At 67.8% G+C, this 55,099-nt stretch carries 51 protein-coding genes and 1 riboswitch (2 of these 52 running past the window's edge); of the genes, 21 read left to right on the top strand and 30 right to left on the bottom strand.

Annotation, left to right across the window (positions count from 1 at the left end):
* The 3 genes in view from gspK to CRJ03_RS13835 are tightly spaced (each overlapping or abutting the next) and all read left to right on the top strand, a layout consistent with a single transcriptional unit that may run on beyond the window.
* Positions 1–869: the 3' portion of a type II secretion system minor pseudopilin GspK gene (gene gspK / locus CRJ03_RS13845; RefSeq protein WP_104019463.1), read on the top strand. Its footprint begins 55 nt before the window's first position; the window shows 869 of its 924 coding nt (coding positions 56–924); the start codon falls outside the window, past its left edge; it ends in the stop codon at positions 867–869.
* Positions 866–2,068 carry a type II secretion system protein L gene (locus tag CRJ03_RS13840; RefSeq protein WP_104019462.1) on the top strand — a complete coding sequence of 401 codons (1,203 nt, stop codon included), beginning with the start codon at positions 866–868 and terminating at the stop codon, positions 2,066–2,068. The genes gspK and CRJ03_RS13840 overlap by 4 nt, the downstream gene beginning before the upstream one ends.
* Positions 2,065–2,577 (top strand): type II secretion system protein M, encoded by a 513-nt coding sequence (locus tag CRJ03_RS13835; protein WP_104019461.1) that lies wholly within the window; start codon positions 2,065–2,067, stop codon positions 2,575–2,577. Before CRJ03_RS13840 ends, CRJ03_RS13835 begins: the two co-directional genes overlap by 4 nt.
* 4 nt (positions 2,578–2,581) lie before the next feature.
* Here CRJ03_RS13835 and CRJ03_RS13830 read toward each other — a convergent pair whose 3' ends face one another.
* Positions 2,582–3,100 (bottom strand): outer membrane protein assembly factor BamD, encoded by a 519-nt coding sequence (locus CRJ03_RS13830; protein ID WP_104019460.1) that lies wholly within the window; start codon positions 3,098–3,100, stop codon positions 2,582–2,584.
* Positions 3,101–3,362: 262 nt separating this feature from the next.
* On the opposite strand from CRJ03_RS13830, the gene gspD reads away from it, so the two are divergent.
* The 4 genes from gspD to CRJ03_RS13810 all read left to right on the top strand — a co-directional run bounded on the left by gspD (position 3,363) and on the right by CRJ03_RS13810 (position 9,299).
* A complete protein-coding gene (gene gspD / locus CRJ03_RS13825; RefSeq protein WP_240611677.1) occupies positions 3,363–5,303 on the top strand; it encodes a type II secretion system secretin GspD in 1,941 nt (646 codons plus the stop codon).
* A gap of 3 nt (positions 5,304–5,306) precedes the next feature.
* The gene (locus CRJ03_RS13820; protein WP_104019458.1) at positions 5,307–6,758 is read left to right on the top strand and encodes a GspE/PulE family protein; all 1,452 of its coding nucleotides are present in this window, start codon (positions 5,307–5,309) and stop codon (positions 6,756–6,758) included.
* Positions 6,755–7,966 carry a type II secretion system F family protein gene (locus tag CRJ03_RS13815; RefSeq protein ID WP_104019457.1) on the top strand — a complete coding sequence of 404 codons (1,212 nt, stop codon included), beginning with the start codon at positions 6,755–6,757 and terminating at the stop codon, positions 7,964–7,966. Before CRJ03_RS13820 ends, CRJ03_RS13815 begins: the two co-directional genes overlap by 4 nt.
* Before the next feature lie 67 nt (positions 7,967–8,033).
* A complete protein-coding gene (locus tag CRJ03_RS13810; RefSeq protein WP_104019456.1) occupies positions 8,034–9,299 on the top strand; it encodes a glutamate-5-semialdehyde dehydrogenase in 1,266 nt (421 codons plus the stop codon).
* Between the two features lie 61 nt (positions 9,300–9,360).
* Here CRJ03_RS13810 and CRJ03_RS13805 read toward each other — a convergent pair whose 3' ends face one another.
* The 4 genes from CRJ03_RS13805 to CRJ03_RS13790 form a co-directional block, all read right to left on the bottom strand.
* Positions 9,361–9,966, bottom strand: a complete 606-nt coding sequence (locus tag CRJ03_RS13805) for an inner membrane-spanning protein YciB (protein ID WP_104019455.1) — start codon at positions 9,964–9,966, stop codon at positions 9,361–9,363.
* Between the two features lie 14 nt (positions 9,967–9,980).
* Positions 9,981–10,883 (bottom strand): EamA family transporter, encoded by a 903-nt coding sequence (locus CRJ03_RS13800; RefSeq protein ID WP_104019454.1) that lies wholly within the window; start codon positions 10,881–10,883, stop codon positions 9,981–9,983.
* Between the two features lie 76 nt (positions 10,884–10,959).
* Positions 10,960–12,144: a signal recognition particle-docking protein FtsY gene (gene ftsY / locus CRJ03_RS13795; RefSeq protein ID WP_104019453.1), complete on the bottom strand. Its 1,185-nt coding sequence runs from the start codon at positions 12,142–12,144 to the stop codon at positions 10,960–10,962.
* 69 nt (positions 12,145–12,213) lie between these two features.
* Positions 12,214–13,899: an NAD(P)H-dependent oxidoreductase subunit E gene (locus CRJ03_RS13790; protein ID WP_104019452.1), complete on the bottom strand. Its 1,686-nt coding sequence runs from the start codon at positions 13,897–13,899 to the stop codon at positions 12,214–12,216.
* A 199-nt stretch (positions 13,900–14,098) separates the two neighbouring features.
* Here CRJ03_RS13790 and CRJ03_RS13785 point away from each other — a divergent pair, with 199 nt between their 5' ends.
* From CRJ03_RS13785 to CRJ03_RS13775, 3 genes are all read left to right on the top strand, one after another.
* Positions 14,099–15,142 carry an alkane 1-monooxygenase gene (locus CRJ03_RS13785; protein ID WP_104019451.1) on the top strand — a complete coding sequence of 348 codons (1,044 nt, stop codon included), beginning with the start codon at positions 14,099–14,101 and terminating at the stop codon, positions 15,140–15,142.
* Between the two features lie 61 nt (positions 15,143–15,203).
* Positions 15,204–15,539: a hypothetical protein gene (locus CRJ03_RS13780; protein WP_240611676.1), complete on the top strand. Its 336-nt coding sequence runs from the start codon at positions 15,204–15,206 to the stop codon at positions 15,537–15,539.
* A gap of 190 nt (positions 15,540–15,729) precedes the next feature.
* Complete coding sequence (locus tag CRJ03_RS13775; RefSeq protein WP_104019449.1) at positions 15,730–17,127, top strand: helix-turn-helix domain-containing protein; 1,398 nt, start codon at positions 15,730–15,732, stop codon at positions 17,125–17,127.
* 28 nt (positions 17,128–17,155) lie between these two features.
* Here the strand turns inward: CRJ03_RS13775 and CRJ03_RS13770 are convergent, their stop codons facing one another.
* The 10 genes from CRJ03_RS13770 to CRJ03_RS13725 form a co-directional block, all read right to left on the bottom strand.
* Complete coding sequence (locus tag CRJ03_RS13770; RefSeq protein WP_104019448.1) at positions 17,156–18,199, bottom strand: patatin-like phospholipase family protein; 1,044 nt, start codon at positions 18,197–18,199, stop codon at positions 17,156–17,158.
* Between the two features lie 99 nt (positions 18,200–18,298).
* Positions 18,299–19,258, bottom strand: coding sequence for a TonB family protein (locus CRJ03_RS13765; protein WP_104019447.1), 960 nt, complete (start codon positions 19,256–19,258; stop codon positions 18,299–18,301).
* The gene (locus CRJ03_RS13760) at positions 19,255–19,638 is read right to left on the bottom strand and encodes an ExbD/TolR family protein (RefSeq protein ID WP_104019446.1); all 384 of its coding nucleotides are present in this window, start codon (positions 19,636–19,638) and stop codon (positions 19,255–19,257) included. Before CRJ03_RS13760 ends, CRJ03_RS13765 begins: the two co-directional genes overlap by 4 nt.
* Before the next feature lie 4 nt (positions 19,639–19,642).
* The gene (locus CRJ03_RS13755; RefSeq protein WP_104019634.1) at positions 19,643–20,017 is read right to left on the bottom strand and encodes an ExbD/TolR family protein; all 375 of its coding nucleotides are present in this window, start codon (positions 20,015–20,017) and stop codon (positions 19,643–19,645) included.
* Positions 20,017–20,649 (bottom strand): MotA/TolQ/ExbB proton channel family protein, encoded by a 633-nt coding sequence (locus tag CRJ03_RS13750; RefSeq protein ID WP_104019445.1) that lies wholly within the window; start codon positions 20,647–20,649, stop codon positions 20,017–20,019. The genes CRJ03_RS13755 and CRJ03_RS13750 overlap by 1 nt, the downstream gene beginning before the upstream one ends.
* Entirely contained in the window at positions 20,642–21,304 is a 663-nt protein-coding gene (locus CRJ03_RS13745; RefSeq protein ID WP_104019444.1) for an adenosylcobinamide amidohydrolase, read from the bottom strand. Before CRJ03_RS13745 ends, CRJ03_RS13750 begins: the two co-directional genes overlap by 8 nt.
* Complete coding sequence (locus tag CRJ03_RS13740) at positions 21,301–22,059, bottom strand: ABC transporter ATP-binding protein (protein ID WP_104019443.1); 759 nt, start codon at positions 22,057–22,059, stop codon at positions 21,301–21,303. Before CRJ03_RS13740 ends, CRJ03_RS13745 begins: the two co-directional genes overlap by 4 nt.
* A complete protein-coding gene (locus CRJ03_RS13735) occupies positions 22,056–23,039 on the bottom strand; it encodes a FecCD family ABC transporter permease (protein ID WP_104019442.1) in 984 nt (327 codons plus the stop codon). Before CRJ03_RS13735 ends, CRJ03_RS13740 begins: the two co-directional genes overlap by 4 nt.
* Positions 23,036–23,863 carry an ABC transporter substrate-binding protein gene (locus CRJ03_RS13730; RefSeq protein WP_240611675.1) on the bottom strand — a complete coding sequence of 276 codons (828 nt, stop codon included), beginning with the start codon at positions 23,861–23,863 and terminating at the stop codon, positions 23,036–23,038. Before CRJ03_RS13730 ends, CRJ03_RS13735 begins: the two co-directional genes overlap by 4 nt.
* Positions 23,850–25,661 carry a TonB-dependent receptor plug domain-containing protein gene (locus tag CRJ03_RS13725; protein WP_165375319.1) on the bottom strand — a complete coding sequence of 604 codons (1,812 nt, stop codon included), beginning with the start codon at positions 25,659–25,661 and terminating at the stop codon, positions 23,850–23,852. The genes CRJ03_RS13730 and CRJ03_RS13725 overlap by 14 nt, the downstream gene beginning before the upstream one ends.
* Positions 25,662–25,799: 138 nt before the next feature.
* Positions 25,800–26,008, bottom strand: a riboswitch (cobalamin riboswitch).
* A 100-nt stretch (positions 26,009–26,108) separates the two neighbouring features.
* Here CRJ03_RS13725 and CRJ03_RS13720 point away from each other — a divergent pair.
* The 3 genes from CRJ03_RS13720 (at position 26,109) to CRJ03_RS13710 (ending at position 29,043) form a co-directional block, all read left to right on the top strand.
* Entirely contained in the window at positions 26,109–26,780 is a 672-nt protein-coding gene (locus tag CRJ03_RS13720; protein WP_104019439.1) for an NnrU family protein, read from the top strand.
* An 81-nt stretch (positions 26,781–26,861) separates the two neighbouring features.
* Positions 26,862–28,658: an ABC transporter transmembrane domain-containing protein gene (locus CRJ03_RS13715; RefSeq protein WP_104019438.1), complete on the top strand. Its 1,797-nt coding sequence runs from the start codon at positions 26,862–26,864 to the stop codon at positions 28,656–28,658.
* A gap of 73 nt (positions 28,659–28,731) precedes the next feature.
* Positions 28,732–29,043 carry an ETC complex I subunit gene (locus CRJ03_RS13710; RefSeq protein ID WP_104019437.1) on the top strand — a complete coding sequence of 104 codons (312 nt, stop codon included), beginning with the start codon at positions 28,732–28,734 and terminating at the stop codon, positions 29,041–29,043.
* Positions 29,044–29,111: 68 nt separating this feature from the next.
* Here CRJ03_RS13710 and recN read toward each other — a convergent pair whose 3' ends face one another.
* From recN to CRJ03_RS13665, 9 genes are all read right to left on the bottom strand, one after another.
* On the bottom strand, positions 29,112–30,761 hold the full coding sequence (gene recN, locus CRJ03_RS13705) for a DNA repair protein RecN (RefSeq protein ID WP_104019436.1): 1,650 nt from the start codon (positions 30,759–30,761) through the stop codon (positions 29,112–29,114).
* 39 nt (positions 30,762–30,800) lie between these two features.
* On the bottom strand, positions 30,801–31,649 hold the full coding sequence (locus CRJ03_RS13700) for an outer membrane protein assembly factor BamD (RefSeq protein WP_104019633.1): 849 nt from the start codon (positions 31,647–31,649) through the stop codon (positions 30,801–30,803).
* A gap of 110 nt (positions 31,650–31,759) precedes the next feature.
* Positions 31,760–32,680, bottom strand: a complete 921-nt coding sequence (lpxC, locus tag CRJ03_RS13695) for a UDP-3-O-acyl-N-acetylglucosamine deacetylase (protein ID WP_104019435.1) — start codon at positions 32,678–32,680, stop codon at positions 31,760–31,762.
* A gap of 266 nt (positions 32,681–32,946) precedes the next feature.
* A complete protein-coding gene (ftsZ, locus tag CRJ03_RS13690) occupies positions 32,947–34,560 on the bottom strand; it encodes a cell division protein FtsZ (protein WP_104019434.1) in 1,614 nt (537 codons plus the stop codon).
* 174 nt (positions 34,561–34,734) lie between these two features.
* Positions 34,735–36,069, bottom strand: a complete 1,335-nt coding sequence (gene ftsA / locus CRJ03_RS13685) for a cell division protein FtsA (RefSeq protein ID WP_104019433.1) — start codon at positions 36,067–36,069, stop codon at positions 34,735–34,737.
* Entirely contained in the window at positions 36,066–36,959 is an 894-nt protein-coding gene (locus tag CRJ03_RS13680) for a cell division protein FtsQ/DivIB (protein ID WP_104019432.1), read from the bottom strand. The genes ftsA and CRJ03_RS13680 overlap by 4 nt, the downstream gene beginning before the upstream one ends.
* A complete protein-coding gene (locus tag CRJ03_RS13675; RefSeq protein ID WP_104019431.1) occupies positions 36,947–37,840 on the bottom strand; it encodes a D-alanine--D-alanine ligase in 894 nt (297 codons plus the stop codon). Before CRJ03_RS13675 ends, CRJ03_RS13680 begins: the two co-directional genes overlap by 13 nt.
* Positions 37,841–37,906: 66 nt before the next feature.
* Positions 37,907–38,863, bottom strand: coding sequence for a UDP-N-acetylmuramate dehydrogenase (gene murB, locus CRJ03_RS13670; protein WP_104019430.1), 957 nt, complete (start codon positions 38,861–38,863; stop codon positions 37,907–37,909).
* 44 nt (positions 38,864–38,907) lie between these two features.
* Positions 38,908–40,284, bottom strand: a complete 1,377-nt coding sequence (locus CRJ03_RS13665) for an FAD-binding oxidoreductase (RefSeq protein WP_104019429.1) — start codon at positions 40,282–40,284, stop codon at positions 38,908–38,910.
* 158 nt (positions 40,285–40,442) lie between these two features.
* Between CRJ03_RS13665 and CRJ03_RS13660 the strand changes: the two genes are divergently transcribed.
* Positions 40,443–42,056 (top strand): chloride channel protein, encoded by a 1,614-nt coding sequence (locus CRJ03_RS13660; RefSeq protein ID WP_104019428.1) that lies wholly within the window; start codon positions 40,443–40,445, stop codon positions 42,054–42,056.
* Between the two features lie 26 nt (positions 42,057–42,082).
* On the opposite strand, the gene CRJ03_RS13655 is transcribed toward CRJ03_RS13660, so the two are convergent.
* Together CRJ03_RS13655 and CRJ03_RS13650 are read right to left on the bottom strand one after the other, a co-directional pair.
* A complete protein-coding gene (locus CRJ03_RS13655) occupies positions 42,083–42,424 on the bottom strand; it encodes a DUF427 domain-containing protein (protein WP_104019427.1) in 342 nt (113 codons plus the stop codon).
* Positions 42,425–42,494: 70 nt separating this feature from the next.
* A complete protein-coding gene (locus CRJ03_RS13650) occupies positions 42,495–44,294 on the bottom strand; it encodes an aminopeptidase P family protein (RefSeq protein WP_104019426.1) in 1,800 nt (599 codons plus the stop codon).
* 79 nt (positions 44,295–44,373) lie between these two features.
* Between CRJ03_RS13650 and tsaA the strand changes: the two genes are divergently transcribed.
* The 4 genes from tsaA to CRJ03_RS13630 all read left to right on the top strand — a co-directional run bounded on the left by tsaA (position 44,374) and on the right by CRJ03_RS13630 (position 48,904).
* Positions 44,374–44,844 carry a tRNA (N6-threonylcarbamoyladenosine(37)-N6)-methyltransferase TrmO gene (gene tsaA, locus CRJ03_RS13645; RefSeq protein WP_104019425.1) on the top strand — a complete coding sequence of 157 codons (471 nt, stop codon included), beginning with the start codon at positions 44,374–44,376 and terminating at the stop codon, positions 44,842–44,844.
* Between the two features lie 70 nt (positions 44,845–44,914).
* Positions 44,915–46,288 carry a cysteine--tRNA ligase gene (gene cysS / locus CRJ03_RS13640; RefSeq protein WP_104019424.1) on the top strand — a complete coding sequence of 458 codons (1,374 nt, stop codon included), beginning with the start codon at positions 44,915–44,917 and terminating at the stop codon, positions 46,286–46,288.
* A gap of 220 nt (positions 46,289–46,508) precedes the next feature.
* On the top strand, positions 46,509–48,125 hold the full coding sequence (cimA, locus tag CRJ03_RS13635; RefSeq protein ID WP_104019423.1) for a citramalate synthase: 1,617 nt from the start codon (positions 46,509–46,511) through the stop codon (positions 48,123–48,125).
* Positions 48,122–48,904, top strand: coding sequence for a squalene/phytoene synthase family protein (locus CRJ03_RS13630; protein WP_104019422.1), 783 nt, complete (start codon positions 48,122–48,124; stop codon positions 48,902–48,904). The genes cimA and CRJ03_RS13630 overlap by 4 nt, the downstream gene beginning before the upstream one ends.
* Positions 48,905–48,909: 5 nt before the next feature.
* Here CRJ03_RS13630 and CRJ03_RS13625 read toward each other — a convergent pair whose 3' ends face one another.
* The 4 genes from CRJ03_RS13625 to CRJ03_RS13610 form a co-directional block, all read right to left on the bottom strand.
* Positions 48,910–49,470 carry a TetR/AcrR family transcriptional regulator gene (locus CRJ03_RS13625; RefSeq protein WP_165375318.1) on the bottom strand — a complete coding sequence of 187 codons (561 nt, stop codon included), beginning with the start codon at positions 49,468–49,470 and terminating at the stop codon, positions 48,910–48,912.
* 261 nt (positions 49,471–49,731) lie between these two features.
* The gene (locus CRJ03_RS13620) at positions 49,732–50,682 is read right to left on the bottom strand and encodes a sterol desaturase family protein (protein WP_104019420.1); all 951 of its coding nucleotides are present in this window, start codon (positions 50,680–50,682) and stop codon (positions 49,732–49,734) included.
* Positions 50,679–51,071, bottom strand: a complete 393-nt coding sequence (locus tag CRJ03_RS13615) for a hypothetical protein (protein WP_104019419.1) — start codon at positions 51,069–51,071, stop codon at positions 50,679–50,681. Before CRJ03_RS13615 ends, CRJ03_RS13620 begins: the two co-directional genes overlap by 4 nt.
* A gap of 46 nt (positions 51,072–51,117) precedes the next feature.
* Complete coding sequence (locus CRJ03_RS13610; protein WP_104019418.1) at positions 51,118–52,017, bottom strand: DMT family transporter; 900 nt, start codon at positions 52,015–52,017, stop codon at positions 51,118–51,120.
* A gap of 166 nt (positions 52,018–52,183) precedes the next feature.
* Between CRJ03_RS13610 and CRJ03_RS13605 the strand changes: the two genes are divergently transcribed.
* From CRJ03_RS13605 to argF, 3 genes are all read left to right on the top strand, one after another.
* On the top strand, positions 52,184–53,422 hold the full coding sequence (locus CRJ03_RS13605) for an MFS transporter (protein ID WP_104019417.1): 1,239 nt from the start codon (positions 52,184–52,186) through the stop codon (positions 53,420–53,422).
* Positions 53,423–53,596: 174 nt separating this feature from the next.
* Positions 53,597–54,772 carry an aspartate aminotransferase family protein gene (locus tag CRJ03_RS13600; protein ID WP_104019416.1) on the top strand — a complete coding sequence of 392 codons (1,176 nt, stop codon included), beginning with the start codon at positions 53,597–53,599 and terminating at the stop codon, positions 54,770–54,772.
* 78 nt (positions 54,773–54,850) lie between these two features.
* Positions 54,851–55,099: the start of an ornithine carbamoyltransferase gene (argF, locus tag CRJ03_RS13595; RefSeq protein ID WP_104019415.1), read on the top strand. It continues 678 nt past the right edge of the window; the window shows 249 of its 927 coding nt (coding positions 1–249); it begins with the start codon at positions 54,851–54,853; its stop codon lies off the right edge, out of view.

The following is a 55,099-nucleotide window of genomic DNA, read 5'->3' as shown; positions in this document are numbered from 1 at the left end:
TCGCCGCGCTTGCCGCCGGGCTGATGATCCAGGCTGGTCATAGCCGTGACCGGATGGCCCATGTCGCGGGCAGCCAGCAGGCGGCGCTGCATCTCGATGCGGGCCTGCTGCTTGTCGATCCGGTGCTGCGCGCGGACTGGTTGCGTGCGCCGGATCTCGACCACCTGGGAGAGCCCTGGGCGCGCGCGCCGCACGATGCCGATATCGACCGGGGCCGCCTTGTCGCGCGGCTCGCCGATCTTCAGGGCCGGTTCAACGTCAACAGCCTCGCCAATGCCTCCGATACGGCGGCGGCGCGCGCGTTCGAGCGGCTCTTGCGGCGGCTTGGTCTGCCAGTGGCGCTCGGGGCCGAGGTCGCGGGCTTTGTGCAGCCGCGCGGGCCGGTGCGCCCAGCCGATTACGCGGACCGCCCGGTGCCGGTGCGGGTGGTGGGTGGTGCGGCGGACCGCGTCGAGGCACTGCGCCTCGTGCGCGGTATGACCGAGGCGCATTATATGCGGCTTGCCCCTTTCGTCGCCGCGCTGCCGCCGCGCACGCCGCTCAACGTCAATACTGCCCCGCCCGAGGTTCTGGGCGCGGTCCTGCCTGCTGCCAGCCCTGCTGATATCGACCGTCTGGTGGCCGAGCGCGCCACCGCCCCGTTTGCCGACATGGCCGGTTTCGAGGAGCGCGCCCGGCGGCTGATCCACCCGAAGGCGACTGCGCGGGCACAGGTGCCGGACGGGGGATTGGGTGTCTCCACCCGTTGGTTCGAGGCGCGGCTCGCGCTGCACCTTGACGGACGCGTGTACACGCGCATGCTCACCATCGAGCGTTCGCCCGAGGATGGCGCGGCGCTGATCGCCCACCGCCGGATGGTCCTGCCATGATCGCGCTCTTTCACCGCCGTCGCTCCGCCCACGCCGCGCCGTCCCTCGCGATCCACGCGACGGAGAGTGGCGCGCCCCTGCCCGATGGGCCGTTCGTGGCAACCGTTCCCGGTGCCGATGCGCCGCTCCTGCCGCTCGATCTGCCGTCCGGGCTGAAGGGGGTGGCGCGCGAGCGGGTGGCGCGGCGGCAGTTGCGCGATGCCGGTTGCGCCGCCGGGCTCGACCTGCGGCCCGCGCGGCTGGGGCCCAGGCGCGAGTCGTGGGCGCGGATGCTGGTCTGCGACGGGGTGCTACGCGCCGATTGGGCGACGCTGGTGGCTCCGGCGGGCCGGCGTTGCCGGGCGGTGCTGCCCGACTATCTCACGTTGCCCGCTGCTCCGGGCCTGTGGGTGATCGAGGCGGGCGAGGGAGGCACGGTTCGCGCCCGGCTCGGCCTTGAGGACGGCTTCGCCGCCGAGCCCGACCTCGCCCGCGCGCTGTTGGAAGAAGCGGTGAAGGAGGTCGCTCCCGCCGCGATTCTGCGGCTTGGCGCGCCTTGCGTGCCGCTTGATGATTGGCTGACCCCGCTCGGTGTGCCGGTCAGCGACGGGCCCGAGGCCTTGGCGACAACCGGTATCGCGCAGCCTGTGCGGCTCGGTCATGGCGAGCTTGCGCTCGACCTGGCGCGCGACCCTGAGGCCCTGCGCGTTGCGCTGCGCGGCAGCCTGCTCCGGATCGCCGCGGCGCTGGTGCTGGCGCTGGGTGGCTTCGGGTTGTGGGCGACCTCGGTGCAGATAGAGACCGAACGACTGCGCGATCTCGACCGCAGCTATCGCGCCAATGCCGAGGCGATGCTGCGCGTCGCGCTGGTGCCTTCGGGCCCTGTTCTCGACATCCGTGCACAGGCGGAGGGCGCGTTGTCGCGGGCCCGCGCCGAGGCCGAGGCCGCGCGCGTGCGATCCCGCCCACTCGACGTGCTGCGCGCGGCCGGCGAGGTACTGGCCGCGCATGATCCACGGGTCACGCGCGTCAGCTATCAGCCCGGTCTGGGGCTGGTGATCGACCTCGAAATCGGCGATTTCGCGGCGCTCGACGCACTGGTAAGTGACCTGGCCAGCGCCGGGACCGAGGCGCGCGTCGCCCGCTCGGTCGCACGCGAGGGGAGCGGCGTCGAGGCGGTGCTCGCCCTTGCCACGACCCTTGCGGAGGCGGGACAATGAGCGCGGTTTGGGACAGGCTCGCGGCCCTGTTGATGGAGAGAACCCGTCGCGAACGCTGGCTCCTCGCCGCGCTGCTGCTGGGGGCGCTGCCGCTGGGGCTCTGGCAAGGGGTGGCGGTGCCGCTTATCGAGCGGCAGGCGACCGCGCGCGCCGAACTGGCCGGGACGCGCGGCACCGAACTCTGGGTGGCCGAACAGGCGGTGGAGCATGCGCGGCTCACGCGCGCGGCGGGGGACGGGGCCGGTCGTGCCGCCGCGCCTGTCGGGATGAGCGGGCTCGAATCGGCGCTGCGCGAGGCGGGGCTGCGCGCGGATGTGACAGAACTCGCCAATACCGCCGATGGCGGGATCACCCTGCGCTTCGACGCGGTGCGCTTTTCGCGGCTGGCCGCGTGGCTCTCGGCGCAATCGGGGCAGTGGGGCTACGATCTCGATGCCTTCACCTTCGAGCGTGGCGAACGCGAGGACGTTGTGGCTGCCGATCTGCGGCTGGTGCCTGTGCCGCGCTGAGCGGTCAGCCGTGTCCGAGGCTGCGGGCGATCTCGGCCCGTCGGCTTTGCATCGCGCCCAGCGGATCGAGCGCGGCATCGAGCGTCAGCATCTCCGAGAGTGCCGCGTCGGCGCGGCGCAGCTTGGCGGTCACCTCCGCCCCGGAACGCCCGGCCTGCATGTCCGCCAGCGCGCTTTCATGGAGCGCCGTGCCCTCGACACCGAGCGCGGCGGCGCGGTTGCCGCCCTCCACCTCGGAGGCCAGCTTGCCTGCGACCTGTGCCGCCTCGTCATTGCGTCCGGCGCGCAAGAGCGCATGGGCATATTCCAGCCGCAGACGCGGCGCGAGCGGGCCCGATGAGGGGATCAGCGCGGCATAATTGCGCGCTGCGAGATCGTAATTTCCCTCTTCCAGCGCCTTGCGCGCACCGGAATATTTCTTCTGGAAATTCGCGCCTTCGCTGATGGCGCCCGCCTCGCATCCCGCAAGCCCCGCCGTCACGACCGTGAGAACCAGAAATTTCGTTGCAAGTTGCTTTATCATAATGCTTTTACCAGTGCCGGTCGTGATCTTGGGATACCATGCCTTGGCGCGGCATGGCCACGTAAAAGACGGGGGATGGCGGAAAAAAGACGCCGCGCACGTATGCCTGCTTGGCGTGCGTCTTGGCGATGGCCAGGGCGGAACAAATACGCTAGGCTCAACGGGTGGCGGGCAGACGCGGCGAGCGACCCGTGCACCTGGTCCCCTATTTCGCCGCGCTGTGGCTTTGAAGACTGAATTGACAATGCAATTTTTGAGATTTTTGGCTTTGCTCCTGACGCTCTGCGCAGCCCTTCCCCACGTGACCACGGCACAGGTTTCGCTCGATTTGCGCGACGCGAGCCTGCGTGATTTCGTGCAGATCGTGGCGCAATCCACCGGGCGCAATTTCATCCTCGACGACCGGGTGCAAGGCAGCGTCACCGTGGTGGCCCCCAACGAGGTGTCGCCGGGCGCGATCTACGAGATCTTTCTCAACGTGCTCGAACTCAACCGCCTGACCATCATCGAGGGCGACGAGACCGATCGCATCGTGCCCATCGACGTGGCGCGCGAACTGGCCCCCGGCGCTGATCGCGGTCGCCGCGGTGGCGATTTCGAGACGCGGGTGATCGCGCTCGACAACAGCCCCGCGCAGGAAATCGCCGAGGTGGTCCGCCCGCTCCTGCCGGGCGAGGCGGTGCTGTCGGTGGTGCCCGAGGCGGGGCTGCTGATCCTGTCGGACCGGCGCGAGAATTTCCAGCGCATCGTCAAGCTCGTGGACCGGCTCGACAGCCCGACGCGCAGTGCCATCGAGACGATCCCGCTGCGCAACGGCAAGGCCGCCGAGATGCTCGGCGTCATCAACGCACTGTCGATCACGCCGCCCGGCGCGAGCCTGTCAGCCGATCCGCGATCGAACGCACTGATCGTTTCAGGTACGCCCGAGTTCCGCGACCGGGTGCGAAACGTGGTGGCCCAGCTTGACCGCCCGCAGCGCAGCTTCGCGACCGAGGTGGTGCGGCTCAACTATGCCGGGGCCGAGGACATGGCCGAGGTGATCCGCCAGAGCTTTGGCGGCGCGGGCGCGAGCATTGGGGCGGCGACGGGCGAAGGCGGGGCCGCCCCGGCGACCACTGGCATCTCGGTCGTGGCCGAAACCTCGCAGAACGCGCTCGTCATCACCGCGCCCGCCGACCGGATGCAGGCCATTGTCGCCGCGGTGCGTGGGCTCGACCAGCGCCCCGACCAGGTACTCATCGAGGCGGTGATCTTCGAGTTGTCGGTAGATAATTTCTCCGACCTGTCGTTCCAGTTCGGCGGCGTGATAGAGGACGCGACCGTGGGCGGTGTCGAGTTTGCGATTCAGGGACGGCCGACGCTTACCAGCCTCGTGACCACCGTGCTGTCGGGGGCCGAGCCTACCGGCGGAGGCACTGGTGGCAGCCTTGCGGCCTTCGACCGCAGCGGCATCGGTGGGTTCCTCGCTGCGCTCGCCTCAAAAAATTCCACGCGGCTTCTGTCTACCCCCTCGATCCTCACGCTCAACAACCGCGAGGCGCAAATCGTGGTGGCGCAGAACGTGCCCTTCGTCACCGGCAGCTTTGCCACAGTGGGCGACAGCGCGGTGCCCGATCAGCCCTTCCAGACCATCCAGCGGCAGGATGTCGGCCTCACCCTTACCGTCACGCCCCAGATCACCCGCGACAACACGGTGCGGCTGGAATTGCGGCAGGAGGTGTCGAACCTTACCAATTCCGCTTCCGCCGCCGGCAGCGAGATCACCGCCAAGCGGGAGCTTTCGACCAATGTTCTGGTGCGCGACGGGCATGTGATCATGCTGGGCGGCCTGCTGGAAAACGGCTCGGGCGCGGTCAACCAGCGGGTTCCGGGCTTGAGCGAGCTGCCGCTTCTGGGGCGGCTGTTCAAGGGGCGCTCGACCTCGCAGAACCAGCGTATCTTGCTGGTGATGCTGCGCCCTCGTATCCTGTCATCGGATGCCGAGGCCGCCCGTGAGACGCGCCGCATCGCCAAGGCCGCCAAGCGCGCGAGCGCCTATATCGCGCCGCCCGATGATGGTACCTGGCCGCTACAGCCCGATCAGGCCTTCCCCTTCGACGGGGCCGATCTTGATCAGCCATTTGACGCGGGCTTCATCGACCCGGCGGCGCGCGCAAGGCGGTTGCCGCCGCTGCCCTCGCGGCTGACCTTCGCGGATCGCTGAGCCATGTCCGCGCCGGTGCTGCCCTTTGCGCTTGCCCGCGACATGCAGGTGCTGATCGAGGGCGGGCGGCTTCTGGCCGGGCCGGAGGCGGGGGCGCGGGGCCTGCGCGAGGCGCGCCGCCGCGCGGGGCAGGCGCTCACGCTTGAACGGCTCGAGGCAGCAGAATTCGAGGCGCGGCTCGCCGCGCTCTACCGCGACGATGGCGAGACGGAGATGGGCGACGCGGGGCTGGCCTTCGATCTCGAGGAGGGGGCCACGCGGCAGGGGCCGCGCGATCTCCTGGAGGCGGATGAGGAGGCCCCGGTCATCCAACTCGTCAACCAGCTCTTGCGCCGCGCGGTGCGCGCGAGCGCCTCGGACCTGCATGTCGAGCCGCACGAGGCTGGATTGCGCGCGCGGATGCGGGTGGACGGGATGCTCCAGACCGTGCTCGACCGGGGAGATGTGCCTGTGCGCCGGATGATCTCGCGGCTCAAGGTGATGGCTGGGCTCGACATCGCCGAGACGCGCCTGCCGCAGGACGGCCATATCGCGCTACGCCTAGGGGGGCGTGCCATCGACGTGCGTGTATCCACTCTGCCGGGGAACTATGGCGAGCGGGTGGTGATGCGGCTCTTGGACCGCTCCGCGGGGCTGATGCCGCTTGAGCAGCTTGGCCTGCGCGCCGATCAGGAGGCCACGCTCAAACGCCTCGCCGACCGGCCCAACGGCATCATCCTCGCCACCGGCCCCACCGGCTCGGGCAAGACGACGACGCTCTATTCGCTGCTGCAACTGGCCAATGACGAGGTGCGCAACATTCTCACCGCCGAGGATCCGATCGAGTATGACCTGCCCGGCGTCAGCCAGACCCAGATCAATTCCGAGATCGGCATGACGTTTGCCGCCGGGCTGCGGGCGGCGCTACGACAGGACCCCGACATCATCCTCGTGGGCGAGATCCGCGATGGCGAGACGGCGAGCATAGCGGCGCAGGCATCGCTGACCGGGCACCTCGTGTTTTCCTCGCTCCACGCCAACGGGTCGGTGGGGGCGGTGGTCCGGCTGCGCGATCTGGGGCTCGACGATTTCCTGATCGCCGCCACGCTGCGGGGCGTGATCGCACAGCGGCTGCTCCGGCGGCTCTGCACGGAGTGCCGCGAGGCGCAGCCGGTCGATCCCGGGACCGCGCGCCATTTCGAAGCGGCGGGGCTGGAGGTGCCACGGGCGCATCACGTCGCGCGCGGCTGCGATGTCTGCCACGGCACAGGCTACACGGGGCGGGTGGGCATCTTCGAGATCCTCGAGGTCTCGGATGCGCTGCGCGCGGCCATCGACGCGGGCAAATCCGAGACCGAAATGAAACCACTCGCGCTCCCCCCGGCCGAGACTCTGTTCGGGCAGGCGCTGCGAGAGGTGGCCCAGGGGCGCACGAGTCTTGCAGAGGCGCTGCGGGTGGTGGGCGACGCGCTGTGAGGGCGTTCGCCTATACCGCCTTCACCGCCGAGGGGGCGCGCAAGCGCGGCACGCTGGTGGCCGAGAGCGAGGCGCAGGCCGCCGAAATCCTGCGCGGGCAGGGCCTCTTCGCCGAAGCGATCACCGCCAAGGATCGCGCCCGCGCCCGGCGCGGTGCGCTCACCCGTCGCACCCGGCTCTCTGCCGATATGCGCGCGGTCTTCACTCGACAGCTGGCGGTGCTGCTCGCCTCCGATCTCACGGCCGAATCGGCGCTCGAGACGGTGCGCGCCTCGGGCACCGCGCCCGCGATCGAGGCGGTGGCCGCCGAGGCCAAGGCCGCGCTGATGGATGGCCAGCCGCTTTCGGCGGCACTTGACATGGCCGGGGCCGGGTTCCCGCGCTTCTACATCGCGGCGGTGCGCGCGGGCGAGGGGTCGGGCGACCTGGCCGCCGTGTTCGACCAACTGGCCGATTACCTCGAAAGCGCGGGCGCGGATCGCGCGCAGCTAGCCACCGCGCTCATCTACCCTGCCTTCGTGGCCGCGGTGTCGCTGCTGGTGGCGGGCATCCTGATGGTCAACGTGGCCCCCGAGATTGCCGCCATGTTCGCCGTCACCGGCCGCCCGCTGCCGCCGCTTACGCAGACCGTCATGGGAATCAGCGACTTCGTTCAGGCCAACGCGGTTGCCCTCGGGCTCGGTGCCGTGGGCCTCATCCTCGGCACCGTCTTTGCCCTGCGCGTCCCCGCGATCCGCGACCGCTGGCACGCGCTTGCGCTGCGCCTTCCGGTGGTGGGGCGGCTGATGCGGCTCGCGGCGGCGGCGCAATACCTGCGCACGCTGGCGCTTGTCATCTCCAGCCGTCAGGCGGTGGTGGACGCGGTCTCGTCGGCCTCCGAGGTTCTGGTGGTCCGTCGGTTTCGCGACGAGGCCGAGGCACTCGCGGATGCCGTTCGCCGTGGCGAGAGCCTGAGCCAGGGGTTGGCGCGGATGAGCCTCGTGCCACCCGTGTGCCGCCAGCTCATCGCCGCGGGCGAGCAATCGGCGCGGCTCGGCCGGATGACCGAACGCGCGGCTGTGCTGGTGGAATCGTGGCTCGCGAACGAACGCAAGCGGGTCGCGGCACTCATTGACCCGCTGCTGATGTTGGTGGTGGGCACGATGGTACTGGTGATCGTGCTGGCGATCCTCTTGCCGATCTTCGACCTGCAGGCGGCCGTTGGCTGAGCGCGCCGTTGCGGCGCGCCTACCCGCCGCCTATAGTCCGCGCGACATGCGACGGAAGGCTGTACCGATGAAGGACACCGACAACATTCCCGCCCTTATGGCCGAGATCGGCGCGCGCGCCCGCGCGGCGGCGGCAGAGCTTGCGACCGCCGACGCCGGTGCCAAGCGCGCCGCGCTCGAGGCCGCGGCAGATGCCGTCTGGCAGCGGCGCGCCGATATACTTGCCGCCAACGAGCGCGACCTCGCGGCGGCGCGCGACAAGGGCCTGACGCCCGCGATGATGGACCGGCTCGCGCTCGACGAGGGACGGATCGAGGGCATCACCAAGGGACTGCGCGCCGTGGCCGCGCAGGACGATCCGGTCGGCACGGTCATTGCCGAATGGGACCGGCCCTCGGGCCTGCATATCCAGCGCGTGCGCACGCCGCTGGGCGTGATCGGCGTGATCTACGAGAGCCGCCCCAACGTCACCGCCGACGCAGGCGCGCTGTGCCTCAAATCGGGCAACGCGGTGATCCTGCGCGGCGGATCGGAGAGCTTTCATTCCTCCGCAGCGATCCATGCCTGCCTCGTGGAGGGGCTGCGCGCTGCCGGTCTGCCCGAGGACGCCATTCAGCGCGTGCCCGTCACCGATCGCGCGGCGGTGCAGGCGATGCTCACCATGACCGACACGATCGACGTGATCGTGCCGCGTGGCGGCAAGAGCCTCGTTGGTCTGGTGCAGCGCGAGGCGCGGGTGCCGGTTTTTGCCCATCTCGAAGGTATCGTGCATATCTATCTCGACGCGGGTGCCGACCCGGCAAAGGCGCTGAAGGTGGTGCTCAACGCCAAGACCCGGCGCACGGGGATCTGCGGTGCCGCCGAATGTCTGCTCATCCACCGCGACGTGGCCGACACCATCGGGCAGGGCGTGATCCGTGCGCTCATCGACGCGGGCGTGGAGGTTCGCGGCGACGCGGCCCTGCAATCCATCCCCGGCGTTGTGCCCGCAGGCGAGGAGGATTGGGGCCGCGAGTATCTCGACAGCATCATCGCCGCGCGGGTGGTCGATGATATCGACGCCGCCATCGCCCATATCCGCCGCTACGGGTCGGGGCACACCGATTGCATCATCACCGAGGACGATGCCGCTGCCGACCGCTTCTTCGCCCGGCTCGACAGTGCGATCCTGATGCGCAACGCATCGACGCAATTCGCCGACGGGGGCGAGTTCGGGATGGGGGCCGAAATCGGCATCGCGACCGGCAAGATGCACGCGCGCGGACCGGTCGGGGCCGAGCAGCTTACCAGCTTCAAGTATCTCGTTGTGGGGGATGGGGCGGTCAGGACGTGACCGCTTGGGCCAATGCGCGGAATAATGGCGCGGAACGCGCCGCCGTGCAGCGCCCGACCGCTCAGCCTTCGTCATCCTCCGGCAGGCCGTGGTCCTTGAACAGCCGCCCCTGCGTTATGAAGAAGACGAAGATCGCCGCCGTCAGGCCGAAGGTCTTGAAATAGACCCATATCTCCTCGGTCTGCGTCCGCCAGATCGCCTCGTTGAGTATGGCCAGCCCGAAGAAGAACAGCATCAGCCGCCGCGTCAGGAGCATCCATCCCCGGTCGGTGAGCGGCATCATCCCGTCCATCACCACCTGCAACCACGACTGCCCGCGCATGAGGCCAATCCCAAGGACACCGCCGAAGAGCAGGTAGATCATCGTCGGCTTCATCTTGAAGAACCGCGGATCGTTGAACCACACCGACAGACCGCCGAAGACCACGATCAGCACCGCCGTCACCGCCTGCATCCGGCTCAGATGCCCGGTCAGCCGCCACAGCGCCGCCATCGAGATCAGGAACACCGGGATGAACCCGGCGGTGACCACGATGAAGCCCTCATACTCGGTGCCGCCGATCTCGAAGCTGCGATCCTTGAGCAAGAGATAGGCCACGAAAAACGCGAGGATCGGGCCGAATTCCAGCGCCGGTTTAGCCCATTTCGGGTAGGTCTTGTCAGCCATGGACATCTCCTGTTTCAGCCGCCGAATTCAACTATCACCGCCCCAGCCGCGATCAACCCCATGAGCGCGATGCGCCGCGGCCCGACCGTCTCTCGCAGCACCAGCCAGCCGATCAACGCGGCAAAGACCGTAGAGGTCTCGCGCAGAACCGCCGCCTCGCCCACCTTGTCGAGCCGGGTGGCCAGCATGATCGAGCCGAACGATAGGAACGCCACCAGCCCGCCCGTCACCCCCCGCACCGCCAGCGGCCCGGGCGCGGGCCGCACCGGCATCGCGCGCCATCGGCGCCATGCCAGCGGCAGTATCGACAAACCGTCAAACATGAAGAACCACGCGAGAAAGGTGAAGGGATCGGCGCTCGCGCGGATGCCGTAGGCGTCATAGGTGGTGTAGAGTGCCACGAACAGCCCCGTCGCCACCGCAAGGCCGAGCGCCATCCGCAGCGTGTCGCGCTGCAGCGGGTAGAAGCGCAGGTTGTAGATCGCGAGCCCGTAGATACCCGACAAAAGCACCGCGACGCCCAGCCATTGCGTCGGCGTGAACCGTTCGCCAAAGAGGAGCCACGCGCCGATAACGGCAAAGAGCGGCCCGGTGCCGCGAACCACCGGATAGACCACAGTGTAGGCGCCGCGCGAATAGGCCATCGCCTGCAACACCTTGTAGCCGATATGGATGAGCACCGCGCCTGCGAAGATGGGCCACATATGCGGCTCTGGCCACGGCACCACAAAGAGCGCGAAGGGCGCGGCCATCAGTGAGTAGGAGGCGTCGATCGCGCCGCGGCTCAGCCACGGATCGTGCCGCCCTTTTTGCAGCGCGCCGAACACGGCGTGCAGAAAGGCCGCCATGACAGCGAGGGTGGTGGCCAGCAGGCTGCCGGCCTCGGTGCCCTCCAGAGAGATCAGCCAGGCACTCATCTAAAAGCCGCCGGGCTGAACCCCGGCCTACACCGCGCCGCCCGCGTAGGCCGGGGTTCAGCCCGGCACCGCCGTCTCACGGCTCGAGACCGGTAAGTGCGGCGGCGAATTCCTCGGGGTCGAACGGGGCGAGGTCGTCGATCTGCTCGCCCACGCCGATGGCGTGGATTGGCAGGCCGAAGCGGTCGGCCAGCGCCACGAGAACGCCGCCGCGCGCAGTACCGTCGAGCTTGGTCATCACCAGCCCCGAGACATCGGCGAGTTTGAGGAAAATCTCTACTTGGCTCAGGGCGTTCTGTCCCGTCGTGGCATCGAGCACCAGTAGCGTGTTGTGTGGTGCGTCCGGATCCTTCTTGCGGATCACGCGGACGATCTTGGCCAGCTCCTCCATCAGGTCGGCGCGGTTCTGCAAGCGCCCCGCCGTGTCGATCATCAACAGGTCCGCGCCATCGGCCTCGGCCTTTGTCATGGCATCGAACGCGAGGCTCGCCGGGTCGGAACCTTCGGGCGCGGTCATCACCGGCACGCCCGCCCGGTCGCCCCAGACCTGCAACTGCTCGACGGCGGCGGCGCGAAAAGTGTCACCCGCCGCGATCACCACGGATTTGCCCGCCGCCTTGAACTGGCTGGCGAGCTTGCCGATTGTGGTGGTCTTGCCCGAGCCATTGACGCCCACCACCAGCACCACCTGCGGGCGCTTTGAATAGAGCGGCATGGGGCGCGCCACCGGCTCCATGATGCGTGCGATCTCCCGCGCGAGGATGCTCTTGATCTCGCGCGAGGAAAGCCGCTGGCCCATCCGCCCCTCGGCCATGTTGGCGGTGACGCGGGTGGCGGTATCGACGCCCATGTCGGCGGTGATGAGCAGATCCTCGAGGCTTTCGAGCATGTCGTCGTCGAGCACCCGGCGCGGGGCGCCGCGGGCGTCACCGCGGCCAAGCAGCCGACCGAGAAACCCCGCACGCGGGGCGTCCGAAGGGGCTGGGTCGACCGGGATTTCCAGCGGAGCGGGCGTGGCCGTGGCCTCGGAGGGTGGCGGCGGCACCTCCTCGGGACGCTCAATGGGGGCCTCCTGCGGCGCGGGCGGCGGGGTCTCGTCGGGCCGCGGCGGGATGGTGGGCGGTTCGGGGCGGGGCTCAGGCTCTGGCCGGGGCTCCGGCTCGGGCGGGTCGCCGCCCTCCTGCACGATCGCGTCAAGCCCCTCGTCGAGCTTCGACGAAGACTTGAACAACCGTTCCTTGAGCTTCGAGAAAAACGCCATGCGCCCTCCATGCCGCCGATCACCCGATCCCTACTTCGGATCGGCGGCATATGGAAGCCCGTGCGGCCCTCAGATTTCCTCGGGGAAATGCCGCATGGTCAGCCGGATCGGGTTGGGGGCTGCTTGGCCCAGCCCGCAGATCGAGGCGTCGGCCATCGCGCCGCACAGCTCCTCCAGCAACGGCTGATCCCAGCGGTCGGCCTGCATGAGCTTCACCGCCTTCTCGCAGCCCACCCGGCAGGGCGTGCATTGCCCGCAGCTTTCATCCTCGAAGAAGCGCAGCATGTTGAGCGCGGCGTCGCGCGCACGGTCGTGATCCGAGAGCACCACCACCGCCGCCGACCCGATGAAGGTGTCATGCGGCTGCAACGTGTCGAAATCGAGCGGGATGTCGTTCATCGAGGCGGGCAGGAGCCCCGAGGAGGGGCCGCCCGGCTGGTAGGCCTTGAATTCATGCCCATCGAGCATCCCGCCTGCCGCCTCGATGATGTCGCTGATGGTCGAGCCCGCGGGCAGAAGGTGCACGCCGGGGTTCTTTACCCGCCCCGAGACCGAGTAGGAGCGCAAGCCCTTGCGCCCGTTCTTCTCGACGCCCGACAGGATATCGCCGCCCTCGCGCAGAACCCGCGTCACCCAGTAGAGCGTTTCCACGTTGTTGACGAGCGTGGGGCGGTTGTAGACGCCCACCTGAGCGACGAAAGGCGGGCGATGGCGTGGCAACCCGCGTTTGCCCTCGATCGACTCGATCATCGCCGATTCCTCGCCGCAGATATAGGCGCCCGCACCGCGGCGCAGCTCGACATACCCGGGTTCAATGAGAGCTTCGTCCTCCAACACCTTGATTTCACGGCGCAAAATCTCCAGAACGGCAGGGTACTCGTCGCGCATGTAGATGAAGCAGCGCTCGGCCTCCACCACCCAGGCGGCGATCAGCATTCCTTCAAGAAAAACATGAGGTTCCCGTTCGAGGTAAAAGCGATCCTTGAAGGTACCGGGCTCACCCTCGTCGCCGTTGACGGCGACGTAGCGCGGCCCCGCCTCGGCGCGGACGAAACCCCACTTCTTGCCCGAGGGGAAGCCCGCGCCGCCAAGGCCTCGGACGCCGGAATCGAGCAGCGTCTGCTGCACGGTTTCGAAATCACCGCCTGCGCGCAGGGCACGCAGGGTGGCATATCCGTCGCTTGAGGTGTAGTCCGCAAATGTCTGATATTGTGGAATATGCGGGTGCGTGTCACCAGAGGAGACGGCGGCCTGCACCTTTTCCGGCGTGGCGTGGTCGATATGATTGTGGCCCAGTTCCAGCACGGGCGCGGTATCGCAGCGGCCCATGCAGGGCGCGCGCATAACGCGCACTTCTGACGGGTCGAGCCCGTCCTCGAGCGCGGCCTTGAGCTGTTGTGCGCCCGCGAGTTCGCAGGATAGCGAATCGCACACCCGGATGGTCAGCGCAGGGGGCGGCGTCTCGCCTTCCTTCACCACGTCGAAATGCGCGTAGAACGTCGCCACCTCGTAAACTTCGGCCTGTGCGATGCGCATTTCCTCGGCCAGCGCGCGCAGATGCGCCGCCGACAGGTGGCCGTATTCGTCCTGGATCAGGTGCAGGTATTCGATCAGCAGGTCGCGCCGCCGGGGGGCGTCGCCGAGAAGCGCGCGCACCTCCTCCCAGGCCTGATCCTCGAGTTGGCGGCCCTTGGGCGTGTGCCGTCCCTTGCCCTTGCCGGATTTCCAGACGCCCTTGCGTTCGTCGAGTGCCATTGCGCTGTCCTCCTGCGTCGCTGACGAAGCCATATCCCTCCGGTCGCGTCATGGCGGGACCAAAAGCGACATTTGCGGCGCCGGATGCGTTGTCTTGCCGTGTAATGCCGCATGTTTTAACGGGTTGCGCCCTGTGCGTACCATGGTTTGCAGGGTAATCTGCGCACGTCAAAGGCAAATCACAAGCCGGGGCTGGCCCATGTTTCTCTTCGCGCTCGCCGCATCCTTGCCACTGGTGCTGGTGGCGCTCGCCGCGCTTTGGGGCGGGGTGTGGGGCTGGCTGGCCGTTGGGTATGTGACGGTGTTCGTGTTCTGCCTTGATCGGCTCAAGGCGCGCGGCATGGTTAACGCCGATCCGCAGGCCGAGTTTCCCGGTGGTGACAGGCTCTTGGTCGTGCTGGGGGCGGGGCATTTCGTGGTGCTGGCGCTGGCCGTGCGCGGGGTGGCCGGGGCGGGCGGACTCGACCTGGCCGGGCGGGTCCTTCTGGCGGTTGCGGCGGGGCTGGTGGCCGGGCAGATCGGGCATCCGGTGGCGCATGAGCTGATCCATCGCGGCGCACGGGCGAAGCGGCGGCTGGGGCGGCTCATCTATACCTCGCTGCTATTCGGTCACCATGCGAGCGCGCATCTGCATGTTCATCATGTTCACGTCGCCACCGCCGATGACCCGAGCAGCGCGCGCCCCGGCGAGGGGTTTTATCGCTACGCATTGCGGGCCTGGGGTGGGGCGTTCCGCGCCGGGCTGGATGCCGAGACGCGCCGCCACCGCGGTGCGGTCTGGCGGCACCCTTATGCGCTCTACCTTGGCGGGGCGGCGGCGATGCTGGCGGGTGCAGCGGTGTTCTGGGGATGGCAAGGCGTTGTTTCCCTTGGCGTTATCGCGGGGTATGCGCAGGTGCAGATCCTGCTGTCGGATTACGTGCAGCATTACGGGCTACGCCGTATACGGCGTGCGGACGGGCGGATGGAACCCGTGGGCCCGGCGCATTCGTGGAACGCGCCGCATTGGTATTCCTCGGCGATGACGCTCAACGCGCCGCGCCATTCCGACCACCACGTGACGCCGTCGCGGCCCTTTCCGGCGTTGCAGCTCGCGCCTGACGCCATGCCGATATTGCCGCATTCCCTGCCGGTTTGCGCGGTGGTGGCGCTGGTGCCGCCGCTCTGGCGGCGGATGATGGACCGGCGGGCGGCGCGGTGGCGCGAAACCGGTGGCGTGGCGGCCGGCGATCTGGCAAGCTGAGACTATGCGCCTGATTTCCTTTGTCCTTGCTTTCGTTCTGGCTGGCCCTTCCCTGGCCGGGATGGGCGCAGACGAATTTGATACCTACACGCGCGGGCACACCTTCTATTACGGGGCCGAGGGTGAGGAGCCCTATGGTGCCGAGGAGTACCTGCCCGGACGTCGGGTGCGGTGGTCCTTTCTCGATGGCGAATGTCAGGAGGGGTACTGGTATGCGCAAGGTTCGCTCATCTGCTTCGTCTACGAGAACCGATCCGAGCCGCAATGCTGGAGCTTCGAGCGCCGAACCGGGAGGTTGGTGGCGCGGTTCGAGGGCGAGACGCCGATGATCGAGCTTTACGAGGTGCGCAAATCGCGTGAGCCGCTGGAATGCCCGGGGCCGAAGATCGGCGTGTGAGTTTTTGATTATCAATCTCTACGCCCGCTCCGTAAGAAACTTGCGGGGTAAAAATGTTAAAAAATCGATATTTCACTAGTTATCCATAACTGCGTGGGCAGTGCGCGCGCGTCAGTCTAGGCGCTTGCTCTGACCGATTTGCAAATCTACTCTGCGAGATAAGCAAATCTGCGAAGGAAGGGTCGAGACCATGGCGACGCGGAAACTCTATGCCGGGGTCAAGCTGCGCGAAACGCGTCAGCGGCTGGGGCTTACTCAAAAGGATTTTGCCGCGAAACTGGGGGTCTCGCTGCCATATCTCAACCAGATGGAGAACAACAACCGCCCGCTCTCGACAACCGTGGTCTTGGCGCTGGCGCAGGAATTCGGCTTTGACGTCACAGAACTGAGCACCGGCGATGCCGAGCGGCTGGTCTCTGACATGCGCGAGGCGCTGGCTGACCCGGTTTTTGGTGCCGAACCGCCGCCACTGGCCGATCTGCGGCTGACCGCCTCTAATGCGCCGGCGCTGGCGCGGGCATTCCTGGAGTTGCACCGCGCCTATCGGCAGACCCACGAGCGGTTGGCGAGCCTCGATGAGGCGTTGGGGCGCGAGGATGCGCGCAGCCCGGCAAGCCCGTGGGACGAGGTGCGCGATTTCTTCCATTATTGCGACAATTACATCGATGCGGTGGACCGCGCCGCCGAGCGGCTGGCCGAGGGCGCGGGACCGGGCGGGATCGAGGTACTGGCGCGCGCGCGGCTGCGGGACATGGGGATCGGCGTGACCGAGGCGGATACCACCACGCTGCGCCATTTCGACCGCGAGACCAGCACGCTGACGCTTTCGGCGCGCGCACCGGCGGAGACGCGGCGCTTTCAACTCTTGCTGCAACTGGCGCTCCTCACGCAGGATAACCTGCTGGAGGCGACGCTGGATTTCGCGCGCTTCCAGTCCGAGGCCGCGCGCGCCATCGCAAAGATGGGGCTGGCTAATTATTTCGCCGGGGCCGCGCTGATGCCCTATGGCGCGTTCCTGAGCACGGCGCAGACCGTTCGCCACGATCTGGAGGTGCTGGCGCTGCGCTTCGGTGCCTCGATCGAGCAGGTCTGTCATCGGCTCTCGACCCTGCAACGCCCGGGCGCCAAGGGCATTCCGTTCTTCTTCGTGCGGGTCGATCAGGCGGGCACGATCACCAAGCGCCATTCGGCCACGCGCCTGCAATTCGCCCGTTTCGGCGGCGCCTGTCCCTTGTGGAACGTGCATCGCGCCTTTGAGACGCCGGGCCGGTTCCTGCGGCAGCTGGCCGAGACGCCGGACGGGGTGCGCTATATCAGCCTTGCCTGCGATGTCAGCAAACCCGGCGGCAGCTTTGGTGCGCCGGTGCGGCGATTTGCGATCGCGCTGGGCTGCGAGGTCAAGCACGCGGGCGATCTGGTCTATGCCGATGATCTGGACGTGACCAATGCCCGCGCTTTCGAGCCGATCGGGATTTCGTGCCGCATCTGCGATCGTACCGAGTGCCACCAGCGCTCGGTCCCGCCGCTGGAGCGGCGGTTGCAGGTCACGCCCGACGAGCGCGGGGTGCTGCCATATCGCGTAGGATAGGGCGGCGTGCGGCGGCAGACCCGCGCCTCTATCCTTGGTGCTCCGCGCCGATCCCCTGAAACATGGTGCGCAGGTCGACGGTGCTTTCCTCGCCGATCCGGTCGAAGCAGCTATCGAGCCACGCGGCGGCCGTCTCGCGCCCGACATCGCGCAGGCGGGTGAGGAACGCCCATTCCACGTTCATCTTGGACGAGGCGCCCATCGGTTTCAGCGTGTCCTCGTTCTCGACCAGGTGGACCTTGACGGGGCGGTAATGATCGACTGTGAGCTTGCCCTGCCGGATCAGCCGATCGACGAAGTCGATGGCGCGCAACTCCTTGAGCAGGCTCGCGTTGAAGCTGATCTCGTTCATCCGGTTCTGTATTTCCTGAGCGGTGCGCGGGGTACCCTTGCGCTCGACCGGGTTGATCTGGATGACCACGATATCGTCGGTGCCGGTCTTGCCGTAGAGCGGGAACAGTGCCGGGTTTCCCATGTAGCCGCCGTCCCAATAGGGTACGCCGTCGATCTCGACCGCCTGATAGATATGCGGCAGGCAGGCCGAAGCCATCACCATGTCCACGGTCAGGTGCTCGCGCGGGAAGACCTTGACCCGGCCCGTCTCGACATTGGTGGCGGAGATGTAGAGCTCGAATGCCGTACACTGGCGCACCATTTCGAAGTCCACGCTCTCCTCGACCAGGTCGCGCAGCGGATTGATGTTGAGAGGGTTGAGCTGATAGGGAGAGGCGACGCCAGTGAGCGCGTTCATGAAATGATAGAACGGGTTGTTTTCCAGCCCCCAATTGCCGGTCACATGATCCATCGGCGTGCGTTGAAGCGGCGTGTGGCTGGCGCTCGCGCTCATCGAGCGCCAGAATTCGTCGAGCGCGGCGCGCGCGCCATCGGGGCCTGCACGGGTATAGCCGTCGGCCAGCGCCACCGCGTTCATCGCGCCCGCCGAGGTGCCCGATACCCCGGCGATCCGGAGTCGTCCGTCCTCTAGCAGGAAATCGAGCGCGCCCCAGGTGAAGGCTCCGTGCGCACCGCCCCCCTGCAGGGCGAGGTTGACGGGTTTCTGCCCCTTGGCCATCGCGGGTCTCCTTGCTGCGTCGCCGCGCATCACGTCTTAGCGCAGATCGGGCGCGGGATGTAGGGGAAATGCGGCGCAGCGAGTCACGCTTGCGTGGGATCAGCGGGTGAACGCCACCGGCAGGTTGAAGCGGTGGCGTGCCCCGGGCAGGTGATCGGGCGCGGCGGGCAGGCGGGCGCGGCGGACCGCCCTGACCGCCGCCGCGTCGAGCCGCGCGTCGCCAGAGGAGCGCCGTAGCCCCACGCCGAGGAGCTGCCCGTCGGCGGCAACGTCGAGCACGAGATGCGCGGTGCCGGAAGCGCGCGTGCCGGATGGGTAGCGTTTGTGCCGCTCGATCCGCGAGCGGATCGTCCCGCCCCACTGACCCATGAGGCTGGCGCGGGTCGCGTTGTCGATCCGGGCGGGGGTGGCGGTTTGCGCCTGGCCACCTGCCTGCGCGCCGCCGGTGCCGCGGGCGACTTCCTCTCGCCTTGCAGGGGCGGGCGTGGCGGGGCGCGCCCGGGGTCGCGTGTCCGGTGGCGGCGGGGCTTGCACGGCAGGCGGGCTGCGGTCCACCTGTGGCAGGGCTGCCATCGCCGGGGCGCGGGGCGCGTCGGGCGTGGCGGGACGTGGAGTTGGGACCGGGCGGTTCGGGGGCGTGGGGGCTGCCTCTTGCGGTGCCTCGGGCGGCTGCGACGCGGAGGGGGCGCGGGTCTCTACGCGCGGTACGGGCAGGGGGAGTGGTGCGCTCTCCACCTGCGGTCGGTGGGGGGCGCGGGTGGTGTCGGGCAGGGCGTCCGGCGTGGGCGGGGCTGCGTGCCCCGCCTCGGGACGTAGCGCCACGGGTTGGGTATCCGGTGCGGGTGCAGGACGCGGCGCGGGGGCCGCGTCCTGCACCGCGACCGGGCGCTGCCAGGTCTCGACCAGCGCGGCCATCTGCGGGGTGGAGGCGGCGAGCGTGGCGGTATCGGTCCCGGTCTCGCCGCCCGCGCCGCCGCCCTCGGGCGCGGCGGTCCAGAGCCCGGCATGGACAGCGGCGGCGAGGGCTACGAAGCCCGCGAATTCCAGCCCCCGGATCATTTCGCCCCCGTCACGATCTCGACCTGCGCGATCCCACGCGCGGCCAGTTGCGGCAGGAGCCGGGCCAGCGCGCGCGCCTCCATCCGCGCATCGGCACGGATTTGCAGGGCCTCGTCGGGCGTGGCGCGGGCGGCGAGGGCGTCGAGCACCGCGTCGCCGCGCGCCTCGTTGAAGGCGAGACGCCCCTTGGCATCCATGTAAAGCGTGTCGGTGGGTGTGGCGTGGTCTCTGTCTGCGCTTTTCGGAAGGGTCACGTCGAAGGGGGCGGGGGGTGTTATCTGCGCGCTCATCAAGAAGAAGATCAGGAGCAGAAATACCACGTTGATCATTGGCACGATGGGCTCTGGTGCACGGCGGCGGCGGGGGGTGGTGAACTGCATGGGCCTACTCCACCACCACGATCCGGCTCAGACCGGCGGCGCGCAGGCTGTCGCTCACCGCGATGAGCCGTTGCAGGGGTACGCCCTCGGCGGGGCGCAGCACGACGATGTCAGAGGGTGCGGACATCAGCGGGTCGAGCGCCGCGGGCAGGGCCTCGGGGGCAATGGTCTGCCCGTTGAGGGCAAGGCTGTCGTGGCCGATGACCACCAGGCGCGGCGGGCCGTCATAGACCGTCGCGCCGCCGCCTGTGGCCATGGGCAGGCTCAGGTCATGGCCGAAGCGCGCAGCCAGCATGAAGAACACCAGGAGCAGGAATACCACGTCGATCATCGGCGTGAGGCTCGGGCGGCGGGCGTGGCGGGGTGTGCCGAACTGCATCATGGCCGCGCCTCCGGCGTGGTGAAGATGCGGGTGGCGGCGTCCTCCATGTCGGCCTGCACATGGTCGGCCACGCTCTCGAACCAGGTCAGCGCCATCGAGGCGGGGATCGCCACGGCCATGCCCGCCGCCGTCGTCAGCAGCGCTTCCCAGATGCCGCCGGCGAGTACGGACGGGTCGGCGCTGCTGCCGCTCGTCTGAAGCGCCTGAAAGGCGGCGATCATGCCCAGCACCGTCCCCAGTAGCCCCACGAGGGGCGCGATGGTGGCGATGAGTTCCAGCACGCGCAGGCCGGTGCGCGCCTCGTTCAGCAGGGTCTTGGCCACGCGGGTGGTTTCCTCGCGTGCCTGCGCCTCGGTCCAGCGGGTGGCCTGTGCTGCCTCCATCGCGGCAAGGGCGAGCCGGGCGCGCAGGCTGCGGCGCGGGCGCAGGAGTGATGTGGCCTCGGTCGCCTGCCCGTGCTGCCAGAGCGCCACCGCGCGTTCGGTCATCGCGCCCGACCACGCGCCGGTGAGTATCAGGCGCCAGATTTTCCACAGGATGAGCGCCAGCGTCAGCACGGAAAGCGCGGCGATCACCCAGAGCGCCGGGCCACCGCGGTCGAGAAAGCCGGTGAGAGTAGTCTCATCCATGACGGGCCTCCTTGGCGGTGTCGGTGGATTGCCAGAGCGCCACGCCGCGCGCAACCGCGTCATGCACGGCGCGGCCCACGGCCTCGCCCACGCCTGTGTGGAGCCCGGCATAGCGCGTGGTCCCGTCGGGCGCGGCGATGGCGATGCAATCGGTGCCGGTGCCGGTGGCGGGTCCGGTGGGCAGGGGTATTTTCGCGGCCATGATTGCGGCGGTTCGGGCCTGGGTCGCAATGCTGAGCGCCTCGAGGCGGGCGGCCTCGGTCAGCCCGGCGTCGATCTCCACCGCGACGTTGATGGTGCCCCAGCCACGGGTGGCCGCGGGCAGGCGGGTGCCCACCGACTCGGCGTTGGATAGGCCCACCGTGGCCACGGCGCGTGCGCGGATGCCGTCGGCCTCGGCCTCGGCGGTGGTGAAGCGGGCGACGTCGCAGGACGTTAGAAAACAGACCGCGTCACGCGCGCCGCGCGCGGCCAGTTGCGCGTCGAGCCACTGGATCACGTCGAGATGTTCGGGCAGATCGGCATTGCGCACCTCGCGCCACAGGATGCGCCGGGCGCGCACGAGGCCGGGGCGGTTCACGGCCCAGCTGAGCACCGGCATCTCGTGCGGCAGATCGAGGCAAAGCCAGGGGGGATCGAGGCGGGGCGCGGTCATCGGATCACCTCGAGCGGTTGAAAGACAGGACCTTGGGGCGTGGTCGCGTAATGGGCGCTGACATGGAAGATGCGGGCGAGGTTTTCGGGCGTGAGCACCTCGGCGGGCGGACCGTCGGCGGCGAGCCCCCCCTCGCCGAGAAGAATGAGCCGCGTGCAATGTCGCGCGGCGAGGCCGAGGTCGTGGAGCGAGGCGATGACCGCGCGGCCCTCGCCCGCCAGCCGGGCAAAGACCTGCATGGTGGCGATCTGGTTGGCCGGGTCGAGCCCCGCGATCGGCTCGTCGGCCATCAGGAGCGGGGTCTGTTGTGCGAGCGCCCGGGCGATGAGGGCCATCGCCTGCTCGCCCCCCGAAAGCCGCGTCGCGGTGCGGTGGCGGAGGTGCTCAAGCCCCATCGTTTCGAGCGCGGCGTCCACGTGGGCACGATCCTGCGGCCCCATCCCCTGCCAGCCGCTGACATGCGGCGTCCGCCCCAGCGCGACCAGCGTTTCCACCGTGACCGGCCAGGCAATATCGCGCGCCTGCGGCATCCACGCCGCAGCCCGCCCGCGTGCCGCCGGCGGCAGGACGGCGAGGCTGCTTGTGCCCTCGTGCGGCAGCAGGCCGAGGGCCGCGCGCATGAGCGTGGTCTTGCCCGCGCCGTTGGGGCCGATGAGGCCGATAAACTCGCCAGCCTCCACGTCGAGGGTGACGTCCGTGAGGATCGACCGCCCGCGCAGGCGCACCGAGAGATCGCGCAGGGAAAGCAGGGTCATGTCTGTCCTCCCCGCGTCTTGTAGATGAGGTGGAGGAAGAGCGGCGCACCGACGATGGCGGTGAGCACGCCAAGCTTCAAGTCGCGTTCGGGCAGGACGAGGCGCACGGCGATATCGGCGGCGAGCACCATCGCCGCGCCCCCGAGGCCCGAGGCCCAGAGAAGTCGCGAGGGCCGCGCGCCGACGAGCGGGCGCAGGAGGTGCGGCACCACGAGGCCGACGAAGCCGATGGCGCCGGCCACCGCCACCGCCGCGCCGACCATCGCCGCGGTGCCCAGCACCAGCGTGAGCCGCAGGCGCGCGAGCCGTAGCCCCATTGCCTCGGCCGCGTCCTCGCCCAGCGTCAGCGCGTCGAGCCCGCGCCCCAGCGTCAGGAGCGCCACCCCGCCCGCCAGCATCAGCGGAGCCGCGAGCCAGACATGGGTCATCGAGCGGTCGGCGAGCGAGCCCATCATCCAGAACACGATTTCCGAGGCGGCATAGGGGTTGGGCGAGAGGTTGAGAACCAGCGAGGTGAGCGCCGCGGCGAGCGCCGAGATGGCGATCCCGGCGAGGATCAGCGTGATCGACCCGCCGCGCGGCCCCGCCAGCAGCAGGATCAGCAGCACGCCGGAGCCCGCGCCCGCCAGCGCCGCCACCGGCAGGGCGAGCGTGGTGACGGCGGCGAGGCCGGTATGGATGGCCAGCACCGCGCCCAGCGCGGCGCTGCCCGACACGCCGATCAGTCCCGGCTCGGCCAGCGGGTTACGCAGGTAGCCTTGCAGGGCCGCGCCCGAAATCCCGAGGCTCGCCCCGATCATCACGCCGAGGAGTGCGCGGGGCAGACGGATCTCGCGCATCACCAGCGGTTCGGGGCCGTCGCCGCCAAGGATCAGCGCCGACAGACCATCGAGCGCGCCGATGTGCGCGGGCCCCACGCTGAGCGAGGCGAGGAACAGGGCGGTCGCGAGCGCCGAGAGGCAGAGCGCGAGCGGTTTCATCGCAGCCCCCCCCGCGCCGTGACGAGCGTTTCCACCGCGTCCAGCACGTGTGGCGTGCCGCAGATCCAGTCAGGCGAAGTGATGCGCAAGCCGGCGGTGTCGGCGGTGAGGGCGGCGAGGGCCGGGTGGGTCATCACCGCCTCGGATCGAGACGCACCTGGCAGTGGAGTGCCGCGAATGAGCAGGTCGGGCGCGGCCATGACCAGCCGCTCCAGCGGCACCGTGCCGCCGCCCCGCAGGCCGAGTTCGCGCGCGACATTGCTGAATCCGGCAGCGCGCAGGATGTCGTCCGCGAGCGTGCCGTTGCCCAGGCTGTAGCCGTTGGGGTGGTAGATCGCGGCGCTGTGGGTCGTCTCTCCCGCGCGCAGCCTCGTTAGCCGCACATCGAATTCCGCAATGAGCGCTGCGCCGGCCTCTTCGTGGCCCAGCACGCGTGCCATTTTTGTGATCAGTGCGCGGGTGTCGTCGAGAGATTTCACGGTGTCGAACTGCACCACCCGCAGCCCTACCCGGCGCAGAATTCCCACCGTGGCGGGATCGGTATAGGCCCCGGCCAGCACGAGGTCGGGATCGAGCAGGTAGACTTCCTCGGCGCGGCCATGGTTGGCCTTGTAGGCGCGGGCCTCGCGGGCCATCGCTGAGCTGTGCGGATCGGCGGCGAGCTTGGAGACCGAGACGAGCTGTCCGGGGGCGGCCAGCATCATCGCCAACTGATCGGTGCACAGGTTGATCGACACGACACGGGCAGGAGCCGGGCCGGCGCTGACCGTGGCCCCCGCGAGCGCGAGGGCCAGGCCAAGGGCTATGAGCCTAGAAAGACGCACGCAGCCCCGCATAGGCCGCGCGGCCAGGCGTATTGAACCCGCCCGCTGTCTCGTAATCCTCGTCGAAGAGGTTTTCCACGCGGAGCAGGGCATCGACGCTGTCGGTGACCTCGTATGTGGCGTTGACGTGGAAGAGCGTATAGTCGCCCACCTTGTTCGCCGCCGGGGCAAAGGGCGACGGCGTTACGCCGCCGACATGCTGAACCGTGAACTGCGCGTCGAGCCGGGGCGAGATCGCGGCGCCGAGGCCGATGGCCACGTCGTGTTCGGGCACGCGGGCGGCGGCAGCACCGTTCTGCTCGGCATCGGTATACGTGTAGGCACCGGTCAGCGTCAGGAAGGCGTTGATCGCCACCTGTCCCGAAAGCTCGATTCCCTTGCCCTTGAAATCGCCGGTCTCGAAACAGCCGAATCCGCTGGGACAGCGGGTCGAGGTGCCATCGAAGAATATCTGGTTGTCGATATCCGTGCGAAACAGCGTGGCGCGGACGAAATCGTCGCCCTCGAACCGCTTCTCGATCCCGAGGTCGTAGCTTTCGCTGGTCTCGGGCTGGAAATTCGGGTTGCCGAAGAACGGGTCGAGCTGCACCAGAGTGGGCGCGCGGAACCCGTCAGAGGCCGAGGCGCGCAGGATCAAGTCCTCCTTGATCCGCCACGCGAGCGCGGCGCGCGAGGACCATTCGCCGGAAAACTCCGAATGGTCGTCGTGGCGCACGGAGAGGGCGATATCCACCGCGTCGGTGGGGGCGAGCAGCACCTCGCCCTGCACGCCGGTGATGTCGATGGCGAGGTTGAGATCTTCTTCCTCGGTGTAGTCGGCCCCGAAATTGAACGACCAGATGCCGCCGGAATCATAGCTGCCGCGGTAGTCGATGCGCTGGCGCTCGCCTTCGAATGGCGTGGCAAAACCGTTGGAAAAGGAGGTGCGGTCGCTCTCGAAATAGCTCAGTGCCAATTCGTGGTCGAAAGCCCCGGTGGCGATCTCGGCAAAGGCACGCGCGCCGTGAGCCTCGCTGGTGTTGAACTCGTCAAACGGTGCGGTCCCGTCGCCGCCGAACTCGTCGAACTCGGCGTCGCTGTCGATGTGGAGCGCGCTCAGCCCGGCGGCGAACGTGTCCGTGAACTGGTGGCGCAGGTAGAGATTGACCCGGCGCGCCTCGGAGCCGTCCGGCTCGGAGCCCGCAGCGGAGGCGGAAAAGCCGTCGGTCTCTGTCCGGCTGAAGCTGAAGGCAAGATCGGTGCGGTCGGTGCGCGCGGTGAGGCCGAGTACGCCCCGGCGGAAATCGTAGCTTCCGGCCTGGACTTCGGCAAAGCCGTGGACGCCGTCCTCGGTGGGGCGCAGGCTCTGGATATTGATGACGCCGCCCACGGCGTTGAGCCCGAAGCGCGCCGATTGCGAGCCCTTGAGCACCTCGATCCGGCCGAGCCCCGCATTGGTCAGCCCGCCGAAATCGAAGCCGCCGCCGCTCGAGGCGGGGTCGGTTACGTCGATACCGTCGATGAGCACCGGCACGTAGGCCCCGCCGAGGCCGCGAATGCGCACGGTCGAGGTGGTGCCGAGCGGGCCGTTGGCCGAGGCGGAGATGCCCGGCTGGAAGGTCAGGAAATCGCCCAATCTGGCCGTGGGCGCGTCGCGCACCTCCTCGGCGGGCAACACCTCGACGGTGGAGCCGCTGCGCTTGAGCGCGGTCTGGGTCTGGTTGGCGATCACGGTGATCGTGTCGAGATCGAAACCCTCCTGTGCGAGGGCCGGGGCTGTGGCGAGTGCGCAGAGCGCGCAGGTTACGAGATATCTCATGTCATGTCCCCCAATACCGGTTGTCGGCATCGTGTTGTCCATCGGGTCGGTCGTTGGAAGAGGACATGCCTCTCCGCAGACGGTGAAAGTGCCACCACTACGGAAAAGGTCCGTTATCCACGGCGCGCCCCGCGCCCGGATAGGGTGATCACTTCGGCAGGTCTCCTGACTTGCGGGTCATCGCTTGGCCGAACCTTCCCACACCCCGTTCAGGTGCAGTGGCATTTTTCCGGCCTCGCTCACCGCTTACAGTTGCGGGGGCAGTCACGGATTTGATCCGATGATCGGATCGCACCGTATTCCCTATTACCGGGGTATTTTCCCGGACCGAAGCAGCCCCGCGTTACGCCTGAAGTCAGATTCGCGCAAGTGTAAATCGCGCTTGCCGCGCGTCGCACGCGCGCGGTATCCCTGCGCCGCCAAGTGGATTTCGAAAGGGTGCGGGTCATGGGCTGGGCCGAGTATGCGGCGGCGCTGGCGGTGTTTTTCCTCAGCCATACGCTGCCGCTGCGGCCGCGCGTGAAATCGGCCCTGGTGGCGCGATTCGGTCAGCGGGGGTTCGCGCTGGGCTACTCGGCGCTGTCGCTGGGGGTGCTTTACTGGGTGTTGATGGCGGCGGGGCGCGCGCCCCATGTGCCGCTCTGGGGTTGGGCGGCGTGGCAGAAGCATGTGACGTTGCTCGCGATGCTCGCTGCCTGCGTGTTGGCGGCGCTGGCCATCCGGCGGCCCAACCCGTTTTCCTTTGGCGGTCGTGCCGGAGCCGGGTTCGATGCCGCGCGCCCCGGCATCCTGCGCTACACGCGCCATCCGCTGCTGGTGGCGCTGGCGCTGTGGGCGGGCGGGCATATGGTGCCCAATGGCGATCTGGCGCACGTGGCGCTCTTCGGTCTTTTCGCGGGGTTCGCGATGCTGGGGCAGCGCATCGTGGACCGCCGCCGCAAGCAGGCGCTCGGGCCCGAGTGGGAGCGGCTTGACGCGGCGCGGCGCGCCGTGCCGGCGTGGCCGCCGCGCCCGGCCTCGGTCCGTGGCGGTATTGTGCGGCTGGGGCTGGGCCTTGCGGCGTTTGCCGGGCTGGTCGCGATTCACCCGTTGGTCATCGGCGTTTCGCCCCTGCCGTGAGCCCCTGCGACCATTCGGGGCACTTGACCCCGCGCGCCGCACTCGCCAAGAACCGGTGCGAACGAGAGGGAGTAGACGGGAATGGTGCGCAAGGCCGAGAACGGCGCCGATCTGCTGGATCGCGAGAAATCAAAGCGCGTACGCGCGCTGGCCGAGCTGTGGCCGTTCCTGCGTCCCTACCGCAAGCTGCTGGCCGCTGCCGTTTCGGCGTTGGTGCTGACCGCCGCAGTGGCGCTGATGCTGCCGATGGCGGTGCGCCGGGTGGTGGACAATTTCGGCAACGAGGATGGTGCGCTGCTTGATCAGTATTTCGGCGCGGCGCTCGTTATCGCGGCGTTGCTGGCGCTGGGCACCGGGCTGCGCTACCTGCTGGTGTCGCGGCTGGGCGAGCGGGTGGTGGCCGATATCCGCAAGGCGGTGTTCAACCGGGTGATCGGCATGAGCCCGGCCTTTTACGAGCGGGTGATGACCGGCGAGGTTCTGAGCCGGATCACCACCGACACCACACTCATCCTGTCTGTCATCGGCTCGTCCGTGTCCATCGCGTTGCGCAATCTGCTGCTGTTCTCGGGCGGCATGGTGCTGATGCTACTGACCTCGGCCAAGCTGACCGGTCTCGTGCTGTTGATCGTGCCGCTGGTGGTCGTGCCGATCCTGTTTCTCGGTCGGAAGATGCGCGTACTCAGCCGCGAGAACCAGGACTGGATCGCCAACAGTTCCGGCAACGCCTCCGAGGCTCTTTTGTCGGTGCAGACGGTGCAGGCATTCACCCATGAGCGCGAGAGCCGGGCGCGGTTCGGCGATGTGACCGAACGCAGTTTCGAGGTCGCGCGCCGCCGCGTGAATACCCGCGCGCTGATGACCGTGATCGTGATCTTCCTCGTTTTCACCGGCATTGTCGGCGTGTTGTGGATCGGCGCACGGGACGTGCGGGCAGGGGACATGAGCGCCGGCAGCCTCGTGCAGTTCGTGATCTACGCGGTGATGGTGGCGGGCGCGGTGGCGGCGCTGTCGGAAATCTGGGGCGAGTTGCAGCGCGCGGCCGGGGCGACCGAGCGGCTGGTCGACCTGCTGCACGCAGACGACCCGGTCCGGGACCCTGCGGCACCGGTGCCCGTGCCGCAGCCGGTGCGCGGCGCGATCGCGTTCGAAGGTGTGCGCTTTGCCTATCCGGCGCGGCCCGAGACCCCGGCGCTCGACGATTTCAGCCTGTCGATCAAGCCCGGCGAGACGGTGGCGCTGGTCGGCCCGTCGGGAGCGGGCAAAACCAGCGTGATCCAGTTGATCCTGCGGTTCTACGACCCGGAGGAGGGGCGCATCACGCTCGATGGCGTGGCGCTCGCGGAGATGGCGCGGCACGAGTTCCGCCAGGCGCTGGCGCTGGTGCCGCAGGAGCCGGCGATCTTTGCCGCCTCGGCGCGCGAGAACATCCGTTTCGGCCGACCCGAGGCCAGCGATGCCGAGATCGAGGCGGCCGCCCGCGCCGCCCACGCAGATGACTTCATCGCGCGTTTGCCGCAGGGCTACGACACCTATCTCGGCGAGCGTGGCGTGATGCTGTCGGGTGGGCAGAAACAGCGCATCGCCATCGCCCGCGCGATCCTGCGCGATGCGCCCGTTCTGTTGCTGGATGAGGCTACGAGCGCGCTCGACGCCGAGAGCGAGCGCGCGGTGCAGACCGCCGTCGAGGGGATGGCGGAGACGCGCACCACGATCATCGTGGCGCACCGCCTTGCGACGGTGAAGAAGGCCGACCGCATCGTGGTGATGGATCAGGGCCGGATCGTGGCGCAGGGAACGCATGACAGTCTCGTCGCGGAAAACGGGCTTTACGCACGGCTGGCGCGGCTGCAATTCACCGATGGCGCCGCGGCCTGAGCGCGGCGAACGGTCCCTTGCCCAAGGCCCCGCAATCTGGGATAACATCTAAGACTTCAGATCGGAGACGCCCATGCGCGCACGCATCTACAAACCCGCCCGGACCGCCACGCAATCGGGCGTGGCCAACACGCAGAAATGGGTGCTGGAATTCGTGTCCGAGTCGGCGCGGGAGATTGACCCGCTGATGGGGTGGACCTCGAATGCCGACACGCAGGCGCAGGTGCGGCTACGCTTTGACACGAAAGAGGCGGCGCTTCAGTACGCCCGGGAACACGGCATCGACGCTGTGGTGCAGGATCCGCACAAGCGCAAGCCCAACATCCGCCCCGGCGGCTATGCAGAGAACTTCTCGACCAAGCGGCGGCAGGTCTGGACGCACTAAGCGTCGTCCGCCGGTTCCGGGCGCCTTCCGGACTATGCGGGACGTGCCGGTACATCACGGCCCGTCACTTAACCCGCCATCAGCGCCTCGGCGGCGGCGCGGGCCTCTTGGGTGACATGCTCGCCCGAGAGCATGCGAGCGATTTCGTCCACGCGGTTGGCCCCGTCGAGGGTGCGCACGGTCGAGAGTGTCATCTCGTCCTCCACCCGTTTCTCTACCCGCCAGTGATGCGCCCCGCGCGCCGCAACCTGCGGCGAATGGGTGACAACCAGTACCTGCCCGTCTGTCGCCAACCGTTCCAGACGCCGCCCGACCGCGTCCGCCGTGGCGCCGCCAACGCCGCGGTCGATTTCGTCGAAGATCATGGTCAGACCCGCATCGGGGGCGGACAGGCACAGCTTGAGCGCAAGCAGAAAGCGGCTCAACTCGCCCCCCGAGGCGATCCGGCTTAATGGTCCGGAAGGCGCGCCGGGATTGGTCGCCACGGTAAAGCTCACGGCGTCGTGGCCCGAGGGACCGGGATCGGCAGGGGCGATTTCGGTCGTGAAAATGGCGCGTTCCATCCTGAGCGGTGCAAGCTCGGCCATCACGGCGGCGTCAAGTCGAGCGGCGGCCTCGCGGCGGGCGTGGCTCAGTGCCACTGCCTCGTGGTCATAGCGCTGTGCGGCGGCGTCCCGGTCTGCGCGGCGGGCCGCCAGATCGCTGTCGCCTGCGTCGAGCGCAGCCAGTTGCGTGCGCAGGGTGTCGGCGAAAGCAGCAAGGTCATCGGGCAGAACGTCGTGCTTGCGCGCCAGCCCGCGAATGGCAAAGAGGCGTTCCTCGCAGCGTTCGAGGTCGAGCGGGTCGAAGTCGAGCGCCTCGAGCGCGGCCTGTGTCTCGCGCCCGGCCTCGTCGAGTTCGACCAATGCACGCGAGAGCGCGGCGAGTGCGCCATCGAGCCGCCCCTCGGCCTTGTCGGAGACGCCTTCGAGCCAGCGCAGCGCATCGCCCGCTGCCCCCTCGGCCCCGTCGAGGCCAAGCACATGCGCGGCGCGGGCGATATCCTCGCGGATGCGCTCGGCCCCTTGCATCAGGCGGCGGCGTGTATCGAGCGTCGCCTCTTCGCCGGGCTGCGGGTCGAGCGTATCAAGTTCGGCCACCGAATGGCGCAGGAAATCCTCTTCGGCGCGCATGGAGGCGAGAGCCGCCTCGGCCTCGTCAAGCGCCTTTTGCGCGGCGGCGCGCTCGCGCCACGCCGTCCTGACGGAGTTGCGCTGCGCGTCCAGCCCGCCGAAGGCGTCGAGCATGTCGCGATGGCCGCGCGGGTCGAGCAGGCCGCGATCATCGTGCTGGCCATGCAGTTCCACGAGCGTCGCCGAGAGCCGTCGCAGCACCTCGCCCGAGACGCGGCGATCGTTGACCCAGGCGGTCTTGCGCCCGTCCTGTGCGTTGACGCGGCGCAGGATAAGGTCGTCCTCCTCGGGCAGCCCGGCCTCGGCCAGAACCACGCGGGCCGGGTGATCGGCGCCGAGCTCGAACACCGCCACGACCTCGCCGCGTTCGGCCCCTCCGCGCACCAGATCGGCGCGCCCGCGCCAGCCCAGCACGAATCCGAGGCAGTCGAGCAGGATGGACTTGCCGGCCCCGGTCTCGCCGGTGAGCACGTTCAGCCCCGGCCGGAACCCGAGCTCCAGCCGGTCGATGATGAGCATGTCGCGGATTTCGAGCGTGGCCAGCATCCGGTCATTCCGTGGGGCAGGGGTACACCCCGCCGCCCCCTAGAGCCACCGACCGAGCACGGTCTGGCGGTAGATTTCCTGCAACCAGCCGTCACCTGCGGCCTCGAGCGTGTGACCCTGGCCGGTCAGGAGCGAGTAACTCTGCTCGTACCACTCGGTGCCGCGGAAATTGTGGCCAAGGATCGCGCCGGCGGTGCGCGCCTCGTCCACGAGCCCGAGCGAGAGGTAGGCCTCGACCAGCCGGTGCAGTGCCTCGGCGGTGTGGGTCGTGGTTTGGAAATCCTCGACCACCACGCGAAAGCGGTTGGCCGCGGCGGCGAAGTTGTCGCGCTTGAGATAGTAGCGCCCGACTTCCATTTCCTTGGAAGCGAGATGATCGTAGGCGAGATCGAACTTGAGGCGTGCGGACGTAGCATACTCGCTTTCGGGGTAGCGCTCGATCACCTCGCGCAGCGCCTGAAGGGCCTCGAAGGTGAGCTGTTGGTCGCGGCCAACCTCGTCGATTTGATCGTAATAGCTCAGTGCCAGCAGATACTGGGCATAGGCGGCGTCCTCGTCGGCGGGATAGAAATCGAGATAGCGCTGCGCGGAGGCGCGGCTTTCCTCGTAATTGCGGTCGCGGTGATGGGAAAAGGCCTGCATGATGACGGCGCGCTTGGCGAACCCGGAATAGGGATAGAGCCGCTCGACCTCGGCGAAGCTCTGGGCGGCGAGCTTGGGCTTGTTTCGTGAAAGATCGTACTCGCCGCGTTCGAATATCTGTTGCGCGGTGAAATTCTCGTAGTTGAGATTGCCGCGCTCCACGCTCTCACCGCCATCGCAGCCTGCGAGAAACAGAACCACGAGAGCCGCCCCCGCGATCTGCGCCGGACCCTTGCCGATTGTCATGCACATTCTTCCCGTCGTGTTTCGCAAAGGCGTTCCCACCGCCACGGTCTCGCTCTAGCACATAAATCTGCGGTGCAAAACGGGTTTGGCGCGGGGAACGCGATCGCGTGTCAGGCGACGCGGGGAATCTCGCCGATATGCACGCCGGCGCCGGGCAGGCGCGCTGCCGTGGCCGCGTCACAGGTGACGATCCGATAGTTGGCCTGATCGGAAAACAGCGCGTGCAGCAGGTCGTTGGTGAGCGCATGGCCCGCACGCATCCCCTGGTAGAAGCCGAGGATCGGAAGCCCTGCGAGCCCCAAATCGCCGACCGCGTCGAGCATCTTGTGACGCACCGCTTCGTCGGCGTGGCGCAGCCCGCCGGGGCTGAGCACCTCGTCGCCGTCTACGACGACGGCGTTTTCCATCGTGCCACCGAGCGCGAGGCCGTTGGCGCGCATGGTCTCGACATCGGCCTTGCGGCAGAAGGTGCGCGAATTCGAAAGCTCGCGCACGAAGCTGCCATTGGACATGTTGAGGCTCTTGGTCTGTACGCCGATGGCCGCGTCCTCGAACTCGATGGTGAACTCGATGCGCAGCGTAACGTCGGGCGAGAGCCGCGCGCGTGCTGCGCCATTTGCAACCTCGACGGGGCGCAGGACGCGGATGGCGCGCACCGGAGCGGCCTGCGGTGTGAGGCCCGCGGCGAGTATCTTGGTGACGAACGGCACGGCGCTTCCATCGAGGATCGGAACTTCCGGACCGTCGATCTCCAGCGTGGCGTTGTGGACGCCGCACCCGACCAGCGCTGCCATCACATGTTCGACGGTCGAGACAGACGCATCGCCCGCGCCCACCAGCCGCGTGCAGAGCGGCGATTGCACCACCCGGTCCCACAGTGCGGGAATTGGTGGGGTGGTTTCGTCCAGATCCGTGCGGTGAAAGACGATGCCGGCCCCAGCGGGCGCCGGTCGCAGCACGAGACGCGCGGGCCTGCCCGAATGCAGGCCAACACCGTCGAAACTAACCGCCTGTCTGATCGTTCTTTGCACGCTCTGTTCCGATCATTCGACCAGATGGCTCACTGCAGCGTGGCGTGCCGCTGTGGGCCGCCCATGACGCGAGCATATGGTCATGAAATTTTAACTGAGACGTGTCTAAAGGCTGCAAGGAACAGCCTCAACTCAATCTTTGCAACCGATTGAAACATCGTGGCGCGTGGCGTGGGCGGGATTCTGCCTATGCCGCCCAGGTGTTGCTATTGAAACGAAAAAGCCGCCCCGAAGGGCGGCCAGATCGGGCGGTGATGCGCCTTCTTTCAGTTTGCCTGACGCCGCAGGAAGGCCGGGATCTCGATCTGATCCTCCTCTTCCTGCTCGCGGGGGGCGGGCTGCGCGGAGCGCGCGGCCTGCATTGGGGGCTGCTGGCGCGCGGGGCGCGGGGCCTCTTGTCCGCCATGCCCGGTCATCCGGTTGATGAGCGAATTGATCCCGAACCGCGGCTTATCGTCCGGCGCGGCCCCGTCCCCGGACGGGGCGGGGGCCTGCTCGGACGCGGCTGGTTGTTGCTGGCGCGCTGCCGCCTGCGAGGGGACCTTGCTCACCGCCACCTGGAGCCGCTGCATCGCCTCAGGGGAGGGGGTGCCGGGCGCGGGCGCGCGTGGCGCGAGGAAGGCGTCGAGCTCTTCCTCGATCTCCATGTCGGTCTGGCCTGATGCCACGGCTTCTTCGGCGCGGGGCTGGTAGGCGGGTGGAGGGAGATCGTCATCGGCGCCCTGCGCAACGAAAGTATCGGGTTGGGCAGGCTCGGCCCGTGGTTCCTCGGTGCGGTCGAAGAGCGAGGGTTCTTCGGCCACGGCGGGGGTGGCCCCGCCATGCTCGGCGTGAAGGTCGGCCTCGATGGCCTCGGGCTGCCGGAGGGGCTCTGCCAGAGAGCGGCGCGGTACGGGCACGTCGGCAGAGTTTTCACTGGCGTCGATGCCGGTGGCAACGACGCTCACGCGCATCCGGCCCTCCATCTCGATGTCGAGCGTCGAGCCGACGATGATGTTGGCGTCGGGGTCCACCTCCTCGCGGATGCGGTTGGCGGCCTCGTCAAGCTCGAACAGCGTCAGGTCGTGGCCGCCGGTGATGTTGATAAGCACGCCGCGCGCGCCCCTGAGGCTGATTTCGTCGAGAAGCGGGTTGGCGATTGCCTTCTCGGCGGCCTGCACGGCGCGGGTTTCGCCGTCGGCCTCGCCGGTACCCATCATCGCCTTGCCCATCTCGTCCATCACCGCGCGCACATCGGCGAAATCGAGGTTGATGAGACCGGGGCGCACCATCAGGTCGGTGACGCCCTTGACACCTTGGTAGAGGACGTCGTCGGCCATGCTGAAGGCCTCGGTGAAGGTGGTCTTGTCGTTGGCAAGACGAAACAGGTTCTGGTTGGGGATGATGATGAGCGTATCCACCATCTTCTGCAGTGCCTCGACACCGGCCTCGGCCTGCTTCATGCGCTTGCCGCCCTCGAACTGGAACGGTTTCGTGACGACGCCTACGGTCAGCACGCCAAGCTCGCGCGCGGCCTGCGCGATGATCGGCGCGGCGCCGGTGCCCGTTCCGCCGCCCATTCCCGCGGTGATGAAGCACATATGCGAACCCGCGAGGTGATCGACGATCTGCTCGATCGATTCCTCTGCGGCGGCGGCGCCGATCGACGCCTTGGCCCCCGCGCCGAGGCCCTCTGTCACCTTCACGCCCAGTTGGATACGGCTCTCGGCCTGGCTCTGGCTGAGGGCCTGGGCGTCGGTATTGGCGACGACGAAATCAACGCCGTCGAGGGCCTTTTCGATCATGTTGTTGACCGCGTTACCGCCAGCGCCTCCGACACCGAACACGGTGATCCGCGGCTTGAGGTCGTCCTGACCGGGGAGTGATAGGTTGAGTGTCATTGCTCTGTCCGCCTGTCTCTGGGCCTGTCTGCGCAGGCCGTTTTCCGCCTGATTGTCCCCATTCTTACCGATGGTTGCGTCAATCGTCACCAAAAAAACACCGTGAAACTACCAAATATGCCCTGATTTCTGGGCGTTTCCGCGGGATTTCGCTCATTTCGCCACATGTTGCGGTCACCAGTTGTCCTTGAACCATTTGACCGCCCGCCGCAGCGAGCGTGCCGGGTAGCGGTCCACGGGGATGTCGAAATCCCACCATTCGTCCTGTGGGTTGGCCGCGAACAGGCACATGCCAACGGCGCTGGCAAAGGCCGGGCCGGTGGCGGCCTGCGGCAGACCGTGCACGCGCAAGGGGCGCCCGAGGCGCACGCGCTGTCCGAGGATGCGGCTCGCGAGCCCGTCGAGGCCGGGGATCTGGCTGCCGCCACCGGTGAGCACGATTTGCTGGCTGGGCAGGTGGTCGAAGCCGGCCGCATCGAGCCGCGCGCGCACCTCTTCGAGGATTTCCTCCACGCGGGGGCGCATGATGCCGATCAGTTCGGCGCGGCTGACCTTGCGGCGGTCGTGCTCGTAATCGCCGGTCTCGCCGCCGGTCTCGATCATCTCGCGGTCATCCATGCCGGTGGCGACGACCCCGCCATAGAAGGTCTTGATTCGCTCGGCGGTGGCTTGCGGCACCTGGAGACCCATCGAGATGTCGCTAGTGACGTGGTCACCACCGATGCGCACGCAATCCGCGTAGATCATGTGCTTCTTGATGAAGATCGAAAGCCCCGCGCTACCGCCGCCCAGGTCGATGCAGGCGGCACCCAGCTCCTGCTCGTCCTCGACCAGCGCGGCGATCCCCGAGACATAGGCCGAGCTGCCGACGCCCGCGAGCTCCATGTCGCAACGCTTTACGCAATGCGCGAGGTTCTGGACGGCCACCCCGTCCACGGTGAGCATGTGCATATCGGTAGCCAGCCAGTTTCCGATCTGGCCGCGCGGGTCGATCAGCCCGGAGCGGTGGTCGAGCGCGAAATTTACCGGCTGGGCGTGCAGCACTTCGCGTTCCTCGCCGATATCGGGCACGTCGCACGCGCTGAGCACGCGGCTGATGTCGTTTTCGGTCACGGTCTGCCCGGTGATGTCGACTTCGCCGGCGAGCCCGTAGCTGCGCGGGCGCGCGCCAGAGAAACAGGCGATGACGTGATCCACGCGAATCTGCGCCATCTTCTGAGCTGCCTGCACGGCGGTGCGGATCGCGCGCTCGGTCTCGGCCATCGCCTCGATCTCGCCCAGACGCACCCCGCGTGAGCGCGTCGTCGCCGCACCGATCACGCGGAATCCCGCCTGCCCGGCCATGCGCCCGACCTCCTCGGCCGCGGCAAAGCGCCCGGTGCCGTCGAAGCGCAACACCAGGCAGGAAATCTTGGATGTGCCGACATCCAGGACCGCTACCACGCCGCGCTGGATCGCGGCCTTGCGCATCGCGCGCATCGCGCGCTGGGATTCGTAAAGTTCGATCATCTGGTTTCTGTCCCTGACGAAATGGCTGGCAGGCCGGACGCGCGCGTGATGCGCCACCACTCCTCGGTGGCATGTTCGCTCATGCGTACCGTGGGTCGCGTGCTGAGGCGCATGTCGATGCTCACAAGGTCGCGTTCCAGCAGGTCGCTGGCCCGGTCGAGCACGATTACCCGCTCGACCGCGCGCACTGGTTCGCGCTCGGGCAGGCGCACCCGCCTGCCGTCGCCAAGCACGAGGTCCCAGCGCCGCTCGCCCATACGCACGAGGCCGCGCAGCGGGCGTTTCAACGCTGTCGCCGAGGCGAGAATGTCGAGTGCCTGCGGCACCGCGAGGTCGGCACCGCTTCCCGCCAGCACCGGCAGGTCGGCATGCGTTGTGCGCGCCTCGACCGTGGCGATGGCCGCGCCACTGATGTCGAGTACCTCGAATCCGTGGCGCGTGCGCCATAGGGTTACCGGCACGCGCTCGGTCACGGCGACGCGCAGCACGCCGCCCTGCCGGATACGCAGCTCGGCACGCGCGACGGCCGGAAGCCCCTCGATCATCTCGCGGAGCGCGGCCATGTCGAAATCGAAGGAGCTGGCGGGCAAGTCATACGGGAATATCTCATGAATATCCTCCTGCACACCGGCGCTGGCACCCTCAAGTTCGATCAGGTGGACCATGAATTCCGGTCGCGTTTCGATCTGGCGGCGGATCTCGGCGATGCGGTCGGCGATATTCGCGCGCCGGTCGGCATCGTAGAGATATCCGCCCGCAACGCCCGCGACGACCAGCAGTGGCAGGCCTAGCCGCGTCAGCCGCCGGTAGCCCGGTGTGAGACGCATCCGCTCCAGCCGGTAGCGCAGCCGCGAGGGGGAGGGATCGGCGCGGGGGATCACCGGTCGCATGACGCGTCCTCCACCATCCAGCGAACGAGGTCTGGAAAGGATATGCCGACCGCCGCCGCCTGTTCGGGGCTGAGCGAGGTGGGCGTCATCCCTGGCTGGGTGTTGGTTTCGAGCAGCACCAGCCCGTCTGCCCCGCGCCCCTCGTCCCAGCGGAAATCGGTTCGGCTCAGCCCGCGGCAGCCCAGCACCTCGTGGGCGCGCAGGGCGTGGGCGAGGCAGGCGTCGAAAATGTCCTGCGGCACCTCGGCGGGGACCACGTGGCGCGATCCGCCGGGTTTGTACTTCGCATCGTAATCATACCAGCCGTCGGTGAGGATGTCGGTAACCGTGAGCGCGCGGTCGCCCATCACGGTGGTGGTGAGTTCGCGACCCGGGGCATAGGCCTCTACCATGACCGTCTCTGGCATCTCGTCCGACAGTTGCGGTGGCCCGTTCGCGGCCTCCTGCACGAGGTAGACGCCGACCGAGGAGCCCTCGTTGTTGGGCTTGACCACGTAGGGCGGGGCCATCACATGGCGCTTGCGCACCGCCTCGCGCGGGGCCAGCAGGCTTGCCACCACTGGCAGTCCGGCGGCGCGGTAGGCGGATTTCGTGCGTTCCTTGTCCATTGCGAGTGCCGAGGACAGTACGCCGGAATGGGTGTAGGGGATGCGCAGCCATTCCAACAGGCCCTGAACGCAACCATCCTCGCCCCAGCGACCGTGCAGCGCGTTGAAGACCACGTCGGGAGAGATGTCCTGAAGTTGTGCGCAGAGATCGAGCCCGGCGTCGATCTCAACGACCCGGTAGCCTGCGTCCCGAAGCGCTGCGGCGCATTCACGCCCGGAGGAGAGTGACACCTCGCGCTCTGCCGAGGGGCCGCCCATCATCACCGCAACCATCGGGGTTGTTCTGCCCGAACCAACCACCTAGTGCCTCAATTTTCCGGGCCGCTTCGCGCGACCGCGTTATCGTTCTGACTGCTCTTTGTCGGGGCTGTCGCCCGGGGCCGGTTCGCCGACCCTCATGATTTCCCACTCTAGCTGTATTCCGCTGTTTTGGAAAACCCTTTTTCGTACCTCCTCGCCGAGACCCTCCAGGTCGGCCGCGGAGGCCCCGCCGGTATTGATGAGGAAATTGGGGTGCTTCCCGCTCATCTGTGCGCCCCCGCGCCGCGCGCCGCGCAGCCCCGCGCGGTCAATCACCGACCAGGCCTTGAGGTCGTGCACGTCGTCGGCGCGACCTGAGCTGCTAAAACCGGCCGGGTTGCGGAAGGTGCTGCCGGCGCTGCGATCCTTGGTGGGCTGCGTGGCGTCACGGCGGGCCACCTGATCGTCCATCTTGGCGATGAGCGTTTCGGGCGCGCCGGGCGGACCCCGGAACGTGGCCCCGGTGATGATGCAGCCCTCGGGAAGGTCACTGTGGCGATAGCGGAAATTCAGTGCCTCTGGTGTCAGCGTCAATAGCTCGCCCGCGCGCGTCACCGCCTGCGCCTCGACGAGGTGATCGGCCACGTAAGAACCGTAGCAGCCCGCATTCATCCGCACCGCGCCGCCGATGCTGCCAGGGATGGTGCGCAGAAAGGTGAGGTCGATCCCGGCCTCGGCTGCGCGCCGCGCCACATGCGCGTCGAGCGCCGCCGCTCCAGCGGTGACGCGGTCGCCGTTCGCCTGGATCGTGTTGAAGCCGCGCCCCAGCCGGATCACCACCCCGCGGATACCGCCGTCGCGCACGATGAGATTGGAGCCCACGCCCATCGGGAATACCGGGATGTCCGGGTCGAGCGCGCGCAGGAAATCGGCGAGGTCATCGGTGTCGGCGGGCTGAAACAGCCAGTCCGCCGGGCCGCCCACGCGCAGCCAGGTCAGATCGGACAGGGGGCGGTCGCGGCTCAGCCGCCCGCGCGTCGGTGGCATCTCGGTCATGGCGGTCCTTGTGCCCCGGCGGGGCCGGGAGGTAAAGCCGCCTGTCAGTTGCGCGGTGGCACCAGCTTGCCGGGATTCAGGATATTGTCGGGGTCGAGCGCGGCCTTGATCGCCCCCATCATTGCCCAGCCGCCCCCGTGTTCGCGCGCCATATAGCCCAGCTTGCCCACGCCGATGCCGTGCTCGCCGGTGGCGGTGCCGCCCATGCTCAGCGCACGCTCCACCATCCGATCCGAGGCGGCTTTGGCGCGCGCGATCTCGGCTTCGTCGGCCATGTCCACCATCAGCACGGCGTGGAAATTGCCGTCGCCGACGTGGCCGAGGATCGGTCCTGCCACGCCCGCCTGCGCGAAATCGGCGCGTGTCTCCTCGATGGCCTCGGCCAGGCGCGAGATCGGCACGCAGATATCGGTGACGATGGCGCGCGCGCCGGGGCGGCTGGCGAGGATCGCGTAGTAGGCATTGTGGCGCATGGTCCAGAGTGCGTTCCGCGCCTCGGGGCGTGTGGCCCAGTCAAACCCCTTGCCGCCGTGATCGCTGGCGATCGCGCCGAAGGTTTCGGCCTGTTCGCGCGCGCCCGTTTCGCTGCCGTGGAATTCGAGCAGAAGGTGCGGCGTCTCGGCGAGGTCGATGCCGGAATAGGCGTTGACCGCGCGCACGCTGTCCTCGTCCATCAGCTCGATCCGCGCCATCGGTACGCCGCTCTGGATCGTGTCGATGACCGTCTCGACCGCGTCCCCCACGCTGTCGAACGCGCAGACCGCCGCCGAGATCGCCTCGGGTTGGCCGTGGAGCCGCAGGGTCAGCTCGGTGATGAGGCCGAGCGTGCCCTCGGAGCCCACGAACAGCGCGGTGAGGTCGTAGCCAGAGGAGGATTTGCGCGCCGCCGTGCCGGTGCGAATCACCTCTCCGGTCGCCGTCACCACCTCGAGCGCCAGAACGTTGTCGCGCATCGTGCCGTAGCGCACGGCGGTGGTGCCGCTGGCGCGGGTTGCGGCCATGCCGCCGAGGGCGGCGTTGGCACCGGGATCGACCGGGAAAAACAGGCCGGTGGCGCGCAGCTCCTCGTTCAGCGCCTCGCGCGTCACGCCGGGCTGGACGCGCGCCACCATGTCGGCCTGCGCCATCTCGAGGACGCGGTTCATGCGGCTGAAATCCACCACGATCCCGCCGGAAAACGCCTGCGACTGTCCTTCGAGCGAGGTGCCGGTGCCCCATGCCGTGACCGGCATGCGGTGGCGCGCGCAGATGGCGACGATGCGCGCCACCTCGTCGGTGGTTTCGGGATAGGCGACAGCATCGGGCGGGCTGAGCGGGAAATACGACTCGCTGCGACCGTGAAGGTCCAGATCGGACTTGGAGAGGCTGAGCCGTTGGCCTAGACAGGTATGCAGGTCGTCAAGGGCTTTTTGCGTGTCCATTGGGCAACTTTCGTTCGTGAGTGTCACGATACCCTAGGCGATGAAGCCGCGATGCGAAAGCAGCGCAGTCGGATGGTAACGTGACGCAGCCCGGGGACAGATCGTTTTTCGCGCGATTGCGCAGACAGGCGGCGATTCGCCTGCGCGGGGGCTGGCGGATGCTGCGCAGGCGCGGGCCGAGCCAGTTCCAGTTCTGGGTGATCGCGCTCCTGCTGGGAAGTGCCGCGGGATACGCGGCAGTGCTGTTTCGCAAGGGTATCTCGGCGCTGGAGGGAGTGGTCTACCAGACCGGGGACGTGGCTCGGCTACACTCGCAAGCCGAGCATCTGCCGTGGTTCTGGGTGCTGCTGGTGCCGGTGGCCGGGGGGCTGATCGTTGGCTTGGTCCTGCACCGGTTCACCGATGACGGGCGCGTGCGCACGGTCGCGGACGTGATCGAGGGCGCGGCGCTTAGCGAAGGTCGGGTCGAGCGGCGCGCGGGGCTGGCCTCGGCGCTCGCGTCGCTGGTGACGCTGGGCACAGGCGGCTCGTCGGGGCGAGAGGGACCGGTGGTGCATCTTGCTGCGGTCATCTCGGGCTGGGTGAGTGACCGCCTAAATGCCGACGGCATCACCGGGCGCGACCTTTTGGGCTGTGCGGTGGCCGCCGCCGTTTCGGCGTCGTTCAACGCGCCCATCGCCGGCGCGCTCTTCGCGCTCGAGGTGGTGCTGCGGCATTTCGCGATCCACGCCTTCGCGCCCATCGTGATCGCGAGCGTTGCGGGCACGGTCATCAGCCGACTGCATTTCGGCGACGTAACCGAATTCACGCTGCCGGTGAGCAGCGTGCTGTCCTTCTACGTGGAACTACCCGCCTTCCTGATCCTCGGGCTGGTCTGCGGGCTGGTGGCGACGCTGATGATGCTGGCGATCTTTGTGGCCGAGGATGTGGCCGGACATGTGCAGATGCGCCTGCGCATACCGCGCTGGCTGCGGCCCGCAGCGGCGGGGCTGATGCTCGGGGCGTTGGCGATCTGGTTTCCGCATATCATCGGCGTGGGCTACGAGACCACCTCGGCGGCGCTGACCGGGCGGCTGGTGTGGCACGAGGCGATCGTGTTCGCCGTGCTCAAGGTGCTGGCGGTGGCAATCACGCTGGGTGGGCGCATGGGTGGCGGCGTGTTCTCGCCTTCGCTGATGGTAGGGGCGCTCACGGGGCTGACCTTCGGGCTGCTGGCGACGGCGGTTCTGCCCGACTATTCCGGCGCAGCCACACTCTATGCGCTAGCCGGGATGGGTGCGGTGGCGGCGGCGGTGCTGGGCGCGCCGATCTCGACCACGCTGATCGTGTTCGAGCTGACCGGCGACTGGCAGACGGGCCTTGCCGTGATGGTGGCCGTCTCGACCTCGGTGGCGCTCTCGGCGCGACTGGTCCGGCGCTCGTTCTTCCTGACACAGCTCATGCGGCGCGGCATCCGTCTGGCCGCGGGGCCGCAGGATTACCTGCTGGGCATGTTCCGCGTGTCACGGCTGATGCGCGAACCCGATCACGCGCGCGCCGCCGATCCCGACCAGTGCTGGTCGCTGATCGAGCAGGGGATCTATGTCGATGCCAGCGCCACGCTCGAGACGGCCATGCCGGTTTTCGAGCGCGCGGGCGTGCCCTTCGTGCCCGTGGTCACGCTCTCGGGAGGGGATGCCCCGCCGGACCTCGCGGGGGCGTTGTTTCACGTCGATGCGCTCAAGGCGTATAACGGCGCGCTGGCCGCCGTGTCGAAGGAAGAGCACGGCTGAGCGCGTCCCCGCGCGTCGCCCGGCAATCAGATACGCTCCACCGCGACCTTGTCGGTCGTGTAGAACGCGATGTGCCCGGCGATCCGCGTGGCCTCGGGCTTTGGCGCCTCGTAGCTCCAGGCGGCGTTCTCGATGGTCTGGCTCTTGGTCTCTATGGAGAAATAGCGCGCATCCCCTTTGAACGGGCAATGGCTGGTTTGTTCGCTCTCATCTAGAAACGCCATCGCAATATCTTCGCGCGGGAAATAGATCACCGCGGGGTACTCGCCCTCGGTCAGTTCCAGCGCGTTGCGGCTTTCGGCGAGGATTGCGCCGCCCGCGCGCACCGTCCAGGTGCCGTCTGCCTTGCGTATCGTTATCTTGTTCATGTGTCGTCCTTCCTGTCGTTTCGGTGTTCTTGTTCGGTCATGTCTGCCGTCGGAGTGTCACGGGAATGTGTCACAGCGGCGCGGTCTGTTGCTGCAACCATACCCGTGCCGGTGCCGAAAGCAGAGGGCCGATCTTGTCGCGGCAGGCCGCGTGATAGCCGTCGAGCCAGGCGCGCTCTGGCGCGGATAGCAGGTCTGAGCAGATCAGGCGGCGGTCAATGGGCGCGAATGTGACGGTTTCGAAGTCGATCTGCGTGGCCCCGTCGCCGCCCGTCACGGGGGATGCCTCGCGCACCACGATCAGGTTCTCGATGCGGATGCCGAAGGCCCCTTCGCGGTAATACCCTGGCTCGTTCGACAGGATCATTCCGGGCGCGAGCGGCACCTCCGACAGGCGCGAGAGTCGCTGCGGTCCCTCGTGCACGCAGGAATAGACGCCGACCCCGTGCCCGGTGCCGTGGCCGTAATCGCAATCGTCGAGCCACAGATGATAGCGTGCCAGCACATCTAGATCGCGGCCCGCGAGCCCCTTGGGGAAGCGCAGGCGCGAGATGGCGATCATGCCTTGCAGCACGCGGGTAAAGGCCGTGCATTCCGCGTCTCCGGGCGTGCCCATTGGCAGGGTGCGGGTGATGTCCGTGGTGCCGTCGAGATACTGCCCGCCACTGTCGAGAACCAGTAGGTCGCCCGCCCGAAGCGTGCGGTTGCTGGCCTCGGTCACGCGGTAATGCGGCAGCGCTCCGTTGGGGCCCGAGCCGGCGATAGTGTCAAAGCTGATATCGAGCAGGCGGCCGGTGGCGGCGCGGCATTGCTCCAGCTTTGTCACCACGTCGATCTCGGTCAGCGTACCGGTGGGCTGCGCGTCGAACCACGCAAGGAATTCGCAGACCGCCGCACCGTCGCGCAGGTGGGCGGCGCGGGTGGCGTCGATCTCGGCGGCGGTTTTTTGCGCCTTGGGCAGGATACAGGGATCCTCGGCCCATGTATGTGCGACATCCGCCGCCTCGAGCCGCTGCACGACCCAAACCGGCACGCTCTTGCGGTCTAGTTGCACTGGGCCCTCGAGTGCGTCGAGCGCGGGGCCAAACGCCTCGGGAGCGGCTGACGTCACCTCGTCGCCCAGATGCGCGCGCGCACGGGTATCGAGCTTGGCCGGGTCGGTGAAGAGCGCCACACGGCCCGTGTCGTGCAGGATGGCGAAGCCCTGCGGCACCGGGTTGCGGGGGATGTCGGCACCGCGGATGTTCAGCAACCAGGCGAGGGAATCGGTGAGCGTGATGACCGCCGCGCGCGCACCGGACGTGCGCAAGCTCTCGGCCAGTTGCGCGCGTTTTTCGGCGTGGGTCGCGCCCGCCAGGGTCTCGGGCCAGGGCTGTATCGGGCCGCGCGGCGGGGCGGGGCGGTCGTGCCAGACGGCATCGACCAGGTTGTCGGACGGCACGAGGCGGACGCCTTCGGGCAGTGCCGCCTCGATCTCGTCTACCTGTCCGGGTGTCCACAGCCACGGGTCGAACCCCACCGGGCCGCCCCCGGGCAGGTGCCGGGCTAGCCACGGTCCGGGCCTCGTCTCGGGCCAGTCCACGGGGGTGAAATGCCCGGTATCGATCTGCCCGCTTACCTGCACGCGGTAACGCCCGTCCACGAACACGCCCGCCACATCGTTCAGCACCACGCAGAGCCCAGCCGAACCGGTGAAGCCCGTGAGCCACGCCAACCGGTCGTCGCAGGGCGCGACATATTCGCCCTGGTGCGCGTCCGCCCGCGGCACGAGAAAGCCCACCAGACCCGCCTCGGCCATCGCGCGGCGCAGGCGGGCAAGGCGCGGCGGGCCCTGTTCGGGGCGCGCGGTCTCGGTAAAGCTCTGGAACAAAGGCCGTCTCTCTCGTGGTGCGGGGTGGGGTTCAGTGCTAAAGAAGAGCCCGTGAAATGGCAACAACGGGGGCGGGGCAATGGAAAGCCGGGTACGCGCGGGCGAGAGGCTGGTCGAGGTGCCGGAGGCAGGCGACGCGGCCCTGCACTTCATCGGGCGCATCCGCACGCCCTGGACCGAGCGAAAGGACTGCCCCCGGCAGGGGCGCGTGGATGGGCCCGAGTGCCGGGTGGAGGTGTTTGAGCCATGGCAGGAGGCGCTTATAGGGGTCGAAGACTATGCCCATCTCGACCTGCTCTATTGGCTCGACCGGGCGCGGCGCGACCTCGTGGTGCAGAACCCCGGCAATGACGGTGTGCGCTATTTCGGCACCTTCGCCCTGCGCTCGCCACAGCGGCCAAACCCGATCGGTCTCTCACGCGTGCGGCTGGAGCGGGTCGAGGGGGCCACGCTGATCGTGCGGGGGCTCGATTGTCTCGATGGCACGCCGCTGATCGATATCAAGCCGGTGACCTGCGAATTCACCCCCAAGGCCCCGCCCAAGGGCTGAGCAACGCGGAGGTTTCAAGCATCTGGCGAAGGTGCTAAGCCCGCGCGCAATCCATCCCCACGAGGACGCCATGACGACCATCCGCCTCTATAACACCCGTACCCGGCGCAAGGAAGATTTCGCGCCTTTGGACCCCGAGAACGTGCGGATGTATGTCTGTGGGCCGACGGTCTATGACCGGGCGCATCTGGGCAACGCGCGGCCCGTGGTGGTGTTCGATGTGCTGTATCGGCTGCTGCAGCATGTCTACGGGCCGGATCACGTGACCTATGTGCGGAATTTTACGGATGTGGATGACAAAATCAACGCGCGCGCGGCGGAGAGCGGGCGCGCGATTGGCGAGATCACGGCCGAGACGACGCAGTGGTTTCTGGATGACATGGCGGAACTGGGGGCGCTGAAGCCCGACCACATGCCGCGTGCGACGCAATATATCCCGCAGATGGTGGCGATGATCGAGGATCTGATCGCCAAGGGCCACGCCTATGAGGCCGAGGGCCATGTGCTCTTTGCCGTGGACTCGTGGCGCGAGGGCTATGGCAAGCTGTCGGGGCGCACGGTCGATGACATGATCGCAGGCGCGCGGGTCGAGGTCGCGCCCTACAAGCGCAACCCGATGGATTTCGTTCTTTGGAAGCCCTCGGATGAGGATCAGCCGGGATGGGACTCGCCCTGGGGCCGGGGGCGGCCCGGCTGGCATATCGAATGCTCGGCGATGGCTTATGAATTGCTGGGCGAGAGTTTCGACATTCACGGCGGCGGCAACGATTTGATGTTCCCCCACCACGAGAACGAGATCGCCCAAAGCTGCTGCGCCCATCCCGAGGGCGATTTCGCGCGGGTCTGGATGCACAACGAGATGCTGCAGGTCGAGGGCAAGAAGATGTCCAAGAGCTTGGGCAATTTCTTTACGGTGCGGGATTTGCTGGATCAGGGCGTGCCGGGGGAAGTGATCCGGTTTGTTTTCCTCTCGACGCATTATCGGAAGCCGATGGATTGGACGGCGGAGAAGGCGCGGGAGGCGGAGAAGACGCTTCGTAAATGGTATGCCAAGGCCGCGCAGGGTGTTGGAACGGGGCAACCCCATATCGCTGTCGTTCAAGCTTTGGCAGATGACTTGAACACGCCTTTGGCGATCAGCGAATTGCATCAACTCTATCTCGCGGATGACGTTGCGACACTGCGTTATACGCTGCAGTTTCTCGGATTGCTTGCCGCAGACCTGCCGGACTGGGTCTCGGGGCCAACCTTTGATCTGTCGATACTTGGCGACATGCTGAGCGAAGAACGAAGTAGGGCCATGAAAAATAAAGACTTCTCGGAAGTGGATCGCCTCAAAGCTCTCCTGATCGACGCAGGCATTGAGGTTCGCATGCGCAGGGAGGGCGTCGAACTGGTGCCCGGCCCTGATTTCGACCCCGCGAAGCTGGAGTCGTTGAAGTGACGCGCCTTTCAGCACACCGCCGACATGCCGCGCGAGGGCCCGACCGCGGGGGGGCGCTACAACGCTTGTGGGGGGCGATTTATGGTTCCGATTACTGCGACGACTGTTCGGGTGGCAACGTTGTAAAAGCGCCCGCCCGGGGGGCGGTCGGGCGCTCGCGCAGCGGCGCACAAGTGCGCCTCGATTCCGCGCGCGGTGCCTGTGGAGAGGGGCATGTTGCATGACTAAGGAACGCCTCTATTTCTACGACACCACCCTGCGGGACGGGCAGCAGACGCAAGGCGTGAGTTTCTCCACGCCCGAGAAAATCCAGATCGCGCAGGCGCTCGACCGGCTTGGCGTCGATTACATCGAAGGCGGCTGGCCCGGGGCAAACCCCACCGACAGCGCCTTTTTCGAGGCGGTGCCGCGGACCCGCGCCACGCTGACCGCCTTTGGCATGACCAAGCGGGCGGGGCGGTCGGCAGAGAATGACGATGTGCTGGCGGCAGTGATGAACGCGGCCACGCAGGCCGTCTGCCTTGTCGGAAAGACCCATGATTTCCACGTCACCGAGGCGCTCGGCATCACGCTGGACGAGAATGTCGAGAACATTGCCAAATCGGTCGCGCATCTGGCGGGGCAGGGGCGCGAGGCGCTGTTCGATGCCGAGCATTTCTTTGACGGCTACACCGCCAATCCCGATTACGCGCTGGAGTGCCTGCGCGCGGCATATGAGGCCGGGGCACGGTGGATCGTGCTGTGCGACACCAATGGCGGCACGTTGCCCACCGAGATCGGGCGCATCGTGGGCGAGGTAATTGCAGCCGGCATCCCCGGCGAGCGGCTGGGCATCCACACCCATGACGACACCGGCAACGCAGTGGCGGGCAGCCTCGCCGCAGTGGACGCGGGCGCGCGGCAGGTGCAGGGCACGCTGAACGGGTTGGGCGAGCGGTGCGGCAATGCCAATCTTACCACGCTCATTCCCACGCTGATGCTGAAGCCGCCCTATGCCGGGCGGTTCGAGACGGGGGTGAGCCATGAGGGGCTGACGCGCCTCACAGCGGTGAGCCGGCAACTGGACGAAATCCTCAACCGCGTGCCGCTGCGGCAGGCGGCCTATGTCGGGGCCTCGGCCTTTGCCCACAAGGCGGGGCTGCACGCCAGCGCGATCCTCAAGGACCCGAGTACCTACGAGCATATCGACCCGGAGACGGTGGGCAATGCGCGCATCATCCCGATGTCCAATCAGGCCGGGCAATCGAATCTGCGCCGCCGTCTCTCGGAGGCGGGGATCGAGGTGGTGCCGGGCGACCCGAGGCTTGCGTTGCTGCTGGAGCGGATCAAGGAGCGTGAGGACCAAGGCTATACCTATGACAGCGCGCAGGCGAGTTTCGAAATCCTCGCGCGCAAGGAACTGGGGCAGATGCCAGAGTTCTTCGAGGTCAAGCGCTACAAGGTCACGGTGGAGCGGCGCAAGAACAAGTATGACCGGATGGTAAGCCTCTCGGAGGCCGTCGTGGTGGTCAAGGTCGATGGCGAGAAGAAGCTGTCGGTGAGCGAGTCGATGGACGAGGCAGGCTGTGACCGGGGGCCGGTCAACGCGCTGGCGCGCGCGCTGGCCAAGGATCTGGGGCCGTATCAGGACCAGATCGCCGACATGCACCTCGTCGATTTCAAGGTGCGCATCACGCAGGGCGGCACCGAGGCGGTGACGCGGGTCATCATCGACAGCCAGGACAGCGCTGGCCGGCGCTGGTCCACCGTGGGGGTGAGCCCGAATATCGTCGACGCGAGCTTCGAGGCGCTGCTTGATGCCATCAACTGGAAGCTGCTCTACGAGGGGGCGGAGTGAGCCTCACCTTCGATGACGATCTAATCGCCTGTGCAGACCTTGTGCGCCGCGCCGACAGGCCACGATTTCAGGCGGCGATGGCGGCGCCGGTGCCCGCTCGGGCGGTGTTGTTTCCGATCTACGCCTTCAATGTCGAGGTGGCGCGCGCGCCGTGGGTGACGCAGGAGCCGATGATCGCCGAGATGCGCCTGCAGTGGTGGGCCGACGCACTGGCGGAAATCCGCGCGGGCGGCGTGGTGCGGCGGCACGAGGTGGTAACGCCGCTCGCGCATGTGCTGGATGCCGACGGGGCTGGATTGCTAATTGAGCTGATCGAGGCGCGACGATGGGACACCGGGCGCGAGCCGTTCTCGGACGAGGTTGAGTTCACCGGTTATATCGAGGCCACCTCGGCCAATCTGGTCCGGGCGGCGGCCCATGCGCTGGGGCCAGCCGAGGACGCGGTGCTGCGCGACGCGGGCTACGCCCTGGGCCTCGCCAACTGGTTCCGCGCGATCCCGGCGCTGGAGGCGGCGGGACGCAGGCCGCTGCCCGATGGACGACCGGAGGCGGTGGCGGCGCTGGCGCGAGAGGGTCTGCGGCGACTGGTGCGGGCGCGGGGGCGACGCGCGGAGGTGTCACCCGCGGCGGCGGCCGCTCTCTTGCCGCTGTGGGAGGCGGGCCCGGTGCTGCGCGCGGCGGCGCGGCGGCCCGCGCGCGTGGCCGGGGGCACGCTCGACCCGGCCCCGGTTCGCAGCCGACTCACGCTGATGTTGCGCGCGACGTCGGGACGGTGGTAGCCGCCTCAGCCGACGAGGCGACGCGCCTGCGCGAGGATCGCGGGGATCGACGGGCTGTCGCGGTTCGCGCGCGTCATCACGAGGAGCGCGACCATCAGGCCCTGCAGCACCCGCGCGGTTTCCGTGACATCCGGCGGCGAGGTTTCGCACCGTGACAGGCTGTCAGCGAAGAACGCCTCGACATGCGCCATGCAAGCCCCCACCATTGCTGCGATCTCGGGGTCATGCGGCGCGCGTTCCATCGCGGTATTGATCATTAGGCAGCCGCCGGGGAGCTTTGGGTCGCCGCGCGCCGCCGCTTCGAAGGCGGCAAGGATCGCTTCGCGGGGCTCGTGCTCGCGCCCCAGATGATCGAGATAGCCGGTGCGATAGGTGGCGTCGAAATGCCTAAGCGCGCGCAGGAAGATGGTGCGCTTGTTGCCGAAGCCGGCGTAGAGACTGCCACGGTTGAGACCGGTCGCGGCAACGAGATCGGCCATCGACGTGCCCTGGAAGCCATTGCTCCAGAATGCACGCATCGCCGCATCGAGTACCTCGGCCTCGTCATATGTCTTTTCCCAGGGCATGGCCGCTCCGCTCGGCATGGCGCGGGTCGGCGAGGTGCCGGGCCGCGTGTTCGAGCCTATGCCATCCCCGACACCCCGAACAAGGCTGAGTAATGGGCCTTGGACAGGATGCCGGGTAAGTTTCGGACTGCCGTCTTGTTGCCGGAGATAGGAAAGACGGCCCCCAATTTATCGTGAGTGATGGCGCCTCAGCGCATCCCGATAAAGCTGTATTTGGAACGAGCGGTCAAATAACAAAGCCGTGCGTGGCGCGTGAGACGCCTATAACGTGTGTTCGGTCAGCGGCGGCAATCCCGGCGTTCCCGAGGCCTCGGGATGCGTCTGCATGTGGCGCGCCTTGATCGCGGTCGATGTCTCGCGGCTGCCGTCATGGCTCCAGCCCGGTGGCATGATGCAGTAATTGAGCCGCTCGCGCCATGTCAGCCCCGGCTGCGTAGCGTCGCGGAAGATGCCCATCCATTCGTGAAAGGCCACGCGGATGGGATTGAACGTGCCCAGGTTGTGGACGAGGCCGTAATCGACCTTCTCCTCCTCCATCTCGGGGACAAAGGTGCCGAATATCTTGTCCCAGATGATGAAGACACCCGCGTAGTTGCAGTCGAGATAGCGCGGGTTGCGCCCGTGATGCACCCTGTGGTGCGAGGGCGTGTTCATCACCGCCTCGAACCAGCGTGGCATCTTGCCGATCGCGTCGGTATGGATCCAGAATTGGTAGATGAGATTGAGCCCGCCCACGAAGAGCACCATGGCGGGGTGAAAGCCCAGCAGGATCAGCGGGGCGCGCACCACCATCATGAAGGTGAATGTGCCGGTCCATGTCTGGCGCAGCGCGGTCGTGAGATTGTAGTGCTGCGAGGAGTGGTGGTTGACATGGCTGGCCCAGACCCAACGGATGCGGTGGCCGAAGCGGTGGACCCAGTAATAGCGCAGGTCGTCGAGCACAAAGCACAGCGCGATCATGGTCACCGAGGTGCCGAGATCGAGCGGCGTGATCTCCCACAACACCATGAAGAACCCATAGGTGATGAAGCCGAGGAGAATCCCGCTCGCCACATTGCCCGCGCCCATCAGAAGAGAGGTGAGCGCGTCGCGCGTCTCGTAGCGCCCGCCGCGTCCTCTGATGGCGATCCAGAGAAGTTCGGCGAGGATGGCGGCGATGAAGAAGGGCACCGCCCAGTTCACCACGTCGGGAAAGGTGATCATGTCGCTCATGCAGTCTCTTCCAGCGAGTTCTGCCACTCTGCAGTTTCGCCCGCGTCGAGTGTGAGTTGAATGCGAGGCGCGGTATAGTCGGGCAGGTCGATATGCAGACCGGTCCGGGTGGGCTTGATCTGTGCGCCGTTGAGATAACGTGCCGTGGTATCCGCGCCCATCGGCCAGATCACGCCGCGGCCCGTGTCGGTTGCGATCAGGGCGGCGGAGCGGTCGTGGCAAAGCGTCACGCGCAAGGGTGCATCACCGGGAAACTCGCGCAGCCACGCGGCCCGCGCCGCGGCCTCATCGGCAAGCGTTGCCTGGCGCGACAGGCCCAGCAGGTGCAACAGCACCGCGATGCCGGAGATGCCAAGGCCGACCATCGGCACCAAGATGCTCAGCGGCATGATCCCCTCCCTCGGCCCGGATTTAGCCAAAGGGGAGGCGCATTTGTCAAAGGGGGCGTTGCGTCACCTTTCGCTGCCGTCCCTCGCGCCACGCCAGCAGCCCCGCGCCACACAGCACGATGGCGGCCCCGGTGATCGAGATGGCATCGGGCCAGACCCCGAAGATCACCCCGTCATAGAGCGCGGCAAAGACCAGCGCGGTGTAGAAGAACGGGGCCACGTAACTTGCATCGCCCCGCGCCACGGCATTTACGAAACAGGCCTGTGCCAGCGCCATCAAGAGGCCGATGCCGATCAGCGCCGCCCATTGCGCGGGCGTGGGGGTGGCCCAGACCCAAATCACGGCGGCGGTCGCGATGCCAAGGCCGATGGCGTTGTTGATCAGAAGGATCTGCCACGGCCCTTCGCGGCCCGACAGCAGCTTGATGAATATGAGCTCCGCCCCGAGGCACATCGCCGCTCCGAGCGCCAGAAGGGCGCCGGGTTCGATTACGCCGCTGCCCGGTCGCATCAGAATCGCGGCCCCCGCAAGGCCGATGGCGGCGGCGCACCAGCGTAGCGGGCCGACCCGTTCGCCCAGGAGCGGTATCGCCAGCATCATGCCGAAGACCGGGTTGAGAAAGCTGATCGCCGTGGCGTCCGACAGCGGGATGAACGCCGCGGCGGCGAACATCAGCGTGACCCCGGCCCAGCCAAAGCCCGAGCGTTTGGCATGGGTCGCGAGATCGGGCCACGTGAAATGCGGTCGGATCAGTGCCGTCATCACCCCGATGGCGAGAAAGGCGAAGAGAAACCGCCCGTGGCTGACCTGCAGCGCGTGCAGCGGCGGGCCGAGCGCATCGGTCCCAAGCGCCTTTGCGAGCAGCGTGGTACCGGCAAGAAGGGCGGCGGCCACAAGCGTGAGCAGGGCCGCAAGCGCCGGGTTGGGAGCGTGCGGCGTGAACATGGCCGATCTATGCGACAGGGCCGCTGCCCTGCAAGCGCGAAGTACCGCAGGGACAAGACGCGCGGCGGACAAATTCCTGTGTAGCGCGATCCGAAAGCGACATGGCGTCGCGCGCTGCCAAGCCGGGGCGCGCAGCGCGTGGCAAAGCCGGGGTGAAGGAGAGCCCATGCACCTGCGTTCCGTTCCCGACTGGCTGCGCCATCCGCCCACCCCTTCGGTGCGCGGTTTCGGCCTCCTCGCGGGCATTGAGGCAATCGCGCGCGGCATTCTGATCTCGGTCATGCCGCTCGAGATCTATCGCGCGCTGGGCGCGGCGGCGCGGGTTTCGGAGGTGTATTTCCTCGTTGGCCTCCTGTCGCTCGGCACCGGGCTAATGGTGCCATACGCGACGCGCTTCGTGCCGCGCCGCTGGGTCTACGCAGGGGGGTGCGCGATGTTCGCGGTCGGCGCGGCCCTCGGGGCAGCGGGTGGGGTGGTTGCGATGGTGGCAGCGCTGGCGATGGTGACGGCGGCCACGGTGACGATCTTCGTGTGTTTCAACGCCTACGTCCTCGACCATATCGCCAAGGCCGACCTGGGCCGCTGTGAGACGTCGCGTATGTTCTTTGGCGCACTCGGCTGGACGGCGGGTCCGTGGCTCGGCGTGACGCTGCTCGATCTCTGGCGACCGCTACCGTTTATCATCGCCACACTTGCCGCCCTGACCATGCTGGGCGTGTTCGTATGGCAGCGCTTGGGCAATGGGCGGCTCATCACCCGTGCGCGCGGCCCGGCGCCCAACCCGCTGGCGTGGCTGCCGCGCTTCGCCGCGCAGCCGCGGCTCGTGGCGGGCTGGGTGTTCGCCGTGATCCGCTCCTGCGGCTGGTGGGTCTACGTGGTTTACCTGCCGATCTTCGCGGTCGAGCGGGGCCTGAGCGAGGCTCTGGGCGGTATGCTGCTCTCGGCCTCGAACGGGATGCTCTTTGCGACGCCGCTGATGCTTGCGTGGATGCAGCGCCGCTCGATTCGGCAGGCGGTGCGTACCGGGTTCACCGCCGCTGGGCTGCTCTTTGTCATCGCTGCTGTGCTAGGCGGGTGGCCCTGGGCGGCGGTTGCGGCGCTGGCGCTTGCGTCGGTTTTCCTGGTGCTGCTCGACATCTCGGCGGGGCTGCCATTCCTGCTCGCGGTCAAGCCGTCGGAGCGCACCGAGATGTCGGCGATCTATGCCAGTTTTCGCGATGTCTCGGGCATCGTGACACCGGGGGTGGCGTGGCTGGTGCTGCTCGCTGCGCCGCTTTCAGGGGTTTTTGCCCTGACCGGGGCGGGACTGCTGGGCTGCGCGCATCTGGCCCGGCGACTGCATCCGCGCCTCGGCACCGTGCACCGTCGCGAGATTCCACTTTCCCATGCACCGGAAAGTGGGTAAAGCAGCAGCATGACCACGCGCCTGATATATTCCGCAATCCGACGCCGACGCACCCGCGCCTGACGTCCCGCGACGCCCGTGATCCCCGGCGCATACTGCGCCACTCTCTTCCAGATCGTTGACTTGCCCCCGCCCATGCGGCACTCAAGGGGCTTCTTGCTGAAGGACCATGCCATGATCCCGTCGATCCTGCCGACCTATAACCGCGCGCCGCTTTCCTTTGTGAAGGGCGAAGGCGCATGGCTGATCGAGGCGGACGGGCGCCGATTTCTCGATCTCGGGGCCGGCATTGCGGTCAATGCGCTGGGCCATGCCCATCCCGACCTCGTGGCGGCGCTGACCGAGCAGGCCGGCAAGCTGTGGCATACCTCGAACCTCTACCAGATCCCCAAGCAACAGGAACTGGCCGACCGGCTGGTGGAGGCGACATTCGCCGACACGGTGTTCTTCACCAATTCCGGCACCGAGTCTTGCGAGCTCGCCATCAAGATGGCGCGCAAGCATTTCTTCGATGCCGACCAGCCAGAGCGCACGGATATCATCGCCTTCGAAGGATCATTCCACGGACGGTCCTCGGCGGGTATCGCTGCCGCCGGGTCTGAGAAGATGACCAAGGGCTTCGGCCCCCTGTTGCCGGGCTTCAAGCAGGTGCCCTGGGGCGACCACGACGCGCTCCATGCCGCTATCGACGACAATACCGCCGCTATCCTCATCGAGCCGGTGCAGGGCGAGGGCGGCATCCGCCCGCTGCCCGATCAATGCCTCAAGGGGCTGCGCGATCTCTGCGACCAGAGGGGCATCCTGCTCATCCTCGACGAGGTGCAGTGCGGCGTGGGGCGCACGGGAAGGCTTTTTGCCCATGAATGGGCGGGGATCACGCCCGATATCATGATGGTCGCCAAGGGCATCGGCGGTGGCTTTCCGCTGGGTGCGGTGCTGGCTACGGAAAATGCCGCTGCGGGCATGGGAGCAGGCACGCATGGCTCGACTTATGGCGGCAACCCGCTGGGCTGCGCCGTGGGTTGCGCGGTGATGGACCATGTCGCGACGCCCGAGTTCCTCGCCGAGGTCAACCGCAAGGCGGGGTTTATGCGCCAGCGCCTCGAAGGGCTGGTAGCCGCGCATCCTGACATCTTTACCGACGTGCGCGGGCTGGGCCTGATGCTGGGGCTCACCTGCAAGGTGGCAAATACCGACGTGGTCAAGGCGGGTTATGACACGCTGCTGGTCACCGTCCCGGCGGCCGACAACGTGATCCGCATGCTTCCGCCGCTCACGATCACTGAAGGTGAGATCGCCGAGGCAGTTTCCCGACTCGACGCGGCTGCCACCACGTTGGAAACCGCCTGAGTTTCTTCTGACCAGACATATCCCGGGGGTGTGGGGCTTGCCCCCACGGGTGCCCCAATTGCAAAAGTGAAACACGACATGACCCATTTTCTCGACATTCACAAAACCGATCCGGCCGATCTGCGCGCCATTATTGACCGCGCGCGTGCGATGAAGGACGCGCGTGATGGTTGCCCGCGCGGCACGCCCGACGGCGAGCAGCCGCTCGCCGGGCGCATGGTTGCGCTCATCTTCGAGAAGCCGTCGACGCGCACGCGGGTCTCGTTCGACGTGGGTGTGCGGCAGATGGGCGGGCAGACCATGGTGTTGTCGGGCACCGACATGCAG

The sequence above is a fragment of the Roseovarius nitratireducens genome (assembly GCF_002925845.1).
Taxonomy (GTDB): Bacteria; Pseudomonadota; Alphaproteobacteria; order Rhodobacterales; family Rhodobacteraceae; genus Roseovarius; species Roseovarius nitratireducens.
This window is presented reverse-complemented; position numbering and strand designations above follow the sequence as displayed.

Excerpts from the sequence above, each read along its gene's own strand:
- CRJ03_RS13840 (WP_104019462.1), top strand. The coding sequence starts at position 866 with ATGATCGCGCTCTTTCACCGCCGTCGCTCCGCCCACGCCGCGCCGTCC.
- CRJ03_RS13835 (WP_104019461.1), top strand. The coding sequence starts at position 2,065 with ATGAGCGCGGTTTGGGACAGGCTCGCGGCCCTGTTGATGGAGAGAACC.
- CRJ03_RS13830 (WP_104019460.1), bottom strand. The coding sequence starts at position 3,100 with ATGATAAAGCAACTTGCAACGAAATTTCTGGTTCTCACGGTCGTGACG.
- CRJ03_RS13820 (WP_104019458.1), top strand. The coding sequence starts at position 5,307 with ATGTCCGCGCCGGTGCTGCCCTTTGCGCTTGCCCGCGACATGCAGGTG.
- CRJ03_RS13810 (WP_104019456.1), top strand. The coding sequence starts at position 8,034 with ATGAAGGACACCGACAACATTCCCGCCCTTATGGCCGAGATCGGCGCG.
- CRJ03_RS13805 (WP_104019455.1), bottom strand. The coding sequence starts at position 9,966 with ATGGCTGACAAGACCTACCCGAAATGGGCTAAACCGGCGCTGGAATTC.
- CRJ03_RS13800 (WP_104019454.1), bottom strand. The coding sequence starts at position 10,883 with ATGAGTGCCTGGCTGATCTCTCTGGAGGGCACCGAGGCCGGCAGCCTG.
- ftsY (WP_104019453.1), bottom strand. The coding sequence starts at position 12,144 with ATGGCGTTTTTCTCGAAGCTCAAGGAACGGTTGTTCAAGTCTTCGTCG.
- CRJ03_RS13790 (WP_104019452.1), bottom strand. The coding sequence starts at position 13,899 with ATGGCACTCGACGAACGCAAGGGCGTCTGGAAATCCGGCAAGGGCAAG.
- CRJ03_RS13785 (WP_104019451.1), top strand. The coding sequence starts at position 14,099 with ATGTTTCTCTTCGCGCTCGCCGCATCCTTGCCACTGGTGCTGGTGGCG.
- CRJ03_RS13780 (WP_240611676.1), top strand. The coding sequence starts at position 15,204 with ATGGGCGCAGACGAATTTGATACCTACACGCGCGGGCACACCTTCTAT.
- CRJ03_RS13775 (WP_104019449.1), top strand. The coding sequence starts at position 15,730 with ATGGCGACGCGGAAACTCTATGCCGGGGTCAAGCTGCGCGAAACGCGT.
- CRJ03_RS13770 (WP_104019448.1), bottom strand. The coding sequence starts at position 18,199 with ATGGCCAAGGGGCAGAAACCCGTCAACCTCGCCCTGCAGGGGGGCGGT.
- CRJ03_RS13765 (WP_104019447.1), bottom strand. The coding sequence starts at position 19,258 with ATGATCCGGGGGCTGGAATTCGCGGGCTTCGTAGCCCTCGCCGCCGCT.
- CRJ03_RS13760 (WP_104019446.1), bottom strand. The coding sequence starts at position 19,638 with ATGCAGTTCACCACCCCCCGCCGCCGCCGTGCACCAGAGCCCATCGTG.
- CRJ03_RS13755 (WP_104019634.1), bottom strand. The coding sequence starts at position 20,017 with ATGCAGTTCGGCACACCCCGCCACGCCCGCCGCCCGAGCCTCACGCCG.
- CRJ03_RS13750 (WP_104019445.1), bottom strand. The coding sequence starts at position 20,649 with ATGGATGAGACTACTCTCACCGGCTTTCTCGACCGCGGTGGCCCGGCG.
- CRJ03_RS13745 (WP_104019444.1), bottom strand. The coding sequence starts at position 21,304 with ATGACCGCGCCCCGCCTCGATCCCCCCTGGCTTTGCCTCGATCTGCCG.
- CRJ03_RS13740 (WP_104019443.1), bottom strand. The coding sequence starts at position 22,059 with ATGACCCTGCTTTCCCTGCGCGATCTCTCGGTGCGCCTGCGCGGGCGG.
- CRJ03_RS13735 (WP_104019442.1), bottom strand. The coding sequence starts at position 23,039 with ATGAAACCGCTCGCGCTCTGCCTCTCGGCGCTCGCGACCGCCCTGTTC.
- CRJ03_RS13725 (WP_165375319.1), bottom strand. The coding sequence starts at position 25,661 with ATGAGATATCTCGTAACCTGCGCGCTCTGCGCACTCGCCACAGCCCCG.
- CRJ03_RS13720 (WP_104019439.1), top strand. The coding sequence starts at position 26,109 with ATGGGCTGGGCCGAGTATGCGGCGGCGCTGGCGGTGTTTTTCCTCAGC.
- CRJ03_RS13715 (WP_104019438.1), top strand. The coding sequence starts at position 26,862 with ATGGTGCGCAAGGCCGAGAACGGCGCCGATCTGCTGGATCGCGAGAAA.
- CRJ03_RS13710 (WP_104019437.1), top strand. The coding sequence starts at position 28,732 with ATGCGCGCACGCATCTACAAACCCGCCCGGACCGCCACGCAATCGGGC.
- recN (WP_104019436.1), bottom strand. The coding sequence starts at position 30,761 with ATGCTGGCCACGCTCGAAATCCGCGACATGCTCATCATCGACCGGCTG.
- CRJ03_RS13700 (WP_104019633.1), bottom strand. The coding sequence starts at position 31,649 with ATGACAATCGGCAAGGGTCCGGCGCAGATCGCGGGGGCGGCTCTCGTG.
- ftsZ (WP_104019434.1), bottom strand. The coding sequence starts at position 34,560 with ATGACACTCAACCTATCACTCCCCGGTCAGGACGACCTCAAGCCGCGG.
- ftsA (WP_104019433.1), bottom strand. The coding sequence starts at position 36,069 with ATGATCGAACTTTACGAATCCCAGCGCGCGATGCGCGCGATGCGCAAG.
- CRJ03_RS13680 (WP_104019432.1), bottom strand. The coding sequence starts at position 36,959 with ATGCGACCGGTGATCCCCCGCGCCGATCCCTCCCCCTCGCGGCTGCGC.
- CRJ03_RS13675 (WP_104019431.1), bottom strand. The coding sequence starts at position 37,840 with ATGGTTGCGGTGATGATGGGCGGCCCCTCGGCAGAGCGCGAGGTGTCA.
- murB (WP_104019430.1), bottom strand. The coding sequence starts at position 38,863 with ATGACCGAGATGCCACCGACGCGCGGGCGGCTGAGCCGCGACCGCCCC.
- CRJ03_RS13665 (WP_104019429.1), bottom strand. The coding sequence starts at position 40,284 with ATGGACACGCAAAAAGCCCTTGACGACCTGCATACCTGTCTAGGCCAA.
- CRJ03_RS13660 (WP_104019428.1), top strand. The coding sequence starts at position 40,443 with ATGCTGCGCAGGCGCGGGCCGAGCCAGTTCCAGTTCTGGGTGATCGCG.
- CRJ03_RS13655 (WP_104019427.1), bottom strand. The coding sequence starts at position 42,424 with ATGAACAAGATAACGATACGCAAGGCAGACGGCACCTGGACGGTGCGC.
- tsaA (WP_104019425.1), top strand. The coding sequence starts at position 44,374 with ATGGAAAGCCGGGTACGCGCGGGCGAGAGGCTGGTCGAGGTGCCGGAG.
- cysS (WP_104019424.1), top strand. The coding sequence starts at position 44,915 with ATGACGACCATCCGCCTCTATAACACCCGTACCCGGCGCAAGGAAGAT.
- cimA (WP_104019423.1), top strand. The coding sequence starts at position 46,509 with ATGACTAAGGAACGCCTCTATTTCTACGACACCACCCTGCGGGACGGG.
- CRJ03_RS13625 (WP_165375318.1), bottom strand. The coding sequence starts at position 49,470 with ATGCCCTGGGAAAAGACATATGACGAGGCCGAGGTACTCGATGCGGCG.
- CRJ03_RS13620 (WP_104019420.1), bottom strand. The coding sequence starts at position 50,682 with ATGAGCGACATGATCACCTTTCCCGACGTGGTGAACTGGGCGGTGCCC.
- CRJ03_RS13615 (WP_104019419.1), bottom strand. The coding sequence starts at position 51,071 with ATGCCGCTGAGCATCTTGGTGCCGATGGTCGGCCTTGGCATCTCCGGC.
- CRJ03_RS13610 (WP_104019418.1), bottom strand. The coding sequence starts at position 52,017 with ATGTTCACGCCGCACGCTCCCAACCCGGCGCTTGCGGCCCTGCTCACG.
- CRJ03_RS13605 (WP_104019417.1), top strand. The coding sequence starts at position 52,184 with ATGCACCTGCGTTCCGTTCCCGACTGGCTGCGCCATCCGCCCACCCCT.
- CRJ03_RS13600 (WP_104019416.1), top strand. The coding sequence starts at position 53,597 with ATGATCCCGTCGATCCTGCCGACCTATAACCGCGCGCCGCTTTCCTTT.